Source organism: Thalassospira povalilytica (genome assembly GCF_002844235.1).
GTDB lineage: Bacteria > Pseudomonadota > Alphaproteobacteria > Rhodospirillales > Thalassospiraceae > Thalassospira > Thalassospira povalilytica.
Map to the genome: position 1 here is coordinate 634,387 of NZ_PGTS01000002.1, position 57,671 is coordinate 692,057.

Here is a 57,671-nt window from a genome sequence, read left to right on the forward strand (position 1 = left end):
TCGATACCATTGTCGTGCCGATTGGCGGTGGTGGCCTGGCGTCCGGGGTGGCAACGGCTGTCAAATCGCGCCGCCCGGATATCGAGATTATCGGTGTCGAGACCAAGCTTTATCCCAGCATGTATGAGGGCATTCGCGGCGAAGAATATACCGGCGGCGGTGTCACCATTGCCGAAGGCATTGCGGTCAAACAGCCTGGTGGTATGACGCTTGAAATCTGCAAGGAAAAGCTCGACGACGTCGTACTGGTTGATGAAAGCAGTATCGAACGGTCGATCCAGATGCTGATCGAGATTGAAAAAAGCGTGGTCGAAGGTGCCGGTGCGGCGCCGCTTGCGGCCCTGCTTGACCATCCCGAGAAATTCAAGGGCAAGAAAGTTTGCCTGATTGTCAGCGGCGGCAATATCGATACCCGCCTTCTTGCCCAGGTGCTGATGCGCGGTATGGCCCGTCAGGGACGTCTTGTTCGCGTTCGTATTGAAATTCCCGATGTGCCGGGTGCGCTGGCAACCATCAGTTCGCTGATCGGCGAAGAAGAAGCCAATATCATCGAAGTCTATCACCAGCGTCATTTCTATGACGTGCCGGCAAAACAGACCGACGTCGATATGGTTTTGGAAGTCCGCGATACCGTCCATGCCCAGCAGGTTATCGAACGCCTGATCAAGGCGGGATTTGGCGGGCGCCTACTTGGCAACACATCACTCGATTGATCAGGCCTGACCTGATCGACTGCCAAACGACAAAGGGCCGCCGGTATGTCACCGCGGCCCTTTTTCTGTGTAAACCCGATCACATGATCGCCAGCAGATCAGTCACCCAGGCTGCGATACCGACCGCCATAATAAAGTAACGGCGCACCGGTTTCTCCCATCACCAGTTCGCGGACATGGCCGACGATGATGCTGTGATCGCCGCCTTCATGCAGGGCATGACGTTCGCAGGTCAGTGCCGCAACACTTCCTGTCAGGCGCGGCATGCCAAGACTGTCATCTTCATAGGCCACGCGATCCCAGCCATCCTGCCCCGGTGCGGAAAACAGCTCGGAGACCTGCTGTTGGCTTTGGCTCAGGATATTGATGCAAAAGCTCTTTGCGTCCCCGGTAAACAGCGCATGCGTTGCCGCACGGTGATCAACCGAAAACAGAACCAGTGCCGGATCCAGTGAGACCGAAGCAAAGCTGTTGATGGTAATGCCGGCTTTTGCACCGTCTGCAGCGCGGGTGGTTACCACAGCAACACCGGTTGTGAATTGACCAAGGCAATCGCGAAAATCGCGCGCAGAGAAAGACATATTGAAGGCAGCTCTCGTATACAAATATGGATGGTTGACGCACGCTGAATGGAGCTTGGGGAAAATGGCGTCTAATCATCCCGCTGTCAAACCTAACTCGCAGCTAATTTAAACGCGATGTTAATAAGATTAAAACTTAATAAGAGCATACAGATATCAGAAACATGTTTTGCAGTGCCGCAGATGACAGATGTTTCAATGAACTCGGGGTTGATCGTTCAGGTATCTGGCTTGGGCTAGCGGAGAAGAAAAAAGAATGTTCTTGATCATTGGCTATATCGTCGTAATCGGCTCTGTCCTGGGTGGCTATCTGCCGCATGGCGACTTTGGCATTCTCGTACAACCGCTTGAAGTCTTGATCATCTTCGGCGCAGCATTCGGTGCATATTTGACAGCCAACCCGCTTGGCATCGTCAAAAAATCATTCACCTATACCCTGCGCGCCATGAAGGGCCCCAAGAAAAAGGCCGCATATCTGGAACTCCTGATATGCCTTTATGCCATTTTCCGTCTGGCCAAATCCAAGGGTGATCTGGCGCTTGAAAGCCATGTCGAGAACCCGGAAAGTTCCAGCCTGTTTTCCAACTTCCCGAATCTGATGAAAGATCATCACGCGATGGAATTCATGTGTGATTATCTGCGCCTGCTGACTTTGGGAACCACCAACGCCTATGAGCTCGAGGCGGTGATGGATCAGGAACTCGACACCCACCACGAAGAAGAACATGCCGTTGCATCAGCCGTTCAGACCGCGGGCGATGGCCTTCCGGCACTTGGTATTGTTGCCGCGGTTCTTGGCGTGATTGTCACCATGAGCTCGGTGACCGAACCGCCTGAAATTCTCGGCGGCCTGATCGCAGCTGCCCTTGTCGGTACGTTCCTTGGTATTCTTGGTGCATACGGTTTTGTTGGCCCGACCGCATCGATCATCAAGAACACGGTTGATTCCGATGGCAAATATTATGGCTGTATCAAAGCCGCACTGATCGGTCACATGCAGGGTTACGCCCCACAGGTCTCGGTGGAATTCGCGCGCAAGACCCTTCCCCATAACCTTCGGCCCAGCTTCAAGGAACTTGACGAAGCGCTGCAAGATGCGCCCACAGCTTGATCTTGAGCCGGGAGCTTTGGTTTAGAGGAAAACGCAGCACATGCCCGATATCGTTATAAAAAAGATCAAAAAAGGTGGGCACGGGCACCATGGTGGTGCCTGGAAAGTTGCCTATGCCGACTTTGTGACGGCAATGATGGCATTCTTCCTGTTGCTGTGGCTGCTTTCGAGTGCTACCGAAGAACAGCTTCAGGGTGTGTCAATGTATTTCACACCTGAAACCATATCACAGAATGATTCGGGTTCGGGCGGTTTGCTCGGCGGGACCAGCCTTGCAGAAGAAGGCGCATTGCGCTCCGAATTCGGCATGCCAACTGTCAGCATGGACATCCCGCCACAGCAGTCCCCCGACGAACGCGAAGCCATCCGTGTTGCCCAGATGGAAGAACAGGAATTCAACGAGGCCAAGGAAGAACTCCTGAAGGCCATTGATGAAAGCCCGGAACTTCAGGGTCTTGAGAAGAACATCCGTATCGAGGAAACCGACGAAGGTCTTCGGATCCAGATCCTTGATGAAGACGGGACTGCCATGTTCCCGAGCGGCAGTGCCGATATGGCTGAACATACGCGGCTTCTTCTCGAAAAGGTTACCGAGGTCATTGAAAAAATGCCCCAGGATATCTCGATCGAAGGCCATACCGACGCGGTACCGTTCAACCGCCTTGACGGTTATTCAAACTGGGAACTGTCGACAGACCGTGCACTGGCCACGCGCCGCGCCCTTCAGGACTTGGGTCTGGAAACCGCCCGCTTTGCCAAGGTCGCCGGTCTTTCGGATACCGATCCACTGGTACCTGATGATCCCAAGAATGAACGAAACCGTCGCATCAGCATCACGCTTTTACGTGGTACCGGTGAACGCGCAGAACTGGGATCAGATGGACAGAATGGCAATGGCACAGGCACCCCTGCCAACGGAGCATCCCCGGCCCAGCAATCCGAGACACCGGCCAATGGTGCTGCCCCGCGTCGTCCGACATTCGGCGTGCCGTCACAACCATAAACATATGGCGATGTCACAGATTTGAATGCCCTTTTGGCTGCATGACCTTTAAACTGTCACAAACAGCACTTAATCTCATAATATAGATGATCGCGTGTGATCGGGATTGAGAATACCAGATGACAGTCAACCAGCGCCGCCTTACGCAGCATTACTTCATGACGGCCCCGATGCCGTGTCCCTATTTGCCCGGACGATTTGAACGTAAGCTGGTGACCGAATTGCGTGGCCCCGAGGCCAACAATATTCACGATCTGCTGTCGCGCGCCGGTTTCCGTCGCAGCCATTCCATCGCCTATCTTCCGGCGTGCAGCGATTGCAATGCCTGTGTTCCCGTGCGGGTAAGATGCCCGGACTTTGAATACAGCCGGTCGTTCCGCCGCATTCAGAACAAGAATAGTGACCTTACGCGTTCCATCCTGCCGCCAACAGCCACACAGGAACAATATCAGCTGTTCAGCACCTATCAGGATGCCCGCCATGGCAATGGCGATATGGCCCGGATGGATGCGCGCGACTATCGCGCCATGATCGAAGACAGCACGATTGATACATCGATCTATGAATATCGTCGCGCCGACAACAGTTTGATTGCCGTTGCACTGGTGGACAATCTTGCCGACGGATTATCTGCGGTTTACAGCTTTTTTGACCCGGCAGAACACAAGCGCGGACTTGGGACCTACATCATCCTTGACCTGATCGAAGAAGCACAACTTCTTGATTTGCCACATATCTATCTGGGTTACTGGATCGGCGACTGTCGCAAGATGTCCTACAAGATGCGCTTTCAGCCGCTTGAAGGGTTCAGGGACGGGCAATGGGTGTCGATGAGCGACACCGGACCCGATACCTGTGCATAGGATGGGCTCCCCTTCTTTCGTATCATTCTACATTAGACTAAAGTCCTAGAAATCAGCTCGATCCCCGGTTGCCTGCATCCAAAGACGCATATAAGCTCCTTACAAAGCCGGTTAACCGGCTTTGATATATATAAATCATGAGCTTGCATCTTTGGGAGGCTGTAACTAATGAAACGTCGCCAATTTCTTTCTGGCGCTGCCGTAGCAGGTGCGACTGCTGCCGCATCCACTTTTGCCAAACCGGCACTTGCACAGGACGTCCGTGAATGGCGTATGGTCACCACCTGGCCGAAAAACTTCCCGGGTCTTGGTACCGGTGCGAACCTTCTTGCTGAATACATCACCAAGGCATCTGATGGTCGCCTGAAAGTTACCGTTTTCGGTGCGGGCGAAATCGTCCCGGCATTCGAAGCCATTGACGCTGTTGGCAACGGCACCGTCGAAATGGGCCACGGTGCGCCTTACTATTGGAAAGGCAAAGTTGACGCGACCCAGTATATCGCAGCAATGCCGTTCGGTCTGAACGCTCAGGAACAGAATGCGTGGTTCCAGTGGGGTGGCGGTCAGGAACTTGCTGACAAGGTCTATGCCGAACTGAACTGTAAGTTCTTCCCGTCGGGGAACACCGGCACGCAGATGGGTGGCTGGTTCAACAAGGAAATGAACACCATTGCAGACTATCAGGGTCTGAAAATGCGTATTCCGGGCCTTGGTGGCGAAGTCGTCAAAGCGGCTGGCGCAAACGTTGTGAACCTTCCGGGCGGCGAAATCCCGCCGGCACTTCAGTCCGGTGCGATTGACGCGACCGAGTGGGTTGGTCCGTATAACGACCTGGCATTCGGTCTTTATAAATCGGCGAAATATTACTACTACCCGGGCTGGCACGAGCCGGCGACCGTTCTTGACAACTTCATCAACCTGGATGCATGGAATGCGCTTCCGGATGATCTGAAAGCAATTGTCGAGCAGGCAAACCGCGCTGTTAACCAGATGGTTCTGTCGGAATTCACCGCCCGTAACGTTCAGGCACTCGACACCCTGCGCAACAAGCATAATGTCGATGTTCGTCCGTTCTCTGACGACATTCTGACCGGCCTTGGCAAACTTTCGGGTGAGGTTCTGCGTGACCTGGTTTCTTCGAACCCGCTGTCACAGGAAGTCTTCGAAAGCCTGATTGCTTTCCGTACCCAGTCGATCGCATGGTCGAAATTCTCGGAATCGGCATTTGCCCAGGCACGTGTCCTGCCGTTCAAATACTAATCTTCCATTTCTGGAAACGATCAAGGGCCGGCAATTTGCCGGCCCTTTTTCTTTGCCCCTCGCACATGAGAAGACATCAGAAGACGGCTGGGATACCCCGACATGTCCCCCTCATCGATCCACGGATCGCGCAATAAAAAAGGCACCCGTTCGGGTGCCTTTCTTTGAAATGGTCATCTGTTGTCTGATCAGAACAGAACACTTGGCAGCCAGGTTGCCAGCCACGGGAACGCCGCGACAAGGCAAAGGCCCAGCATCTGGATCATCACGAACGGAATGATACCACGATAGATATCAAGTGTCTTGATCGCTGCCGGTGCCACACCGCGCAGATAGAACAGTGCAAAACCGAATGGCGGTGTCAGGAAGCTGGTCTGAAGGTTGATGGCGATCATCACGCCGAGCCAGACCGGGTCGATATCCATCTTAAGCAGGATCGGGCCGACAATCGGGATCACGACAAACACGATCTCGATAAAGTCGAGGAAGAAGCCCATGAAGAACATCAGCAGCATGACGACCAGCATGGCACTGAAAACGCCACCCGGAAGGTTATGCAGCAATTCTTCAACCAGATGATCCCCGCCAAGACCGCGGAACACCAGCGAGAACACCGACGCGCCAAGCAGAATGACAAACACCATCGCGCTGACCTGAACGGTCTGGCGCACAACATGGCGCAGAACCGCCATATCGAGGCGCTTGTAGAATGCCGCAAGGACAATCGCACCGATCGAGCCGAATGCAGCGGATTCAGTCGGCGTTGCAATACCCGTCAGGATCGAGCCAAGAACAGCCACAATCAGAAGTCCCGGAGGCAGCAATGCACGAAGAACTTCCCCCCACAGGCCTTCCGGACGTTTGCCTTCGACCAGTGCCGGGGCTGCCTTGGGATCAATCAGCGACTTGATAATGATCCAGGTGATATAAAGTGCGACCAGCAACAATCCCGGAATGAAGGCACCTGCAAACAGGTCCATCACCGAAATCGGTTCGGGTGCCCAGTTGCCAATCGCACGCTGTGCTTCGGCATAAGCGCCCTGAAGGATATCACCCAGAAGAACCAGAACGATTGACGGCGGAATGATCTGACCAAGCGTACCGGACGCACAGATCACACCGGTCGACAGTTTCGGATCGTAACCGGCCTTCTGCATCGCAGGCAGGCTGAGCAGGCCCATCGTCACAACAGTCGCACCGACAATACCGGTCGATGCTGCCAGCAACATGCCGACAATCACCACCGAAATGCCAAGACCGCCGCGCATGGTGCCAAACAGCATGCCCATGGTGGTCAGAAGCTTTTCGGCGATCCGCGCGCGTTCAAGCATAACCCCCATGAACACGAACAGCGGAATTGCCACATAGAGTTCGTTGGTCATCACACCGAAATAGCGTGACGGCAACGACCCCAGAAGCGGCATGTCGAATGTACCCATCGCATTGCCGATAAGGGCAAAAGCAAGACCGGTGCCCGCAAGCGAGAAAGCAACCGGAAAACCAAGAAGAAGCACGCCGCAGGCCACGGCGAACATCACCAGGCTAAGAATTTCACCCGTCATCAAACGCCCTCGTGTTCTTCTTCTTTGATTTCAAATTCTTTGTGACCGGCAAGTACCAGAATACTGCGCGCAGCAAGCGAAAGCCCCTGAAGCAGCATCAGCACACAAAACACCAAAATCACCGATTTATACAGGAACAGACCCGGAAGACCGCCCGTCTCGTGAGATCCTTCAAGACGGTGCCAGCTCGTCGCAACATACGGATAGCTGTACATCAGGATCATGACCAGTACCGGGGTCATCAGGAACAGGGATCCGAAAAGATCAACCCATGCCTTGTATCGTGCCGAAGCCGGACGATAGAAAACGTCCACCCGAACATGGCCACCGTGCAAAAGCGTGTATCCCGCCCCTACCATGAACATGATGCCATAAAGCCACATATAGCTTTCCTGCATCGATACCCAGCCAACCGCAAAGCCGTAACGCAATGTCGCAACCAGAAACGTGATCACGACCATCGGGATTACCAGCCAGGCTATCCCGCGACCGATCCAGTCATTCAGACCGTCTATCGCGTGGACGAAATTTCCCAGAAATCTCACTTTTCACTCCCAAGCCCTTATTGAATCACACAGGAATATTGCGGGCTTCCTGTTAATCAGGTTGCGAAGTTACATTTTAACCACCCAAAACGCCATATCTTTTGGCACGCAATTCCGCCATTTCTCGCCAAATTCTCAGCATATGATGTTGTTTGCATCTTCGCGGGCCGGTTTCAGGCATAAAAAAAGCCGGATGGTGATATTCCATCCGGCTTTTGATGCATTAATTCAGGTCTGTTTTCGTCATTCGAACTTGTTCGAACGCGGGAAACCATTTGGCGGCAGTCGCCCGGCACCGGCGCGTTTGCCGGTCCATTCGGCAAGTTCGGTAACGGTTCGGGTCCGCCCTTCGCTGCCACCCATTGCCCAGCTCAGACCGTCTTCCAGATTAAACAGGATAAGGTCTGAAAGACCGCCCTGACGGTATTTCTGCAAGATGACGCCGCGGCCACGGGTCATTTCCGGCACTTCATCAACCGGATAGATCAGCAATTTGCGGTTATCACCAAGAACCGCAACATGGTCCTTTTCAACCGGGATGAAGATTTTGGCCACTTCCCCGGTTCCAAGGTTCAGGACCTGCTTGCCGTTTTTGGTCTGGGCAACAACGTCTTTTTCCGCGACCTGGAAGCCGCGTCCGGCAGAACTTGCCACCAGAAGATTGCGGCCTTCCTTGTGAACCACCATCGAAACAATGTCATGTTCCTGGGGCAGATCGATGGAAAGACGGATCGGTTCGCCATGACCACGACCGCCCGGAAGCTTGTCGCAAGACATGGTATAGCAACGCCCCGCCGTCGACAGGATCAGAAGCTTGTCTGTCGTAAAGGCCTTGATGGCAAAGCGATGTTCGTCGCCATCCTTGAATTTCAGATCACTGATATCGGCAGTGTGCCCTTTGAGGGCACGGATCCAGCCCATTTTCGAACAGATCACCGTAATCGGTTCACGTTCGATCAGTGCTTCAAGCGGCACTTCGATTTCTTCCGGGGCATCGCCAATTTCGGTGCGACGTTTGCCAAGCGCGGTTTTCTTGCCGAAATTCTCGCGCATGACTTCGATTTCATCGCGGATTTTCTCCCAGCGCAGCGTTTCGCTGGCAAGAAGTGCTTCAAGCCCCTGCTTTTCTTCGGTCAGCTTGGCATGCTCGTTCTTGATTTCCATCTCTTCGAGCTTGCGCAACGACCGCAGACGCATGTTCAGGATCGCATCAGCCTGAACTTCCGTCAGGTTGAAGGCCGCCATCAGCGCGTTTTTCGGTTCATCCTCGAACCGGATGATGCGGATCACTTCGTCAAGGTTCAGATAGGCAACAAGATAGCCTTCCAAAACTTCAAGACGATGATTGATCTTTGCCAGACGATGGTTTGAACGACGGATCAGCACATCCTGACGATGGGCAAGGAACGCACGCAACACTTCGCGCAGGTTCATCACACGCGGCGTATTGTCGGCATCCAGAACGTTCATGTTCAAGCCGAACCGGATTTCCAGTTCGGTATTCTTGAACAGCATTTCCATCAGATGTTCCGGTTCGACCGCACGGGTACGCGGTTCAAGAACCAGACGGATGACATCAGTTGATTCATCGCGCACGTCATTAAGCAGCGGCAGCTTTTTGGCCACCATCAAATCGGCGATACGTTCAACCAGTTTGGCCTTCTGCACCTGATAGGGAACCTCGGTCACGACGATCTGATACAGACCGTGGCTCAGTTTTTCGACTTCCCATTTCGCGCGCAGTCGGAACGATCCGCGCCCGGTGGCATAGGCTTCAAGAATATTTTCATGCGGCTCGACCAGAACCCCGCCTGTCGGGAAGTCCGGCCCCGGCACGCAACGCACCAGTTCGGCAATCGATGTTTCGGGCTTGTCGATCAGCTTGATCAGGCCCGCACAGATTTCACCGACATTGTGCGGCGGAATATTGGTCGCCATACCAACCGCAATGCCCGCGGCCCCGTTTGCCAGAAGGTTCGGGAACGCTGCCGGCATGACAACGGGTTCCTGCTCCTCCCCGTCATAGGTCGGGCGGAAATCGACTGCATCCTCGTCCAGACCGTCCATCAGGGCGGCGGCAACGGCAGTCATGCGCGCTTCGGTGTAACGCATTGCCGCGGCGTTATCGCCGTCAATGTTGCCGAAGTTGCCCTGACCATCGACCAGCGGATAGCGTACCGCAAAATCCTGGGCCAGACGGACAAGTGCGTCATAGACCGACTGGTCACCATGCGGGTGATATTTACCAATCACGTCACCAACCACACGTGCACATTTCTTGAACCCCTGTTCCGGGTTCAGCTTGAGCTGACGCATGGCATAAAGAAGACGACGATGCACGGGCTTAAGGCCGTCACGTACATCAGGCAGGGAACGCGACATGATTGTCGACATCGCATATGCGAGATACCGTTCGCTTAGCGCATCAGCAAGTCGGGTTTCCCTGATTTGACCGGCGCCGGCCGGTTCGGAAGTCTTGGTGCTCATGAACGATTTTTCTTGTTGCTTGGCAGAATGGACAGGTGCAAGGGCATTCTAACCCCGAATGTCTTGCGATATTGGCAACATACTACGCTGGGCATAGGCTTGGTCAACAGATGCGAACCAAATTGACCAATTTATTTTTCATCATCCCCTGACAGCCGCCAGACATGGCTGACCAGCCGGTCGCGCGCGGCCACCGGTTTTATGCCCTTGGCTTCGAAAATATCGCGGTGAATGAAAAAACCGGTCAACTTCAACCCGTCACGCAACTGTTCAAGCATATCGGCATCCGCGCGTGGTCCCGACGCCCGCCCAAGGGCAAGAAACGCCGGCAACGGCAAAAGACGATCGCGATAGGCCTGCCCGGCGGCCTCGCTAACTGCTCGGCCGCTTTTCGGGGAAACATAGGCAAGGTCACTGGCAAGATCGGTCGCGGCACATCTTTGAAGATCAAGGCCATAGCCAAGTTCTTCCAAAAGCCCCACTTCCCAGCGGATATAGGCCGGCAACCACTGGTCAAGCTTAAGGGCAGCCATCAGGGCCACCGTGCCATGATAAAGATCGGGATGGGCTTCGCGTTCGGGCAATGTTGCATCCAGCATCGCACAGGCAGAACTCATTGCCATCAGCGGGCCCGGCTGCAACAACAGATCCGCGGCATGTGCGCCGGTCAGTTCACAACGAAACTGCCCCAGATGTTCGGCAAGGCGGGCCGACCACCCTACCCTGATTTCATTGCCCGGCTCCAGGGTGCCGCGCATTGATTTGCTCATGGCGCCACGGACCATACCGGCATGGCGACCATAATCCCGTGTCAGGACGGATAACCGGACCGAACTTTCGCCCAGTTTGCGTGTCGAAAGAACGATGCCATCATCACGCCAATCCATCGCGGTCTCTTAGAAATAACCGCTGGGCACGATCAGACGGGTCACCAGAAAGAACATGCCCAACAGACAGGAAAAAAGTGCAAAGATCGCAATACCGAACACCACTTTACGCAGCCATGAACGGTTTTCGACCTCGTCTATGGCCTGATCGATCGGATCGATTGAATTTGGCGTCATCAGTTTGGTCCTCCGCCCGTCATTTTCCAGAACAGGCCAAGCACAAAGATGCCAAGCGCAACCAGAAGCGCAATCAGATTAAGCGGGCGATGCAAAAAGGATTTTTCGCGTTGCACAGCGTTATAATCGCGGCGGTTACGGAACGGTCGTCTGGCCACACGGGCAACAATCATCGCGGCAGCAGCGCCAACAACAATCATCACGACACCCCAGAATGATCCGATTTCCATTATCTACCCGGCAATTGATAATCTGTCTGCGCAACGCGCACGGTTATGCGTTGGGATCAAGGCCCCACATGGCAAAGCGGTTGGGATCATCACCCCAGTTCTCACGAACCTTGACGAACAGGAACAGATGCACCCGGCGTTCGAAAATGGCTTCGAGCTCCTTGCGGGCTTCGCTGCCAAGCGCCTTGATCCGTTTTCCGCCCTTGCCAAGAATGATGGCCTTCTGGCCTTCGCGCTCGACAAAAATTGTCTGTTCAAGCTTGACCGATCCGTCCTTGCGTTCTTCCCACAACTCGGTTTCGACCGTTGCGGAATACGGCAGTTCCTGCTGAAGCTGATAATAAAGCTTTTCGCGGGTGATTTCGGCTGCCAGAAGACGCAACGGCATGTCCGAAACGTCATCTTCGGGGAACATCCAGGGACCGTCGGGCATTTTTGCGGCCAGGAAGTTCACAAGATCCTGGGTGCCGGCACCTTTTTTGGCCGAAATCATAAAGACATCGGTAAAGACATCATGGGCAAACAGATCCTGCGACAGACGCAGAAGCTTTTCCTTGTCTGCGACCTTGTCGACCTTGTTCAGGGCCAGAATAGCCTTGCGGTTCTGATCCTTGAGCTGATTGATGATGGCAAGGTCCTCGTCGGTAATGCCGGTACCGGCATCAATGACAAGAACCACCAGATCCGCATCATCCGCACCATTCCAGGCGGCCTTGACCATCGCGCGGTCCAGACGGCGTTTGGGTGCGAAAATACCCGGGGTATCAATGAAAACAATCTGCGCGTCTTCGGTCATGACAATGCCGCGCACACGCGTACGCGTCGTCTGGACCTTGGGCGAGACGATCGACACTTTGGTGCCGACAAGCTGGTTCAGAAGCGTCGACTTGCCAGCATTTGGCGCGCCAACAAGCGCAACAAAGCCGCAACGCTGCTGATAAGGTAATCTGTCTTCGGCCACCGGTGTGGGAACCTCATTCATCGCTTAGTTTGTCCAACATCATGCGGGCGGCGAGTTGTTCCGCCTCACGTTTCGATTTTCCTTCTGCACTGACACGATCGCCATCACTGGTGGTCAGTTCGATCGTAAAGATCGGTGCATGTGCCGGACCTTCACGTCCGACCATTTCATATTTCGGAAGCGGCTTGCCCCGCCCCTGAAGCCATTCCTGCAATTGCGTTTTCGCATCTTGCGGCGGCTTGTTGTCTTCATCAAGCAGCGGCGTCCAGAGCTTTTCAATAAAACGGCGCGCCGGTTCAAGTCCACCATCAAGATAGAGTGCGGCAATCACGGCTTCCATGCAATCAGATAAAATTGCCGGATTGGCGTCCGCCCCGGCGGCGCGTTCACCCTTTGCCATCTGGATATGGTCACCCAGATTGATCTGGTTGGCCACACGCGCAAGAGTTTCACGACGCACCAGCGCAACGAAACGCTTGGCCATCGCACCTTCGCGCTCACGCCCGAACCGGGTGTAAAGCATTTCGGCCACAACAAGACCCAAAACCCGGTCGCCCAGGAATTCAAGGCGCTCGTTCCCACCGCTTAGCGCATCCTTGCCCTTTGCCGCACTACGATGGGTCAGCGCCACACGCAGCAGGTCAGGATTGGAAAAACCGTGATCAATCTCGGCGATCACCGGTATGCCGTCGCTCATCAGTTGACCCCCTGGAACAGGCGATCAAACCGGATGCTGCCCAGATCATAGACCGGCTGCGAGCTGTCCTTGGAATAGAACAGGAATTCGGCACGGCCGACCAGATTTTCGATCGGCACAAAACGGAAGCGCGACGGGAAGGCACGGCTGTCTGCCGAATTATCGCGGTTGTCACCCATCATGAAGTAATGGCCTTCGGGCACGGTAAAGGCTTCGGTATTGTCACTTGGACCCTGATCACCAAACAGTTCCAGAATACGATGCACCTTGCCATTCGGAAGCGTTTCAAGATATTGCGGAACCGCCGCGGAACGGCCCGTACCATCGGTCAGGATGTAATCTTCGATCCGTTCGCGTTCAACAAGCTTGTTGTTGATATAAAGGCGCCCGTCAGTGACCTGGACGGTATCACCGGGCAAGCCGATCACGCGTTTGATATAGTCCTGGGTGGTGTCGGACGGCAGTTTGAAAACCACCACATCACCACGTTCCGGTTCGGTTTCAAATACACGGCCCGGAATGACCGGCAGGCTGAAGGGCATGCTGTGTTTCGAATACCCGTAGGAGAATTTCGACACAAACAGATAGTCCCCCACCAGCAGGGTCGGGATCATAGAACCAGACGGAATATTGAACGGTTCGAAGGCAAATGTCCGAACCAAAAGTGCAATGACAATGGCCCAGAAAACGGTCTTCAAGGTGTCAAAAAGGCCACCCGTTTTCTTTTTCTGCACAAGCTTTTCCATTCCGTTTTTAACCAATCAATTTATCTGTCAGTCGGCCGAAATTACCACAACGGCATTCGCCAGGGGATATTCGTCCGTCAAGGTCACATACACCGAAGCAGTTTTCCCGTCCGGAGTTAATTCGTTCAATCGCGCCAGCGCCCCATCAACAAGGACCATGTCCGGCTTGCCGCTTGGTTGATGTACCACACCCATCGTGTTGTGATAAACACCCCGGCGAAACCCGGTACCAAGTGCCTTTGAACAGGCTTCCTTTGCAGCAAACGCCATAGCAAACGATGATGCGGTCCGATGCGGCTTTCGAATTGCGCGGGCAATTTCAACGTCGGTGAAAACACGCTTCATGAAACGCTCCCCATGGCGTTCCAGCGCGGTTTCAATTCGACGGATATCACACAAATCCGTGCCGATCCCAATGATCATTTCACATTACTCGTCTGACCGCGTGCGGCATCCATCAAACGACGCATTTCGGCAATCGCCGCTTCAAGCCCGACAAACACCGCTTCGCCAATCAGGAAATGCCCGATATTCAGTTCGGCAATTTCGGGCATTGCAGCAATCGGTTCTACCGTTTCGAAGTTAAGCCCATGCCCGGCATGAATTTCAAGCCCGATCCCTGCCCCGTATGTCACGGCATTGCGGATACGTTCAAGTTCATGGGCACGGTCTGCGTCAGTTTCAGCATCGCAATAGGCGCCGGTATGGATTTCGACAACCGGCGCGCCAAGACTTTTGGCAGCATCAAGCTGATCTTTGGAGGCTTCGATGAACAGCGACACACGGATACCCGCATCGCCCAGTTCCGACACAAACCGTTTAAGGTGATTGTGGCCGCCAACAACATCCAGGCCGCCTTCTGTCGTCCGTTCTTCACGCTTTTCCGGCACAAGACACACAGCATGCGGCTTGGTCGCCAGCGCAATCGCCAACATTTCGTCAGTTGCTGCCATCTCGAAATTAAGGGGCAAGTCAATTTCATTGCGAAGTCGCTTCATATCCTCGTCACGGATATGGCGGCGGTCTTCGCGCAAATGTGCGGTAATGCCATCGGCACCAGCAGCCTTTGCAAGGGCGGCGGCACGCACGGGATCCGGACTATTGCCACCACGCGCATTTCGAATGGTCGCAACATGATCAATATTAACGCCGAGCCGAAGTTTCGAACTCATGGGGTTTCATCCTGCTTTTTGGTGGCATTCTTTGCAGCACTGCCAATTTTTTCCTTGGCACTTTCAAGCATGGGACCAATCCCGTGCCGCTCCGATTTTTTCATCCGGCGCAAGATCCGGTTGTGCCGGTAAATGATAACCGCCCGACGCACCGGGAAATAGAACAGCGCCCAGACCACGATTGAAGTCGGCACACATCCCACCAGCATCGGCCAGATGATATCAACGATGCTGCTCCAAAGCTGGCCAAGCGTCTGGTGATCCGCAGGATCCCAATGCCCGAAGATCAGCCCGCCCCCGACATAGCTAAGTCCCAGAACCACAAAGTCCCACAGAACGGCCATGTCAAAATGAACAGCGACACTCGATTCATCAACACCCAGCATCCAGTTGCCGCAGGTATAAAGCCACAACCAGATAAACGGAAATGTCCAGGGGTTCCCGACAACCGTCCCCAAAAGGGATGCAACCACATTGCTGCGCGTCAGCAGGCTGATCAGGGCCGAAACAACAAAATGGAACCCGATAAACGGCGTAAAGGACACAGCCGCACCGATCGCAAAGCCCGACGCAATGCTGTAAGGCGTTCCGGGCAAACGTGCGACACGATGTGCAAAATACTGTGAAGAACGACGCCACCCGCCACGCGGCCAGACTACGTTACGTACTCGTTGCAAAGATGATGGTTTAATGCGGCGCCGAAACATGCGGGTCAGTTCTGGAACAAATCAGGTAACGCAATAAAAAGTCGAGGCATATGGGTAAGTGCTGACTGCGCGCTTGGCAAGGTTTTTACGCGTTTCTCACCTAAAAGATGATTGGGTTCACAGCCCGCCATTATCCGCGCGCGCGCTCAACAGCATTTACCACCGGTGTCGCCCGCAGGGCTGCGATGATATTGGTCAGGTGTTTGACATCGACAACGTCGATATCAATCAGCATTTCGAAGAAGTCCGTCGTGCGATTGGTAAAGCGAAGATTGGTAATGTTGCCATGGTTCTTGGCAATCACACTGGTAATCGAGCTGAGCGCCCCCTGCTCGTGCCCGACCGTCAAGCCCAGACGTCCGATGAAATGTTCGGGTTCACCGTCATTGTCCCAACCAACATCAAGCCAGCGTTCCGGCTGCTCGGTAAATGTTTCAAGCGTATCGCAATCAATCGTATGGATTGTCACGCCCTTGCCGGTTGTAACAATCCCGACAATGCGGTCACCGGGCAACGGATGACAGCAGCCGGCATAATGCACAGCCATCCCGGGAATAAGGCCCTTGATCGGAATAGCGTGGTCATGTTTGCGCGCCCGGACCTTTTCAAGCGGGACAACCTTGCGTGCGGTTTCCTTGTCCTTGGAGCCCGGGAAGACCGCATGAACAACTTCGCGTCCGGTATGGTGGCCCGCACCAACCAGCGTCAGAAGCGCATCGACAGATGGCTGCTTGAAGATCTTGAGAACGCCTTCAATCGCCTTGTCGGAATAATCATAGCCTTCCTGACGGAATGCCTTTTGCAGGATTGCCTTGCCAAGATCCTTGTACTGGTCTTCCTGCTGCTGACGGATGAAGCGGCGAATACGCGCCCGTGCCTTCCCGGTAACAACAAACCGTTCCCAGGTCGGATTCGGCGTTTGCGCCTTTGATGTGACGATTTCGACCTGATCACCGTTATTGAGCACAGTGCGCAACGGCACCATCGCGCCATTGACCTTGGCCCCCACACAGGTGTCCCCGATATGGGTATGGATCATATAAGCGAAATCAACCGGGGTCGCGCGTGCCGGCAGGGCGATCACGTCGCCCTTCGGACTGAAACAGAAGACCTGATCCTGGAACATCGCAAGCTTGGTATGTTCAAGGAATTCTTCGGGTTCCGACGCATGTTCAAGAATATCCAGAAGATCACGCAGCCAGCGATACTGAACACCTTCTTTTTGCTGTCCTGTCGGGGCTTCCTGTTTATAGGCCCAGTGCGCGGCCACACCGTTTTCGTTGACCTCGTGCATCTGGCGGGTACGAATTTGCACCTCGATCCGATGGTTTTCCGGTCCGAGAACCGTGGTGTGGATCGAACGATATCCGTTGGGCTTTGGGGTCGAGATGTAATCCTTGAACCGGCCCGGCACCACCTTGTAATTGGCATGCATATAGCCAAGAACTTCGTAACATTCGGGCATGTCATCAACCAGGACACGGAATGCCATGATGTCTGACAGCTCGCCAAACGTGATGTTCTTGCGCTGCATTTTCTGCCAGATCGAATATGGACGTTTTTCACGCCCGTAAATATCGACCTTCAATCCCTGCCGCGAAATGACTTCCTTGAGCTCCGAGACAATGCGGCTGACAACGTTGTCATCCTTTTCGCGCAGGAATTCCAAACGCGCCAGAATAGAATCACGAGCCTCGGGATTGATATGCTGGAAGGCAAGATCTTCGAGCTCTTCCTTGATGTCATGCATACCGATACGTTCGGCAAGCGGTGCATAAATCTCAAGCGTTTCCGCCGCAATACGCACGCGTTTTTCCGGCTTCGAGATATAATGCAGGGTCCGCATGTTATGCAGACGGTCCGCCAGCTTCACAAGAAGAACACGGATATCTTCCGACATCGCAAGCAGCAACTTGCGGAAGTTCTCTGCCTGTTTGGAATCTGCCGATTTCAGCTCGATCTGGGTCAGCTTGGTCACACCATCGACCAGCTTCATGATGTTGGTCCCGAAAAGCTTGGTGATCTCTTCGGGGGTGGCATCGGTATCTTCGATGGTGTCGTGCAGCAATGCTGTGATGATCGTGTCACAGTCGAGCTTGTAATTGGTCAGAATGCCCGCGACTTCGATCGGATGGGAAAAATACGGGTCGCCGGACGCACGCTTCTGCGAACCGTGTTTTTGGGTTGCATAAACATATGCCCGGTTCAGCGTTGTTTCACACGCGTCCGGATCATAGGCTTTCACCCGTTCAACAAGTTCGTATTGGCGCATCATTCAGGGGCATCTCCGTATAGTCCAAGCAGGGCTCATGACCGAGCCCTTACATAAGATAGTACGATTTAGACAAAAAAAAGCCACGGAAGATGAATACCGTGGCTTTTCTTTTCAAACGGGCTCAGATCAATATCAATCTGGCCTTATTCATCTTCTGACGGAAGCACAACACCAGCCGATGCGTCTTCGACAGCTTCTGCGACCAGTTTCGGACCGAAATCGTCTTCGGCTTCTTCCGGCTCGTCAGTTTCAACATGCCGCTGCAGACCCTGCACCATGCCGTTGCGCAGATCGTCGAAATCGACTTTTTCTTCGGCGATTTCACGCAGCGCAACAACCGGGTTCTTGTCGTTATCACGATCAATGGTCAGTTCTGCACCGGCCGAGATGTTGCGTGCACGCTGAGCTGCAAGCATAACAAGCTCAAAGCGGTTCGGAATCTTGTCAACGCAATCTTCGACGGTAACGCGCGCCATAAATGTCTCCAGAAATACTTTTGGGGTGTCCAGACCGACCTATATAACGCCGGATCTTCTGTGTTGCAACAGCGAAACCGCTTATTGGCGCAGGTTTTCGCACGCTTTTTCGTCAGTCCGCCTGCTTTCTGATCTGCTGATCTTCGGGCAGTTCCGAAATCAGATCTTCTACCGTGCGCCCGATCACCGGATGCACCCAGTCACCCGCGACATCGCGCAAAGGCAACAGAACAAAGGCGCGTTCCGCCATCCGGGGATGGGGAACCTGAATGCCGCCCTCCTCACGAACCTGCTCGCGGCCATAGGCAATCAGATCAAGATCAATCACACGCGCCGCATTGCGTTCGCGGCGCACCCGACCGAATTCGGCCTCCACTTCATGAAGACGCGCCAGCAGATCATGGGCAGAGAGCTTTGTCGAAATTCTTGCCACCCCGTTCACATACCAGGGCTGGTCAGAGATCGGAACGGGTGCCGTCTCGTAAAAGGACGACACCGCATCGATCAAAATATCACCATCCTGCATTAAACGCTGCAACGCGGCTTTCAATGTTTGTGCAGGCGCACCATATTCTTCCGTAGGCAGATTGGCACCAAATGCAATCAGAATGGCGTCATCCGACGGTGTGCTGGTGGTCGATGGTGACAGCGTGCTCACAAGGCAGACTTTCAGTTCGGTGGATATTTGTTGGTTCAACGAGCAACGGCTTGTTCGCCAGCTGCGCGAAAGACGGCATATCTAAGGGAGCCATCATACTCTGTCTACGATATTTTCGCCTTTCTTTGTCCCTCTGCCCACGGTAGATATTGAGAGTTCCGTATTTTTGGAACTGCATAATTAAATTTGATGTTTGAGGAATTTCAGGATGATTTTTTACCCGCAGGAACGCATCGGGCTGTTCATTGACGGCTCGAACCTTTATGCCGCGGCGCGGTCTCTTGGTTTTGATATTGATTACAAACGCTTACTCGATCTTTTTGCCCAAAAAGGTCAACTGATCCGGGCCTTCTACTATACCGCCCTTATCGAAGATCAGGAATATTCCCCGATCCGTCCGCTTGTCGACTGGCTTGATTATAACGGCTACACCATGGTCACCAAACCGACCAAGGAGTTCACCGATGCTGCCGGTCGCCGCAAGATCAAGGGCAACATGGATATCGAGCTGGCAATTGACGTCATGGAAATGGCGCAACATCTTGATCATGTTGTCATTTTCTCGGGCGACGGCGATTTCCGCCGCCTGGTTGATGCCGTACAGCGCAAAGGCGTTCGCGTCACGGTCGTATCGACGGTCAAATCCAATCCGCCGATGGTCGCAGACGAGCTGCGCCGCCAGGCCGACAACTTTATCGAGCTGACCGAACTCGAAGGAACGATCGCGCGCAAGGTTCAGCAACGCCGCGATGACGATCATCCCGATATCGACGATCACCCCGATCACCCGGAACTTGACGATTTCGATTTCGAGTAAGAAAACCCGAATTCGCCCGGAAACACACCCGGAAATACGCCCAACGTGATCACGACCGGTTACGGTCCGAACCGTAACCGGCAAGCATGTCAGACTTGCCATGACCGCCTATCTGCAACCCGACATTGATTGTCAGCTTTGTCCGCGACTGGTCGAATTCCGGCGCGCCAATCAGGAAAAGTTTCCGCATTTCTATAACGGCCCGGTCCGCCCGTTCGGCCCCCTGAATGCGCGATTGCTGATTGTCGGACTGGCGCCGGGTCTTAAGGGGGCCAACGCCACCGGGCGTCCGTTTACCGGCGACTATGCCGGGGACCTTTTGTATGACACGCTTAAAAAGTTCGGCTTTGCCAGGGGTACCTATGACAAGCGGCCTGACGACGGGCTTGAACTGCTTGATTGTCGCATCACCAATGCGGTGAAATGCGTCCCGCCGGAAAACAAACCGACCGGACCGGAAGCCAATGCCTGTCGGCCTTTTCTGATCAGCGAATTTGATGCGATGGAAAACCTTTCGGCCATTTTGTGCCTTGGGCAGGTTGCCCATCAGGCGATGCTCAGGACATTTGGCCTTAAGCTTTCATCGCTTAAATTTGGCCATGGCGCATCGCATAAAATGGAAAATGGCATCACATTGTTTGATAGCTATCACTGTTCGCGCTACAACACCCAGACTTATCGCCTGACGCCAGAGATGTTTGAAAACGTCTTTGCTGACATTCGCGCACATCTGGACGGTTAATTTGCCTGATACATCGCCCATGAACGACCTGCTCGACCGACCCGTACAACGTCTGCCGATAGACGTCCTGCGCGAGGTGTTTGGTTATGACAGTTTTCGCGGCCAACAAGCTGAAATCATTGACCATGTGATTGCCGGCAATGATGCGCTGGTACTGATGCCCACCGGTGGCGGCAAATCATTATGCTATCAGGTCCCTGCCCTGTGCCGTTCGGGTACTGCTGTTGTGGTGTCACCGCTGATCGCGCTTATGAAAGATCAGGTCGACGCTCTTAATCAGCTTGGTGTCAAGGCGGCCTTTATCAATTCGACCCTGGCCCCCGAAGCCGCCCGCGAGATCGAGGCCCGGGCCGTTGATGGCGATATTGATCTTCTTTATGTGGCGCCGGAACGCTTTGCGACCGACCGGTTCCTTAATCTGCTTGATCGCATCAGCATTTCATTGTTTGCGATTGACGAAGCACACTGCGTTTCGCAATGGGGGCATGATTTCCGCCCGGAATATCGTCGGCTTGACCTTTTGCCGACGCGCTTTGCCCATGTGCCGCGCATCGCCCTTACCGCGACTGCTGATACACCGACCCGCAAGGACATTGCCGAAAACCTGCATCTGACCGATGCCAAATGCTTCATTACCGGTTTTGACCGTCCCAATATCACCTATCGCATTGAAACCAAGGGTAACGCCAAGCAGCGCCTGCTGTCGTTCCTTAATCGTGAACATGCCGAAGATGCCGGGATTGTCTATTGCCTGTCACGCCGCAAGACCGAAGATGTCGCACAATGGCTGACCGATAACGGTCGCCCTGCCTTGCCCTATCATGCGGGCCTGACACAGGAAACGCGCCAGCTCCATCAGGATCGCTTCCTGCGTGAAGATGGCATGATCATTTGTGCGACTGTGGCCTTTGGCATGGGCATCGACAAACCCAATGTCCGCTTTGTTGCGCATTTGAACCTGCCCAAAAGCATGGAAGCCTATTATCAGGAAACCGGGCGTGCAGGCCGTGACGGACTTCCGGCCAATGCCTGGATGAATTACGACCTTTCAGACATCGTTTCGATCCGCAGCATGGTGGCAAGTTCCGACGCGCCCGAAGCCCAGAAACGCATTGAATCGCGCAAGCTTGATGCGCTGGTCGGACTTGCAGAAACCACCAAATGCCGCCGCCAGGTCATCCTGTCCTATTTTGGCGAAGATCAACATCAGCCCTGTGGCAATTGCGACACCTGTCTTGAGCCGGTCGATACCTGGGATGCCACCGATGCGTCTCGCAAGGCGCTTTCGGCGGTCTATCGGACAGGTCAACGGTTTGGCCCGGCCCATGTGATCGAAGTTCTGATGGGCCGTAAAACCGAAAAAATCCGCCAGAACGGCCATGATCAGCTTTCGGTTTATGCAATTGGCAAGGATATCCCACAACCGCAATGGCGATCGGTTTTCCGTCAGCTTCTTGCCATGGGATATTTGCAGGTCGATGTCGAAGGGCATGGCGGTGTTTACCTGACCGAGGAATCACGGCCGGTCCTGCGCGGTGAAAAAGTTGTCGAAATGCGCAAGGACCCGGGCGAAAGCAAACGCGCCATGACGCGGCGTCTGCGCGATTTCGATACCGAATTTGAAAACGAGGATGACCGCGATCTATGGGAACGGTTGCGTACCATGCGCCGCGAATTGGCCACCAGCCAGAATGTCCCGCCCTATGTCATTTTCAGCGACCGCACACTTTGGGAAATGGTACGTTTCAAGCCCCGCACACTCGAAGACATGGCGTCCATTAACGGGGTTGGGGTCAAGAAACTCGACCAGTATGGGCTGGCGTTTCTTGATGTGATGGACGGGCGGCGCTAACAGCCGCCCTAAAATTTGGCATCAGGCCCTAGTGCCCTGACAGCTGTGCTTTGATGGCGTCAACAATCACATCATCGCCCGGTTTCACGCGTGTATCAAAACTGTCCACCAACTGCCCGTTTCGCCCGATCAGATATTTGTGAAAGTTCCAGTTTGGCGCCTTATCCGCGCCAAGCACATCGATCGCCCATTTGTAAAACGGATGTGCATCGGCCCCTGACACCGTGGTTTTTGATGCCATCGGGAAATCGACATCAAAATTGACTTCGCAGAATTCCTGAATGGCGGCGTCTTCGGCATATTCCTGACCGCCGAAATCGGCTGATGGCACACCGATCACGACCAGCCCGTCATCGCGGTAATCATCCCACAATTTTTGCAGGCCGGTATATTGCGGGGTGAACCCGCACATTGATGCCGTATTCACCAACAGAATGACCTTGCCCTGATAATCGGCAAGATGAAGTTCCCCGCCAATGATGGACGGGAATGAAAAGTCATACACCGTTTTTGCATCTTCCGATGCCATGGTTCCTCTCCAGGAAAAAATGACCGTAATCACTGCAAGCACGCATAATACAGTGAAATGCCGACCCTTTTCAATTTGAGGAAAACACCTAGCCATATCGTTCCTCGGTCCAGGGATCGGCATTATTGTGATATCCGCGTTCTTCCCAGAATCCCGGTGCATCTTCTTTGACAAACCGGATTTCGCGCACCCATTTGGTGCTTTTCCAGAAATACAGCTTGGGGATGACAACACGAACCGGACCGCCATGTTCTTCGCTTAACGGTTCGTCGTTCCAGTGATGGGCAATCAGGACGTCTTCATCAAGAAACTGATCAATCCTCACATTTGTGGTGTATCCGTCATGTGCCGTAAACAGGACATGTTTGGCATCGGGATGCGGCCTGACCATTTCCGCCAATGTTAGCGCTAACACGCCCTGCCAGTCATTGTCATATCGCGACCAGCTGGTCACACAATGAATATCATTTCGCGCCCGGACATTTGGTAGATCAAGCAGATCCACAAACCCAAGCGACAGCGGATTTTCAACCAACCCGGTAATATCAAGCTTGAAGTCATCTGCACTGACATGGGGCGTGATGCCCAGATCAAGTACCGGCCAATCCTTTACCAGCCGCTGCCCCGGCGGCAGACGGTTTTCGCGTGCGGCATCGGATGTCCCGGTCAGTAAACGACCATCTTTGGCCCATTTACGCTTGGCCTCAATCAGCTTGTCTTTGATTTTTCCAGAAAAACTTTGCGTCACCGCTTTCTCCCTTGTCACAAGCTGATACGAAAAATGGCGCTGACATGTTCACCATGACAACGCCATTTAATCATAAAACCGGCCAGAAAAGGCAATTCACTTCCGCGCGATAACCCGGGCCTTGTTCGGCAACTAGCCAAAGTCGCGCATAATACGCGCCTTGTCACGTTGCCAGTCACGTTCCTTGACCGCTTCGCGTTTGTCGGCCTTTTTCTTGCCTTCGGCAATGGCGAGTTCCAACTTCGCGATCCCGCGTTCATTGAAATACAATTTGACCGGAACAAGGGTAAAACCCTTTTTGTTCAAGGCATCATGCATTTTGGCGATTTCGCGTTTGTGCAGCAGCAATTTGCGCGGACGGCGTTCTTCGTGGCCGAACGGCATCTTGCTTTGATATTCGGGAATATATGCGTTGATCAGCCAGACTTCGTCATTCTTGGCTTCGGCATAGGATTCCTGAATATTGCCCTTGCCATCGCGGAGCGATTTGACCTCGGTCCCGCGCAAAACGATCCCGGCTTCGAATGTTTCCGTCAGGAAATAGTCAAAGCGCGCGCGTCGGTTTTGCGCAACGACCTTATTGTTATCTGTTTCTTTCTTCGGTGCCATAAGACGCTAATTATCGCTTAGTGGCCGAGCAATCCGGCACCCTTAAGCGCGGCTTCGACCTTGCGTTTGGATTCATCGGCGATCTCGACCATCGGCAGGCGCATGTGGCTGCCACAAAGGCCAAGCAATTCAGCCGCGTATTTGACCGGTCCCGGGCTTGCTTCGCAGAACATTGCCTTGTGAACCGGCATCAGACGGTAGTTCAACTCCTGAACCTTGGCAATGTTCCCGGCAGCCCAGGCAGCATGCAGTTCTGCACACAGTTTCGGTGCAATGTTCGACGTTACCGAAATGCAGCCATGCCCACCCTGGGCCAGGAACGGAACGATGGTGCCGTCTTCGCCCGACAACTGGCAGAAATCAGCACCGGCCGCCAAACGGGTCAGTGCCGGACGTTCCAGATCGCTGGTCGCATCCTTGACACCAACGATACGCGGCAGTTTTGCCAGTTCGGCCATGGTCGCGACGCTCATATCCACAATCGAGCGACCCGGAATGTTATAGATGACAATCGGGATATCGGTTGCATCATGAACGGCCTTGTAATGTGCATACAGGCCCTTTTGGGTCGGCTTGTTATAATAAGGCGTAACAACAAGTGCGGCATCCGCACCGGCATTCTGCGCATGGCGCGTCAGCGAAACGGCTTCTGCGGTCGAGTTGGAACCGGTTCCGGCAATTACCGGGCCGCGGCCCTTGGCCACTTCGAGTGCCAGTTCAACAACACGATGATGTTCAGCATGGCTCAGCGTCGGGGATTCACCAGTGGTTCCGACAGGCACCACACCTGTCGTGCCCTGTTTAAGCTGCCAATCCACAAAAGACTGGAACGCCTTTTCATCAATCGCACCATCTTGCGTGAACGGTGTGATCAAAGCTGTGATTGAACCCTTAAACATGGAGATCTCCAAACATTGGATATATTGAAAGCGGTCGCGAAAATAGCGGCTGTTCGCCAATCCCGCAAGCACTGTATACATTAATCGAAAGGAACTGTAATCGGGGTTGCAATTTCCCTTCAGGACTGTTTGGCTTTTCCGGATTTCACTGTCATAATGCGCCGGTCTAGAGTGCATTCGCTGCCGTCAGGCAAAGGGGACAATTACATGGCGCAAGCGTCTTTCCGCAGAGTTTCAGTCTGCGCATTGGCACTGGGCTTTTCGATATTGATGCCAACAGGTCATCTGGCACAGGCCGCAGCAAACGAAGATAGCATTCTTCTGATGCAGCCGCCCTCGCCGACCTATTCGGCTGTCAGTCGCGCACGTTTGAACGCATTCCTTGATGCCGTCGAAGATGGTCGTACCGAAAGCTTTGAAAAGCTTCTGCCCAATTTCGACGATCCGTTGCTGCAAAAGGCAGCAGAATGGATGTTGCTGACGTCGCCGAATTCCGGCCGCAGCTTTGAAGAAATTACCAATTTCATCGACACCCACCCGACCTGGCCAAGTCAGGCCCTGTTGCGTCAGCGTGCCGAAGAGGCAATGAATGACGCCGTGCCCGATGATGAAATTCTGGCATGGTTCAAACGGTCTGCCCCGGTTACGGCCGATGGTGCAACCCGCCAGATCAAGGCGCTTTTGGGCGCGGGTCAGGAATCGGCGGCCATTGCCCTTGTCCGGACCAGCTGGATCAACGAGAATTTCGGTCGCGGGCAGGAAAAAAGATTTCTGGACCGATATGGCAAATATATCGATCAGGAAACCCATCAGCAGCGTCTTGACCGTCTGTTGTGGGAAGGTCGCCTGACTACCGCGTCACGCACAATGAAATATGTCAGCAATGACTATCGCCTGCTGGCAGAAGCCCGCGCAGCGCTGCGCGCAATGACTGGCGGTGTCGATGCGGCCATCAATCGGGTTCCGAAGAAATATCAGAATGATCCGGGTCTGATTTATGAACGCGTGCGCTGGCGCCGGGTCAAGGACCGCGATCAGGAAGCCCGTGATCTTCTTTTATCGCAGGCAAACGACCTTGCCTATATCTCGATCCGCCCGCAATACTGGTGGCTTGAAAAGGCCATTCTGGCGCGGCGTGCCTTGCAAAAGGGCCATATCACCGACGCCTATCGTCTGGTTGCCAATCACGGGCAAACCGATCCGGGCGATATTGCGGAAGCCGAATGGTATGCAGGCTGGATCGCGCTGGAATTTCTGGGCGATGCCGATATTGCACTGACCCATTTCCAAAATCTGTATGACGTTGTCCAGTACCCGATCAGCCTGTCGCGCGGGGCCTATTGGGCCGGTCGTGCCAATGCGGCGCTTGGCGATGAAAAACGGGCCAAGGAATGGTATGAACTCGCCGCCCAGCATGCCCACACATTCTATGGGCAGCTTGCCATTGATGCGCTTGGCCTGAAACCGTCCTATTCGGTTGAACAGCCGGTGCCGACGGCGGAACAGCGTGCCGCATTTGAAAATCAGGAACTTGTTCAGGTCGTGCGCAAGCTTGGCGCCATCGGGCTTGGCAATATTATCCGGCCGTTCATCATGGCGCTGGTCTATGAACATGATGAGCCGGAATACCTTGCGATGGCGACCGACCTTGCCCGCGAATATGGTCGTGCCGACCTTGGCATCATTGCCGCCAAGCGCAGCATTCGCACCGGCAGCGGTTATCTTGATGCCGCCTACCCGATCCATGAACAGGTGCCGCTTGGCCATGCGCCCGATCCGGCACTGGTTCATGCCATCATGCGTCAGGAAAGCCTGTTCAACCCGCAGGCCGTATCATCCGCCGGTGCGCGCGGTTTGATGCAACTGATGCCGGCCACGGCCAAACGCATGGCAAAGTCACTTGACCTTGATTATGAAACCGACCGGCTGACCGATGACCCGTCCTTCAACATCACATTGGGACGCGCCTATCTCAGCAGGCTTCTTGATCGTTGGGATGGCGCAGAGGCTCTTACAATTGCCAGCTACAATGCCGGTCCGACGCGTGTCCGCCAGTGGATCAACGAATATGGTGATCCCCGTGATCCGGAAGTTGATCTGGTCGACTGGATCGAAATGATTCCCTATAGCGAAACCCGCAATTACGTACAGCGCGTAATGGAGGGAACCTATGTCTATCGTCGGCGTTTTGCCCGCGATGAGATTGCAATGGGTCAGAATGAGACACCCGGGCGGGATTGACCTGCCCGGGGCTTCATTTGCGCTTTTGGCCTGATTGCCCATATTTGATCAATACTGCTTGTCAGAAAAGGTCAGCAATATGTCCGAGAATGTACTGTCTTCCTGCCGCGCATTTGTTTTCGATGCATATGGAACGTTGTTTGATGTCGGTTCGGCGGTTGCGAAACTGCGTGATGCCGTCGGTGACGAGGCAGACCGCCTTTCCGCTTTATGGCGTCAGAAGCAACTTGAATATACCTGGCTTCGATCCCTGATGGGGGATTTTGCCGATTTCTGGACCGTGACAGGCGATGCTCTTGATTACGCGATGGACCAGACCGGCAAGAAAGATCCGGTTCTGCGCGCCAAACTGATGGAAACATACCTGTCGCTTGATACCTTTCCCGAGGTGGTCGAAACGCTCAACACCCTCAAGGCGCAGGGACACAAGCTTGCCATTCTGTCAAATGGCGCAAAACATATGCTGATTTCAGCCGCAAAATCGTCAGGAATTCTGTCGCTGTTTGACCAGATCATCTGTGTCGACGACCTGAAGACCTATAAACCCCATCCCGATGTTTACCAGCTGGCCGCAGACAAACTTGAACTGGAGCCGGCCGAAATTTCATTCCAGTCGTCAAATGGCTGGGATATTGCCGGGGCCGGGCATTTCGGTTTCCGCACGGCGTGGATCAACAGAAGCAAGCAACCCAAAGAACGGCTGTCGCACGAGGCGGACGTGGTTTTGGGTGGTCTTGACGAATTGTTGCCCCTGTTGTCCAGCTCGGAAAAGGCATAGATCATGTGATGCGGCCCGGTAACCGGGCAAGTTTTGCAAATACAATTGAAAAAGGCAGGTCCAATCAGACCTGCCTTTTTGCGTATCTGTGTGGTTTTGCGATAACCGGACCCGTCATCGCGGCACCATCAGCACCATCTTTTTGATGATTATTTGTGTTCTTTTTTCACGTTGGCCGCAACGACCTGGCCGGCCTGAATGACGGTAAGACCGCCTTCTTCAGACACACCTTCAATACGACGGCAATGCCCTTCGATATGGGCGCCCGGTTCGATTGAAAGGCTTTCGTGAAGAATATCACCAATCATACGTGCGGTTTCAGACAGCGAAACATCGCGTGCACGGACCTGGCCGATAACCGCCCCGCAAATCCGGATCTTGTCAGCGACAATTTCGCCGCGCACTTCGCCATGCTGACCGATGGTAAGGGTACGGGTGCGAATGTCACCATTCACAGAACCGTCGACCTGAACATCCGATTCCGAGATCAGATCACCGGTAACCCGGAGATCCGCATTGATAATGGAAAGGCCACCCTTTTTTTCTGCAACCGGGTTGCCGCTTTTAGTTGTTTGTGTCGTCTTGCTCGTTTTTGAAAACATAACGTCCCGCCTCAATAAACTTTAGGGGATTGACCGGCTTGTCATGGACCAAAACCTCGTAGTGTACATGGCTGCCCGTGCTTCGTCCGGTACTTCCCATTAACGCTATTTGATCCTGGTAACGCACTTCGTCGCCCTTCTTGACGAGGACCTTAAATAAGTGTCCATAACGGGTTCTAATGCCGTTCCCGTGATCGAGTTCGACCATCTTCCCGTATTTTCCACTCCATCCTGCATGCACCACCTTACCCGGTGCAGTTGCCAGAATTGGTGTTCTGATCGGCCCGGCAAGATCAACACCGGAATGAAAAGCCCAGCGACCATTGATCGGGTCTTTTCGTTTACCGAACGAGCTCGAAAGATAATAAGACGCGGCAGGTTCCCCGATTGGCGTCTTTTTCAGTCTGTCATGCAGGTTGGCGAGTTGATCCATACGATCACTGAGCGCCATCGCCACATTTACAAATTCCTCGTCCTTGGGATGTTCAGGTTCGAACGCCACGAACGGACCACCGACCCCCGGCTCCTGGGGCTTCATCGGTGGAAGAATAAAGGTTTCCGGCTGCAAACCGGTCATTTCCAGAACGTTTTCCAGCTCAAGGATCGTGTTGTCGGCCGTTTCGGCGACACGCTGCATGGCCTGTTGCTGGACCGTGTGCAAATCGGCAATGCGTTGGCGCGCATCACTGAGTTCACTTTGAAGTTTTTTGGACCGTTGCAGGGCCTGATCACGTTCACGCATCACACGCGACATGACGGTTTCAACGGTTTCGAGTTCATCGCGCAGCGCAAGGTTACGGTTGGTGATCCCGTCAATCTGCCCCTGAAGCGCATTCATCTGGTTATCCATCGACGTGCGAAGGGCCGAAATCCGGACTTTTTCCTTCTCGCTGCTGGCGAGTTTGGAAGTGTAATCCTGTACCCGCGCCTGAAGCTGCAGGTTCTTTTCAGCCATCGACAGCAAATTGCGATGGGTATCTTCCATCTGTGCGGTGATTTCGCCGAAACGTCTTTGACTTTCGGTCACACGCGCAATCAGACGATTATAGGAAAGCTCGCTGCGGAAAAGCTGTTCCTCACGCGTTGCAAGACGCTGATCGAGGTACCAACTATAACCAGTTACACCCACCGACCAGATAATGGCCGCGGCTCCGAACGAAGCCAGCGCAAGCTGTCCATATTTTCCAAGACGAAGCTGGTAAACAGAATCATTGGACCGAACAAGAATTTGCCGGTCAGGAAACCATTTATCCACCAAGCGACGCATGCCTTGAAACGCCGACATATTCAGTGTCTAACCCCTAGTTGCCCGTATTCACGCCCGGGTATCCCGGTTGCGTAGAGTTTCTTTGACCCCGCCTGCGACTTATTAATCTTTTTCTTTACGCTACCTGTAACTTTGCACGCAGGCAAGTGTGTTAACACACCCTTAAGGGTAAAAATTTCACCGTGCGGGCACTTTGGTGTGTTACCTATGGCCATCTTTCACAGCTCATACGTATCTGATCCATGGCTTTTTCCCGTTTTCTGATCACATGTTTGGCAACCTGGTTCTATAGCGGCAAAAGCCCCAAGGCACCGGGAACAGCCGGATCGTTTGCCGCCCTACCCTTTGGTTGGATGATCTGGATTTACGGCGGCAATGAGGCGCTGATTATCGCCAGCATCATTATTTTTGTGATCGGTATCTGGGTTGCCCATCAATACAGTCACTTGCTTGGCATTCATGATGCCGGTGAAATTGTAATTGACGAGGTCGTTGGTCAGTGGATGTGCCTGCTTGTCGTGCCATTGGCAGCCGACTGGATGGACATTGTGTGGCTTCTTGTGGCCTTTGTGGCGTTCCGTGCATTCGATGTGGCCAAGCCCTGGCCGATCCGCTGGGTCGACCGCAGGGTCGGTGGCGGTTTCGGCATCATGCTTGACGATGTTCTGGCCGGTATCTTTGCCATGATCGTTCTGGCGGGCGTGGTTTACCTGACGGGTGGATGAGTTATGCAAATCGATGACGACATTCTTGCTGCGGCAAGCGCGCTGATTGCGAAATGCACCGCAAATGGCGAAATGATTGCCACGGCCGAATCCTGCACCGGTGGTTTGATTACCGGGGCGCTGACCGGGGTGGATGGCAGCTCGTCCGTTGTCGATTGTGGGTTCGTGACCTATTCCAACGAAGCCAAACATGAACTGATTGGCGTAAAAACAGCGTTACTTGAACAACATGGCGCAGTTTCCGAACCGGTTGCACGCGCCATGTGTGAAGGCGCACTTGACCGTGCGCCCAATGCCAGCATTGCTGTTTCAGTGACCGGCATTGCCGGCCCGGGCGGCGGAACAGCAACCAAGCCCGTCGGGCTGGTTCATTTTGGTTGTGCTGGTAAAGGACGCCAGACTGTTACCTATCACGAAGTTTTTGCCGGTGACCGCCACGCCGTTCGCAAGGCCACGGTTCTTAGGGCATTAGCCCTGATCTCAGAGATGATTGATCAGAAAAAGGGCCTGGGCGGTTAAAGCACCCTGCCCGGCCCTGTTAAAGCACGCCTTATCGCATTATCAGCTTTGCGAAGAACCGGTGTTCGGATCCCCATAGACTTCGCGGGCGCGATTTTCGAATGCGCCAACCATCAGCTTGACTGCTTCGTTAAAGACGACACCGATCATCTTTTGCAGCAATGCCGAGCGGAATTCGAAATCGACAAAAAAATCAAGCCAGGTCCCGCCATCTTCGTCCTCTTCGAATACCCAATGGTTATTGAGGTATTTGAACGGCCCCTGAAGATATTCGACATCAACACGATGGGGGCGCTGAAGGGTGACTTTGGACGTGTATTTTTCGCGAAACATCTTGAAGCCGATAACAAGATCGGCCTGGAGCACATCGCCATCACGCTTGCGCACCCGTGATGCAACGCACCACGGCAAAAACTCGGAATAGGAATCGATATCCGCGACGAGTTCAAAGAGCTGTTCCGGCGTATAGGGCAGTTTCCTGCGCTCTGCATGCGTCGGCACTCGTATCTCCCTTTGTCGTCGCGCGTATCGTTTCAGGTTTACTGGGCAGCGACTTCTGCGCGTGCTGCCTTGGCTTTTGCTTCTTCTGCGGCGGCGAGTTTTTTCTCGCGGGCTTCACGCAGCTGTTCGAAGTCACGATCAGCGTGATAGCTCGAACGGGTCAGCGGCGTTGCCGACACCATCAGGAATCCCTTGCCGCGTGCCATCGACGCATATTCGTCAAACTCGTCCGGCGTGACAAAGCGATGCACAGGTTCGTGTTTCAGCGTCGGCTGAAGATACTGACCGATGGTAAGGAAATCGACATCCGCCACACGCAAGTCATCCATCACCTGTGCCAGTTCTTTGCGTTCCTCGCCAAGGCCAACCATTAGGCCGGATTTGGTGAAGATGGTCGGGTCAATCTGCTTGACGCGATCAAGGATACGCAGCGACTGGTAATAACGCGCGCCCGGACGGATGTTGGTGTAAAGACGCGGAACTGTTTCAAGATTGTGGTTGAACACGTCCGGACGGGCCTTGGCGACGATTTCAACGGCACCTGGCTTGTCACGGAAATCCGGCGTCAGAATTTCAATGGTGGTTTCCGGCGACTTGTAGCGGATGGCTTCGATCACGCGGGCAAAATGCGCCGCCCCGCCATCGGCAAGATCATCGCGGTCAACCGAGGTGATCACAACATGCTTGAGCTGCATGTCGGCAACGGCCATTGCAAGGTTTTCCGGCTCGAACGGGTCAAGCGCGTTTGGCATGCCGGTCTTCACGTTACAGAACGAACATGCACGCGTGCAGGTATCGCCCATGATCATGAAGGATGCGTGCTTCTTCTGCCAGCATTCCCCGATATTCGGGCAAGCGGCTTCTTCGCAAACCGTATGAAGGTTCAGGCCACGCGCGAGTTCGCGGGTTTCCTGATAGCCCTTGGAGGTTGGCGCCTTGACGCGTATCCAGGACGGCTTGCGTCCGGAAGGACGATCAGGCCGTTTTTGTTTTTCCGGGTGACGAAGTGCTTTTGCTTCGTTGCGCGCCGTCGACATAGAGTTACCTCCGAAGGATTGGACGGGCGGCAATTTGCCGCCACGTCACGCATTTGTCAAACCGACATTCGTCAAAAATGGTCATACCGGGCATGTGCGCCCGGTAAAACACAATATTTTAGAAGTGGATCGCACGCCCGTAAGCGTCAAGGACCGACTCATGCATCATTTCCGAAAGGGTCGGATGCGGGAAGACCGTATGCATCAGATCTTCTTCGGTCGTTTCAAGGCCCATCGCGACAACAAAGCCCTGGATCAGTTCGGTCACTTCGGCGCCAACCATGTGCGCACCAAGCAATTCACCGGTCTTGGCATCAAACACGGTTTTGACCAGACCTTCGGCCTCGCCCAACGCAACCGCCTTGCCATTGCCGATGAACGGGAATTTACCGACCTTGACGTCGTAACCCGCATCCTTGGCCTTGGCTTCGGTCAGGCCGACACTTGCGACCTGCGGGTGGCAATAGGTGCAACCCGGGATCTTGAGCGGATCAATCGGATGGACGTTTTTAACGCCCGCGATTTTTTCAACACAGATCACGCCTTCATGCTCGGCCTTGTGGGCAAGCATCGGCGGGCCGGCAACGTCACCGATGGCAAAGATGCCCGGTTCGGCCGTGCGGGAATATTCATCGGTGCCAATGACGTTGCGATCAACTTTGACCTTGGTGGTTTCAAGACCAAGATTTTCGGTATTGCCGATCACACCAACAGCCGAAATCACGCGATCAACGGTGAGTTCCTGTTTCTTGCCATCTTTGGTTTCGACCGTCACAACAACATTGTCTGCATTGCGTTTTAGATTGGCGACCTTTGCTTCGGTCAGGATTTTCATCCCGTCCTTGGTCATCATCTTCTGTGCAAGGGCTGCGACTTCCTTGTCCTCGACCGGCATGATCTGCGGCATGATTTCAACCACGGTCACATCCGCACCCATGGTGTGATAGAAGCTGGCAAATTCGATCCCAATCGCGCCAGAACCGACAACAACAAGGCTTTTGGGCATTTTGTCAGGCGTCATCGCCTTCTTGTAATCCCAAACAACTTTGCCATCGGCTTCAAGACCGGGCAGCGAACGGGCGCGTGCACCGGTCGCGATGATGTAATTTTTCGCGGTATAGGTGCCGGCATCCTTGCCCGTTACAACGATCTTTTTCGGACCGTCAAACTTGGCTTCGCCGTTGATCACGGTGACCTTGTTCTTTTTCAGAAGATGACCAACGCCACCGGCAAGCTGCTTGGACACACCGCGCGAACGCTGAATGACCGCATCAAGATCGAAGGACGGTTTTTCGCAGGACAGGCCATATTCCTTGGCGTGTTTCATGTTGCGATAAACTTCGGCCGAACGCAGCAGCGCCTTGGTCGGGATACAGCCCCAGTTCAGGCAAATGCCACCAAGATGTTCACGTTCAACAACGGCCGTTTTCAGGCCAAGCTGGGCAGAACGGATTGCGGTTACATAACCACCCGGACCTGCACCAATCACGATTACGTCGAAATTGCTATCCGCCATCGTAGGATCTCCTTCGCCTGCCCGTATCCGGTCACAGGTCTTAAAATTCAAATGCTTGCGGGGACTTTCGAAAGTCCCCGCGCAACTTTGGACCGTTAGAGCAGCATGCTCAGCGGGTCTTCAATCAGCTTTTTGAATTCGGCCATGAACTGGGCACCGACCGCACCATCGACCGCACGGTGGTCAACAGAAAGCGTGCAGCTCATGACGGTCGCGATGGCAAGTGCGCCATCCTTGACGACCGGGCGCTGTTCACCGGCACCAACGGCCAGAATGCAGCCCTGCGGCGGGTTGATGATGGCAGAGAATTCCTTGATGCCAAACATGCCGAGGTTGGAAACCGAGAAGGTCCCGCCCTGGTAATCTTCGGGCATCAACTTGCCATCACGGGCCTTGCCAGCCAGTGCTTTCATCTCGGACGAGATTTCAGCAAGACCTTTGGAACCGGCATCACGAACGACCGGCGTGATCAGGCCACCATCAATGGCAACCGCCACCGAGATATCCTGTTTCTTGCACTGAAGGGTCGCCTTGTCGGTCCAGATGGAGTTGGCAGCAGGGACTTTCTTAAGCGCCAGCGACACCGCACGAATGACAAAGTCATTGACCGAAATCTTGACGCCGTCACCGGCCTTTTCATTCAGCTGCTTGCGGGTTGCCAACAGATTGTCGAGTTCGCAATCGACCGTAAGGTAGAAATGCGGAACCTGCTGCTTGGATTCCGTCAGGCGACGCGCGATGGTTTTGCGCATGCCGCTGTTCGGGATTTCCTCGTATTCCGGCAAACCGGTAAGATCCGGATTCCAGCCCGAAGCGGCCGGTGCGGCTGCCGCAGCCGGTGCAGAGGGTGCTGCTTTTTCGGCGGATGCGGATTCTGCTGTCGGTTTTGCCGATTTGGCGGCTTCGACATCGCGTTTGACGATGCGGCCACGCGGGCCAGAACCGGTCACCGATGCAAGATCAACACCGTCATTGGCGGCAATGCGACGCGCAAGCGGGCTTGCCTTGATCCGATCACCACCCGAAACCGGTGCAGCCGGGGCCGGGCTGGCTTTTGCTGGTGCATCTGACTGTGCCGGTGCCGACGAAGATGCGGGTTCGGACGGCGCTTCGGCCGCCGGGGCAGCACCCGCAGCAGACGTATCGGCACCATCCAGCGCGCTTTCGTCTTCGTCTTCTTCAAGCAGAAGCGCGATGACTTCGTTTACAGCAACACCTTCGCTGCCTTCGGCAACAAGGATTTTACCGATCTTGCCTTCGTCGACGGCTTCGACTTCCATCGTGGCTTTGTCGGTTTCGATTTCTGCGATGACATCGCCCGATTCAACGGTGTCACCTTCCTTGACGTGCCATTTTGCCAAGGTGCCTTCGGTCATGGTCGGCGACAGGGCCGGCATCAATACTTTTACAGGCATGAACACATTCTCCCGGTAACGGGGCGGCGCACATTGGACGGCGCCTGCCCCTGTCCGTATCACTTAGCGATAGCAAACGGCCTTGGCCGCATCGACGATGTGCTGCTCTTGCGGAAGCGCAAGCGCTTCGAGATTTGCAGCATACGGCATCGGAACATCTTCGCCGGTCACGCGGGCAACCGGTGCATCGAGATAGTCAAAGGCATGTTCCATGACCACAGATGCGATTTCCGAACCGATACCGGCGAAGTGCCAGCCTTCTTCACAGGTAACAAGACGGTTGGTCTTCATTACCGAGCGAATGATAGTGTTCACATCGAGCGGACGAATGGTACGCAGGTTGATGACCTCGGCCGAGATGCCCTGCTCTGCCAGCTGTTCAGCCGCTTTGAGTGCCTTGCCAACCATGATCGAGAAAGCAACGATGGTGACATCGGTCCCTTCGCGTTCGATTTTGGCCTGGCCGATCGGCAGAACGAAATCGTCATCGTCAGGAACTTCGAAGCTCTGACCATACATGATTTCGTTTTCAAGGAAGACGATCGGGTTCGGATCACGGATCGCGGCCTTAAGAAGGCCTTTTGCGTCAGCAGCCGACCACGGTGCAATCACCTTGAGACCCGGGCAATGTGCATACCAGGATGCATAGCACTGGGAATGCTGTGCGCCAACACGGGCAGCAGCACCGTTCGGACCGCGGAAGACAATCGGGCAACCAAGCTGGCCACCGGACATGTAAAGCGTCTTGGCCGCAGAGTTGATGATGTGGTCAATGGCCTGCATGGCGAAGTTGAATGTCATGAATTCAACAATCGGCTTGAGGCCCATGAATGCCGCACCCGTTGCCATACCGGTAAAACCGATTTCGGTAATCGGGGTATCGACAACACGGCGGTCACCGAATTCGTCAAGCAGCCCCTGGGTGACTTTGTAGGCACCCTGATACTGTGCGACTTCTTCACCCATGACGAAGACGTTTTCGTCACCACGCATTTCTTCGGCCATTGCATCACGCAGGGCTTCACGCACGGTCTGGGTTTTAAAGCTGGTATAGGTCTTTTCGTCCTGGGTCGCGTTCATCACGCTCATGGCGCGCGGCTCGGCATCCGAACGTTCGATTGCGCCGCTGGCCGCAACTGGTGCGGCACTTGCCGTGCTTGCAGCGGGTGCTGCTTCTTCGGCCGGTGCAGCCGTTTTTTCTTCGGCAGCCGGTGCAGCGCCGCCAGACGATGCAGAAACGTTATCAAGCGCGGATGCGTCTTCGCCTTCTTCAAGGATATAGGCAATAACAGCATTCACTGCGACATTTTCAGTACCTTCGGCGATGACGATCTTGCCCACAGTACCTTCATCGACAGCTTCGACTTCCATCGTTGCTTTGTCGGTTTCGATTTCTGCGATGACGTCACCGGATGCGATCGTGTCGCCTTCCTTGACGTTCCATTTGGCAAGCGTGCCTTCGGTCATGGTCGGCGACAGGGCCGGCATCAAAACTTCAATCGGCATTGTTCCCTCTCTCCCGGGAAAAATCGGTCAAAAGCGGTTCGCGAAAGTCGCGATCACGCGTCGATCAGAATATCGGTGAACAGTTCAGAAACATCCGGTTCCGGGCTGTTCTGCGCGAACTCGGCCGCTTTTGCGACTTCGGCTTTCACTTCCTTGTCGATATCCTTAAGGCCAGCTTCGTCGATGATGTTGCCATCGATCAGCAGCTTTTTGACCATATCGATCGGGTCGTGTTCCTTGCGCATCTTGTCGAGTTCGTCCTTGGTGCGATATTTCGCCGGGTCCGACATCGAGTGACCGCGATAGCGGTATGTTTTCAGCTCAAGGATATAAGGGCCTTTGCCTTCGCGGCAGTGAGCAACGGCGCGTTCACCAGCTTCCTTGACCGCAAGAACGTCCATGCCATCGACCTGTTCGCCCGGAATGCCATAGGCCATACCGCGCTGATAAAGGTCCGGGCTTGACGAGTGACGCTGGGTCGAGGTGCCCATGGCGTACTGGTTGTTCTCGATGCAATAAACCACCGGAAGCTGCCAGAGAGCGGCCATATTGAAGGCTTCATAGACCTGACCCTGGTTGACGGCACCGTCACCAAGATAAGTCAGGCAAACGCGGTCTTCACCACGATATTTGTAATTGAAGGCAATACCGGTCCCCAGCGGCACCTGGCCACCGACGATCCCGTGGCCGCCATAGAAGTTCTTTTCCTTGGAGAACATGTGCATGGAGCCGCCTTTACCGCGGGAATAACCGCCTTCGCGGCCCGTCAGTTCGGCCATAACCCCACCGGCATCCATGCCGCAAGCCAGCATGTGGCCGTGATCACGGTAACTGGTGATCACACCATCATCACCCGTGATGGCAGACTGCATGCCGACAACAACGGCTTCCTGCCCGATATACAGGTGACAGAAGCCACCAATAAGACCCATGCCATACAGCTGACCGGCTTTTTCTTCAAAGCGGCGGATCAGCAGCATTTCACGGTAATATTTGAGGAGATCGTCACTGCTCGCCTGGTTGTCGGCGCGCGTAGTGGCGCGTTTGCGTTTCGTGGTCGCCATGTTTCCTCCCGGTGGATGGCTATCGCTTAAGCATCATGTATGAGCGCTTAATTCGGTACTGGACCACCGAAATGACTACCTAAAACGACCTCCAAGGGCAAGCAATCAAACGCCGAATAAACTGTTGTTTTGCAACGCACAATCACAAATAAACTTGATTTCAGTTAATTTGTGCATTTTGGCAAATATACAGAGATTGAGTATTTTCAGCGACTTGGGCGAATGCGTTAAATTTCGTTCATTCCCCTGCGTCACAAATGCTATGCTTTTATGACGATAATACCGCATAGCCGTTCTAGATCGAAAACAACCCAAAGAATGCATTCATTATCAATGCAATCAACCGATCCGGCCAGTTTTCCGACTATAAACCAGAAGTCAGTTTAAACAATACCTTACCGGTAAGCGATCATTGCTGACCAGATTTCACAACCAGGAATTTCTTTGTTTTTTGATGTGACAGCGTGCCGCAACGGCCAATTGCCCCGCCCAAACACAGGATACCATGCCCCCGGATTCTCTGGGCGGATGCGACCAGCTGTTTGGGAACAGATCAGTTGGTGTGGGCAGCGATGGTGGTCATGTCCTGATAACCGTCATGATGAAAGATGATGACGTCATCGGGATGTGCGGCATTCAGCATCGCACGTGCACGTTCATCGAGAAGATCGGGATCAAGATGATTGGCGCGCAAGGAAATGACATGCTGTTCAAGCTTTTTGCGGCGCTCGGTCGTTTCATCAAGCACCTTGGCAATTTCGGTCACGCGGTCCTGCATCGACCAGTAGGTCAGCAGACCACGTTCACCTTCCACACTGTGAAAGATGAAATATGCCATGACTGTAAATGCGATGACCGGCGCGACTGCCTGTTGCAGACGACGAAAAACCGGTGAGTGTGACGACATTTACCCTTGCCCCTTGCGCGGAAACGCGACTTTGACCGCATCACTGACCATTTTGAAACCAAAACAAGAAAACAACATACGTCATTTCCCTTTGTCTTCAGCAACTTGCCTTAGAACAAAGTCATAGATCGGCCAATATTACGCACCAAGTAACACAGACATTGGTAAAAATAGCGTTAAACGGCACCCTCAAGCACCGCAATTTACGGTCAATCAGATAGTTCTGATTTACTGTTTTCCACTGTCAGTCAGCTCGCAAAACGCCATCGAAACAAAAAACGGGATGCACCAGCATATGGTGCATCCCGCAGAAATCCGGTGATGTGAAATCACCCGTTCCGGTTATTTCAGGATCGAACGACCCGGATAGTAGGCACCGGCATCAAGCATCTCTTCGATGCGGATCAGCTGGTTGTATTTTGCCATACGGTCAGAACGCGACAGCGAGCCGGTTTTGATCTGACCACAGTTGGTCGCAACAGCAAGATCAGCAATGGTCGAATCTTCGGTTTCGCCCGAACGGTGCGACATGACCGCAGTGTAACCGGCACGATGAGCCATTTCGACAGCTTCCAGCGTTTCAGAAAGCGTACCGATCTGATTCACCTTGACCAGGATCGAGTTGGCAACGCCTTTTTTGATACCATCAGCAAGACGTTTCGGGTTGGTGACAAACAGGTCATCACCGACAAGCTGGGTCTTGGCGCCAATGGCGGCCGTCAGTTCAGCCCAGCCATCCCAGTCGTCTTCGGCCATGCCATCTTCGATCGAGAAGATCGGGTATTTGCCGACCAGATCAGCCCAATATTTTACCATACCGCTGGAATCAAGGGTTTTTCCCTCGCCCGCCAGGACATATTTGCCGTCCTTGTAGAATTCGGTCGATGCCGCATCAAGGGCCAGAACAACGTCTTCTTCCGGACGATAACCGGCAGCTTCGATCGATTTCATGACATAGCTGATGGCAGCTTCGGTCGATGCGATGTTCGGCGCAAAGCCGCCCTCGTCACCGACATTGGTGTTCAGACCATCTGCCGACAGCGCCTTTTTCAGGTTGTGGAAGATTTCCGCGCCCATGCGGATCGCGTCAGAACCGGTTTCTGCCGATACCGGCATGATCATGAATTCCTGAACATCGATCGGGTTGTCCGCATGCTCGCCACCGTTGATGATGTTCATCATCGGGACCGGAAGCGTACGGGCAAAGGCACCACCGACATAACGGTAAAGCGGAAGACCTGCGTCCTCAGCAGCCGCCTTTGCGGTCGCAAGTGAAACGCCAAGAATGGCATTCGCACCCAGACGGGACTTGTTATCCGTGCCGTCGAGTTCGATCATGACATTGTCGACAGCAACCTGGTCTTCGGCATCCATGCCGACCAGAGCTTCGAAAATCTCACCATTGACCGAGGCAACAGCCTTGGTCACGCCTTTGCCAAGATAACGGTCTTCCTTGTCGCGAAGTTCAACAGCCTCGTGGGCACCGGTGGATGCACCCGACGGAACGGCTGCACGACCAAAGGCGCCATTTTCCAGAGTTACATCAACTTCGACCGTCGGGTTACCACGGCTGTCAAGGATTTCGCGGCCGCGAATATCGATAATAGCGGTCATGACAGAAACGTTCTCCTCACTGGTAGGAACCATGCCTTTTTGTCAGGCATGCAGGTTACAGCAAAAAAGAATGCCGCCAATGACGATTGGCGGCATTTGAAAATCATGCGTCAAACATATCCAGACGAACCGGATTGGCTTTTGCCACTTTGTCCAGTTCCATCAGGACCGAAAGAACTTCGGGTAATTTGTTCAACGGGATTTGGTTCGGGCCATCCGAAATGGCCGTTGCCGGATTATCGTGGGTTTCGATAAACAGTGCTGCGATACCAACCGAAACGGCTGCGCGGGCCAGAACCGGCGCGAATTCACGCTGGCCGCCGGACGACGTGCCCTGCCCGCCTGGCTGCTGAACCGAATGGGTTGCATCGAAAACAACTGGATAGCCCTGACGGGCCATGGTGGGAAGTCCGCGGAAGTCCGTGACAAGCGTGTTATAGCCAAAGCTGGTCCCACGGTCACAGAGCATAATATTGTCATTGCCGGTCGCGGCAAGATTGTTGGCCACATTGGCCATGTCCCAGGGTGCCAGGAACTGGCCCTTTTTGACATTGACCGCACGACCGGTTTTGCCCGCTGCCTGCAACAGATCCGCCTGACGGCACAGGAATGCCGGAATCTGAAGAATATCGGCAACTTCGGCAACCGCCGCACACTGGTCGGGCAAATGCACATCCGTCACGATCGGGAGACCGGTGACCGATTTGACTTCTGCCAGGATATCGAGACCTTCGGACAGACCAACACCGCGCTTGGATGTGGTGCTGGTGCGGTTCGCCTTGTCAAACGAGCTTTTGTAAACCAGACCGATGCCGAGCCCTTCGGACAGTTCCTTAAGGGCTGCGGACATTTCGAGTGCATGTTGACGGCTTTCGATCGCGCACGGCCCGGCCAGAACGGCAAAGGGCTTGTCATTGGCGATTTCGATATTGCCGACTTTGACAGTTTTAATTTCGGTCATTGCGATGACTTTCATTCAAGCATTCGGCCATTCACGCATACAGCACGCGGCCATTCGCGCAATCAAACTGCGTGCCAATTATACCAGACGGCTGCGCTCTTTGGCGGCCTTGATATAAGACACGAACAGCGGATGCGGATCGAGCGGACGCGAACGCAGTTCCGGGTGGAACTGGACACCGATGAACCACGGATGATCCGGGTATTCAACGATTTCCGGCAAACGACCATCCGGCGACAGACCCGAGAATTTAAGACCTTTTTCCTCAAGCTGCGACATGAAGTTTACGTTAACTTCATAGCGATGGCGGTGACGTTCCAGAACGGTTTCACTGCCATAGATGTCGCGTGCACGGGTGCCGTCAACCAGCTTGCACTCATAATTGCCCAGACGCATGGTGCCGCCAAGATCATCTTCGCCGGTACGACGTTCAACCGAACCGCCATCCTTTGCCCATTCGGTCATCAGACCAACAAGCGGGGTTTTGGTCGGGCCGAATTCAGACGAAGATGCATCCTTGAGACCGGCAAGGTTACGGGCTGCTTCGAGAACAGCCATCTGCATGCCAAAGCAGATACCGAAATACGGCACCTTGTTTTCACGGGCATAGCGTGCTGCGGCAATCTTGCCTTCTGCGCCACGTTCGCCAAAGCCGCCCGGAACCATGATCGCATCAAGCTTGGACAGGATTTCGTTGACGTTACCTTCTTTTTCCAGCTCGTCAGACGCAATCCATTCCAGATTGACGCGGACCTTGTTGGCGATACCGCCATGGGTCAGGGCTTCGGTCAGGGATTTGTAGGCATCGGGAAGCTGGATGTATTTGCCAACGATACCGATGGTGACCTCACCTTCCGGGTTGCGGATGGTGTTGCAGATGTTTTCCCACGGTGCCAGATCCGGGTCCTGGGCCTGAAGACCGAAGTGATGCAGAACTTCGCTATCAAGGCCGTACTGGTGATAGCTGATCGGCACCTGATAGATGTTATCGACATCATAGGCCGGAATGACTGCTGCTTCGCGAACGTTACAGAAACGCGCGATCTTGCGGCGTTCATTGATCGGAATTTCACGATCACAACGGCACAGCAGAATATCAGGCTGAATACCGACACTTTGCAGTTCCTTGACGGAATGCTGGGTCGGTTTGGTTTTCAGCTCGCCTGCGGTCGAGATATAGGGCACCAGGGTAAGGTGCATGAACAGCGTGCGACCATCACCAAGATCGTTGCCCATCTGACGGATCGCTTCAAGGAATGGCAGACTTTCAATATCGCCAACCGTGCCGCCGATTTCGACAAGAACAAAGTCCTCGGTCGCGTCAGACTGAACGAATTCCTTGATCGCATCGGTGATGTGCGGAATGACCTGGACGGTCCCGCCAAGATAGTCACCGCGGCGTTCGCGGGCGATCACGTTCGAATAGATGCGCCCGGTGGTCACGTTGTCGGAACGGCGCGAAGAAACGCCAGTGAAACGTTCATAGTGACCAAGATCAAGGTCGGTCTCGGCACCGTCTTCGGTCACATAGCATTCGCCATGCTGGTACGGGCTCATGGTGCCCGGATCAACGTTGATATACGGATCAAGCTTGCGCAGACGAACTGTAAAGCCGCGTGCCTGTAACGAAGCACCCAAAGCAGCGGAAGCCAGGCCCTTGCCCAGCGAAGAAACAACGCCACCGGTAATAAAGATATAACGAGTCATTTCTTTGCCTCATCTCAAAGCACAAAGCCTCGGTTCAATGCCGTTTAGTGCATCACGAACCGGGGAATACAACAATCAAAAATTGAGGCGGCAAGTTTGCCGCCTCGTGTCGTCGGTTAATTTGTTTAGCGGGTCGGAGCCGCGGGCCCGGTATCCTCGGCGGGTTCAGTAACCGCCGGGGCCGAAGCCGGTGCCTGTTCCAGAATGGAAGCTGGCTTGGTGTGGCTGTTGGACTGCAGTGCAAGAATGATGCTGGTGATCATGAATGCACCTGCCAGAATCGCAGTGGTACGGGTCAGCAGGTTCGCAGCGCCGCGTGAACTCATCACGCCGAAGCCACCGCCTCCGCCGCCGCTGTTACCGCCGATACCAAGCCCACCGCCCTCGCTGCGCTGCACGAGAATGACGGCAATCAAGCCAAGCGCAAGAAGAAGGTGGATTACCAGAATGACTGTTTGCATGGTCTCGAAACTCTTGTCCTAACTTCCGATCCGAACGCAATTTGGCCCGGATCGGGCATAAATTTGATGCGTATTTAACGCGTTTTATGGCTGTTGGCTAGGCGCAAGTTTCAATAATTTTCCAAAAATCTTCAAGCTTGAGGCTCGCCCCGCCGACAAGCGCGCCATCGACATCTTCAAGGGCAAGCAATTCCGCCGCATTGGACGGCTTGACCGAACCACCATAAAGAATCCGGAATTCGTTACCATCGGCAAAGCGTTTGACAAGCTCGGCCCGGATCGCGGTGTGAACTTCGGCGACTTCGGCAACACTTGCGGTACGTCCGGTTCCGATTGCCCAGACCGGCTCATAGGCGATCACGGTATTCTTTGCGGTTGCCCCGTCTGGAACCGAAACAGCCACCTGCCCGTTTACAACAGACAGGGTCGCACCAAGATCGCGTTCCTGTTCGGTCTCGCCAACACAAACAACAGCAACCAGATCGGCATCATGTGCCGCGATGGCCTTGCGGCGGATATCGGTCGAACTTTCACCATGATCAGCACGACGTTCCGAATGACCGACCAGAACATACCCAGCACCGATATCGGCCAGCATGGGTGCGGCAATGTCACCGGTATGCGCACCTGATACGGCTGCGTGGCAATCCTGACCACCAACGCCAACTGCACTATCCTTGGTGACGCCAACCACATCAGACAGCAGTGTCGCAGGCGGACAAACAAGAATATCGCAGCCCAGAGTTCCCTTTTCGGATGCCTTTGCAGCAAGTCCGGATGCCAGCGCGAGACCATCCGCACGCAAGCAGTTCATTTTCCAGTTTCCGGCGATCAGGGGACGGCGTTGGGTCATGGGAAGCTACCTCGTGCTGGTCGATTTCAGATAAATTCCTTTGATAACAATTCGATATTGCATCAATGGCAATCGTTACGAATTGTTACAGGATCAATTTCGAAGCGGCTTTTAGCATGTCCACCGCACCGGGCCAAGTCCCGGAAAACACGCGTTCATGCATTTCGTTTGGAATTGCAATGATCTTCTATGCAATCGGCTGTTGCCGCTGTTACCTCTCGCCATTAAGATGCCCGGCAATTTCGTCGGGATTTGCGTCCCTGGGCGATCATAATTAAAAGCTGTCGATACATTATATCGACACCAAACCACGAATTGTTAGGCTTATCATATGCTTGCTGGCATTCGCACATTTTCGAAATCAATCTTTGCCAAAGTGATCTTTGGCGTGATTGCACTGAGCTTCGTTATCTGGGGCCTGAACGCATCGATGCTGAATCTTGGCACATCGCGTGAAGTTGCCGAAATCGGCAGCCAGAAGATCACCCCGGTCGAACTGGAACGCGCCTTCCAGCGCAGCGTGCAGAATATGCGAAATGTATTCGGCCCGAATTTCAACCAGCAACAGGCTGTCCAGATGGGTCTTCTGAACAATACGGTTCAGTCGCTTGTCTCGCAGAAGGTGCTGCGTGAAGACGCCAAGGATATGGGGATCGGTATCAGCGACGATAAAGTCCGCGATACCATCTTTGCGTCGGACAACTTCAAGGACCCGACCACCGGCCAGTTCAGCCGCGACCGTTTCCTTCAGGCTCTTTACACTGCGGGCTACACCGAACAGGAATTCATCGAAGGTGTTCGTGGTGATCTGATGAGCCAGCAGGTTGTCGGCAGCCTGACCGGCACTGCGGCTGTTCCTGAAATGCTGGCAAAGCAGATTGTTGCCTATCGTAATGAACAGCGTCGCGGTTCGTTCTTTGCCCTGAATGGTGCAGAGTTCGATGATATCGCCGTTGCAGATGACGCCACCCTTCGCAAATTCCACGAAGACAATGCAGCGCAGTTCACGGCACCGGAAAGCCGTGACGTAACGCTTGCAACGCTGAGTGCTGCGGACCTGATTGCGACGGTCACTGTTACCGAAGACGAAATCGCGGAGTCCTACAAGCAGCGCGAAGCAGAATTCCAGACCCCGGAAAAGCGCGTTGTCGAGCAAATCCTGTTTGCGCCGGGTGATGAACAGTCCGCACGCGAAGCTTACAAAAGCCTTCAGGGCGGTGCCGATTTCATGGAAACGGCCAAGGAAGCCGGCATGGATGAGTCGATGGTCAAGCTTGGCGAATTCACCGCCAAAGACATCTTGCCTGACCTGAGTGCCGCGACCTTTGCCCTGCCCGAAGGCGGTTTCTCCGAACCAGTTGAAACGGCGCTTGGCTGGCATATCCTGCGTGTGACGTCGGTAACGCCGGGCAGCGTTCAGTCGCTTGACGAAGTCCGCGACGAGATTGTCGACGGTATCAAACAGTTCAAGGCCGAAGACGCGATCTATGATCTGGCTGCCAATTTCGACGAGGAACTGGGTGCTGGCACCCCGATCGAAGACGCTGCACGCGATGTCGGTGCAAAGACCTACAAGCTTAACGGCATTGTCCGCGGCGAAGGTCTTGCTGGCGAAAACATCGACGGGGCTGACGAGATCAATGAAAAGATCTTCGAGCTTGAAAACGGCGAGGAAAGCTTCCTTGAAGAAACCGCATCGGGCACCCGTTATGTTGTCCGCGTCGAAAATGTAACGCCGTCGGCACTGCGCCCGTTTGAAGATGTCCGCGAAGATGTCATTGCCGCCTGGAAGTCCGAAGAACGCCAGAAACTGATGGTTGCCAAGGCCGAAGAACTTGCCAACAGAGTCAACACATCTGGTACCGACCTTTCAGCAGTTGCATCGGAAAATGGCGCATCGGTCAAGGAAAGCGGCCTGACCAAGCGGACCGGACAGGGCCTTGGCGCTGATGTCAATCCGGCGGTTGCAGCTGCCCTCTTCACGCTTGAAGACGGCAAGGCCAAGGCAATCCAGACCGGTGAAGACGTTCTGGTTGTGCGTCTTGACGAAATCAAGCAAGCCAATGTCGAAACCGCAGATGCCCAGCCGGTCAATGATGAACTCAAACAGGCGATCAATGAAGATATCCTGTCACAGTATCTTGACTATCTGCGTGATGAAATCTCGGTCACGGTCAATAACAGCGTGATCAACGGGCTTTACGCCCCGTCCGCTGCAAACTGACAGCCACACAAAAGGGCGACCGGTTGATCCGGTCGCCCTTTTTCTTTTATGACATTTACGACCAAGACCAACATTTGGATAGACCATGGAAATCAAACCGGATTTCAACAGCTTCAAGCAAAATTACGATAACGGCGTCTCGCAGGTTCTCTGGACTGCGTTGACAGCAGATCTGGATACGCCGGTTTCGGCTTTCCTCAAGATCGCCGAAGGTATGCCCAACACCTATTTGCTTGAATCTGTTGAAGGCGGCGCTGTTCGCGGTCGGTATTCGTTTCTGGGCCTTAAACCCGACCTGATCTGGCGGTGTTTTGGCCACAAGGCCGAACTCAACCGCCGTGCAATGGCCAATGCCGACGCCTTCGTTGACGAAGCCGAAGCCCCGCTTGAAAGCCTGAAAAAGCTGATTGCCGAAAGCCATATCGAGCTGCCCGACAATCTGCCGCCAATGAGTGCCGGTCTGGTTGGCTATATGGGCTATGACACAGTGCGTCTGATGGAAAAGCTGCCAGACAGCAACAAGGATGAACTTGGCGTACCTGATGGCATTTTCATTCGCCCGACCGTCACGGCAAGCTTTGACACCATCGAAGATACCGTAACCGTCGTCACCCCGGTCCGCCCGGAGGACGGCATTGATGCCAATGCGGCTTATGATCTCGCCTGTGCGCGGCTCAATGACGTAGTCATGCAGTTCCAGCGCAATCTGTTCATCGATCGCCGTTCCAAATCCGTGCCCGATACCCTGCCCGATCCGAAGGTCAGCGTGGATGAAGCCGGATTTTACGACATGGTCGACAAGGCCAAGGAATATATCCGGGCTGGCGATATTTTTCAGGTGGTGCTGTCGCAACGCTATACGCTGCCCTATCAGTTGCCGCCTTTTGCGTTTTATCGTGCGCTGCGCCGGATCAACCCGTCACCTTTCATGTTCTATCTTGATATTGGTGGTTTCCAGGTGGTCGGCGCCAGCCCGGAAATTCTGGTGCGGCTGCGCGACGGCGAAGTCACCATTCGCCCGATTGCCGGAACACGCCGGCGCGGCAAAACGCCAGAAGATGACAAGGTCATGGCCCAGGACCTTCTGGATGATCCGAAAGAACGATCCGAGCATCTGATGTTGCTTGATCTTGGTCGCAATGATGTCGGGCGGGTATCAAAACCGGGCACCGTGCGCGTCACGGATCGCGAACAGATCGAATATTATTCCCACGTCATGCATATCGTTTCCAATGTCGTCGGTCAGATTGACGAAACGAAATATGACGCCATGGATGCGCTCAAGGCCGGGTTCCCGGCCGGAACCGTATCGGGTGCCCCCAAAGTTCGGGCCATGGAAATCATTGATGAACTGGAATCGGTACGGCGCGGTATTTATGCCGGGTGTATCGGCTATATTTCGGCTGACGGGTCAATGGATACCTGTATCGCTCTGCGTACCGCCGTCATCAAGGACGAGAAAATCCATATTCAGGCCGGTGCGGGGATTGTCGTCGACAGCAAACCGGAACTTGAACACAAGGAATGCCGCAACAAGGCCGGTGCATTGATGGCCGCGGCCCGCGAAGCATACCGGTTTGCGTAATATCCAAACTGATAACACACCAAAGGGCCGCAATCATTTGCGGCCCTTTTAATGCCTGCATTTTTCAGAATATTGAACTAACCGGTTACGCTTTGTGATGACCGGCGCAAGATATCCGTGACCGGTACAAGCACAAAGCCGCGTGCTTCGATTTCGGGTATCCATTTTTGAAGGGCACTGATCGTCAGGTCACGGGGATGACCAATGGCAATCGCATATCCCTGTTTGGCTGCTACACGTTCGGTACGCGCCAGCATTTCTGCGATTTTTTCCGCATCATCCGCATCATCGATGAAAACGTCGCGTGTGATGGCGGGAACGCCGAATTTGTTGGCGGTCGAATAGCCTACCGATGTGGCGCTTGTACGCGAATCAAGGAACATCAATCCGCGCGACTTCATGACTTCCATCACGATCTGCATCCGTTCCGGATCGGATGTGAATTTGCTGCCCATATGGTTGTTCACACCGACATAACCGTCAAACCGGTCAAGCATCCAGTTCATTTCACTGAGGATTTTTTGACGATCATAGGTCGCAAGCAGCGCGTGCGGCCCCGGATCCACCGCAGCAGATGACGGCTCCATCGGCATGTGAAGCATGACCTCGTGCCCGGCAGTGCGTGCGGCATTGACTTGCGGCTGCAAATCGCGAGCATAGGGCAAATAGGAAATCGTGATCGGTCCGGGCAGTTTGACCGTGCGCGCGGTGCGCGGCTGGTCCAGACCGGCATCATCAATCACGATTGCAATGACCGGTTTCTGCCCGGCATCGGGGGCAAGGGCCGCAAATTTGCGCCAGGGCACAGAATTGTCTGTCGGCGTAGCAGTTGTCAGCGCCGGGCTATCCGTACCGCTTTCACCAGGCAAGACCGATGTTTTGGAGTCTGGTTTCGGGTTTTCGACGAAATCGGACAGGTTTTGCCCACCCTGCCCCTGATTTTTGGTCTGATTTGCCGTCTGGCGCCCGTTTTCATCAATCAGATAGCCTGTGCGTCCCTGAATGCCCGTGGGCGGTGTGTCGGGAAGCTGATAATCCTTGCGCAGCATCGGCTTTGTTTCGGGTGCCGCAAGTGTATAGTCGGGTGCACGCTGATCGGATGCACGGCCGAACTCGTCGGACGCGCGGTCAAGTTCAAGCATGCTGCCAACGGCAATAATGGCCGACAGCGTTCCCGCAACAAAGGCACCCCCCAGCATCAGGCGGCCAATGCCACCCGATTTCTTTTTCGGTGCAGCTTTTTTGCGGTTGGATTTTTTGGGTGCCGCCTTTTTTCGTTTGGCGGTCGTTGCCCGGCGTGCCACGCGGTGGTCTCCAGTATCGTTTTCTGGGTCGCTCGTAGGCTCTGCGAAGATGACCTCGCAGCTCCTTCCCATATGGTGATTATAGACCGATCATGTCGGATATTGTCGGGATGTTTTAAATCGGTGCTGGTTAGCACCGGGTTAAGAGATCCTTTATGGGCGGGCGACAACAACCGGCTGTAGGAAAAAACCCTTACCCTGCTTCCGCTTGACGTAGCGGCAAGGGCGTTTATTCTCTGCCGACCTTCATGTGCACAGGCGCCTTTTCCGATGTATCTCCTCATCGATAATTACGACAGCTTCACATTCAATTTGTGGCATTATCTGCGCGAACTCGGCCCCGAGGTCGAAGTGCGCCGCAATGATGAGATTTCCGTTAAAGATGCGCTTGCTCTCAAGCCCGAAGGCATTGTGATTTCACCTGGCCCCTGTGATCCGGAACGCGCAGGTATCTGTCTTGATCTGATCAGGGAAGCAGCCGGCCAGGTCAAACTTCTGGGCGTGTGCCTTGGCCATCAATCCATCGGGCAGGCTTTTGGCGGCAAGGTTGTTCGCGCCCCCGAATGCATGCATGGCAAAACCGATGCCATGAACCATTCAGGGGCCAGCGTCTTTGCCGGTCTTCCAAGCCCGTTTGAAGCAACGCGTTATCATTCTTTGGTGATTGAACGCGAAACTTTGCCTGACAGTCTTGAAATCACGGCCGAAAGCGCGGATGGTCTGATCATGGGCGTTCGACACAAAACCCATCAGATACATGGCGTTCAGTTCCATCCCGAAAGCATCGCATCGGAACATGGCCACGCATTGTTAAAGAATTTTATCGACTTTACCGGCGCCTGAAACCGCACCGGACCGCAAACCGAGGAAACCCGAATGTCGACTGATAATGATCTGAAGCCAATTCTGGCCAAAGTCGCAGATGGTGAAAAGCTGACCGAAAGCATGGCCGAACAGGCCTTTAACGTGCTGATGTCGGGTCAGGCAACCCCGTCGCAAATGGGGGCTTTCCTGATGGGGTTGCGCATTCGGGGCGAAACCGTTGACGAAATTACCGGGGCAGCACGTGTCATGCGTGAAAAGGCCACCGGCATCATTGCCCCGGAAAATGCGGTTGATACCTGTGGCACAGGTGGTGATGGCAGCGGCACCTTCAATATTTCAACCGGTGCGGCGATTGTTGCCGCCGCCGCAGGTGCGACTGTTGCCAAACACGGCAACCGCGCGGCATCGTCGAAATCGGGTTCAGCTGATGTTTTGATGGCGCTTGGTGTCAATCTTGATGCCGATATGAAATTGCTGGAAAAGGCCCTTGGCGAGATTGGTCTGTGCTTCATGATGGCGACCCGTCACCATTCGGCGATGCGTCACGTGATGCCGACCCGCGTTGAAATGGGCACACGCACGATCTTTAATCTGCTGGGTCCGCTTGCAAACCCTGCAAAGACCAAACGCCAGGTTCTTGGCGTCTTTGCCAAGGAATGGGTCGAACCGGTTGCCCATGTGCTCAATCGTCTTGGGTCGGTTCATGCATGGGTGGTTCATGGCCACAGCGGTCTTGATGAAATCTCGACCACGGGCCCGACCTTTGTCGCCGAAGTCAAAGACGGCAATGTTACGACCTTTGAAATTTCCCCGGGCGATTTCGGGTTTGAGACAGCAACGCTTGATGACCTTAAGGGCGGCGATGCGGATGTGAATGCCAAGGCCATTCTTGACCTTCTGGCAGCGAAAAAAGATGCCTATCGCGATATCGTTCTGATGAATGCCGGGGCGGCACTTGTGGTGACCGGCGTTGCCAGCGATCTTGCCGATGGCATCAAAAAGGCATTCGAAGCAATTGATAGTGGCAAAGCCGCAGAAACGCTTCAGGGTCTTGTCACCATTACCAACGAAGGAAACGCAGCGTGAGCGACGTTCTTAAGAAAATCTGCGACGACAAACGCGAACACGTTGCCGCCTGCAAGACCCGCAAAAGCCTTGGCACACTTGAAGCCGAAGCCAAAGCCCAATCGGCACCGCGCGGCTTTATCAAGGCCCTTGAAACCAGTGTTGCCGATGGCCGTTATGGCTTGATTGCCGAAATCAAGAAAGCATCCCCGTCCAAGGGACTGATCCGCGCCGATTTCAATCCGCCGCAACTGGCAAAGGCCTATCAGGCTGGCGGGGCAAGCTGCCTTTCGGTTCTGACCGATGTCCCCTATTTCCAGGGTGATGACAGCTATCTTGTGGCGGCGCGCGCTGCTGTTGACCTTCCTGCATTGCGCAAGGATTTCATGGTTGATCCCTACCAGATCACCGAAGCACGCGCCTTGGGGGCTGATTGCATTCTTTTGATTATGGCAGCCCTTGAAGACGAACTGGCCGCCGAACTTGAAGACGCGGCACACAGTCTTGGCATGGATGTTCTGATCGAAGTTCACAACGCGCCGGAACTTGAACGTGCCCTGAAACTGAAATCGCGTCTGGTCGGGGTCAATAACCGTAACCTCAAGACCATGGAAATTTCGCTGACCACGACCGAAGAACTGGCTGGCATGGTCGATAGCGACCGTCTTCTGGTCGCCGAAAGCGGATTGTTCACGCCCGAAGACCTTGCACGCATGGCCAAGGTTGGTGCGCAGTGCTTCCTGATTGGGGAAAGCCTGATGCGTCAGGACGACGTGACTGCGGCAACCCGCAACCTTCTTGGCCTAGCGGCCTGACCTGAGACTGGCAAAGCACATGACAGACAAGCTTTCCCATATTGATGCCGGTGGCAACGCCGTGATGGTGGACATTTCGGACAAGGCCGATACCACCCGCATTGCTATTGCCAAGGCGCGGGTATTGATGTCTGCGCAAACGGCAAAGCTGATTGCCGATCGTGGCCACAAAAAGGGTGATGTTCTTGGCATCGCGCAGCTTGCCGGGATCATGGGGGCAAAAAAGACACCGGACCTCATTCCGCTTTGCCATCCCCTGCCCCTGACATCGGTTACGGTTGATCTTGAACTGGCCGATGATGTTGACGGGGTCGATATCACCGCGACCTGCAAGACCACCGGCAAGACCGGTGTCGAGATGGAGGCGTTGACCGCGGCCTCTGTCGCCGCCTTGACCGTGTTTGACATGTGCAAGGCTGTCGACAAGGCCATGCAGATTACCGATATCCGCGTCACCCGCAAGGAAGGCGGGAAATCGGGGACTTTCATCGCTGATTAGGGTGTTTGCGGGCGGGCGACCACCATTCAAAACCCGCAATTATTGCCTGAATTACGGCCAATCCGTTGTTTTTGGTCCGATGCGCTTGACCCGACAAAAGAACTAAAGTAGAACATTTATGTATCCTTTTTGTTCTTTCTACAGGTTCGGGAAATATCATGCTGACGCGCAAGCAATATGAGTTGCTGGTCTATATTGACAATTACCTTCGCGATCACGGTATCTCGCCCTCTTTCGATGAAATGAAAGAGGCCCTGAACCTTAAATCCAAATCGGGGATTCATCGTCTGATTACCGGACTTGAGGAACGCGGTTTTATCCGCCGTCTTGCGCATCGCGCCCGTGCCCTGGAAGTCATCCGGCTTCCGGAAAACAGCGACGATGACACCCCCGAAACCCCGAACAACGTCACATCCATTGCCAGTGCGCGCAAAGCTCCCCATCGTCCGGCAACCGTGCCCACGGCCTTTGCCGAAACCGGCGAAGCCATTTCGCTTCCGCTTTATGGGCGAATTGCTGCGGGTACCCCGATCGAGGCATTGCGTGATCAAAGCACCATGGTTCAGGTGCCCGCTGCCCTTTTGGGATCAGGCGATCATTATGCACTTGAAGTATCGGGTGATTCCATGGTCGAGGCCGGCATCCTCGATGGTGATACCGTTCTGATCCAGCGGTGCGAGCAGGCCCATGACGGCACGATTGTCGTTGCCCTTGTCGATGACAGCGAAGCGACCCTTAAGCGACTTAAACGCGGGCGCGGTGAGGTTCTTCTGGAACCGGCCAATGCCCGGTATGAGACGCGCGCCCTGTCACCGGATCGCGTGCGCATTCAGGGCCGTCTGGTCGGGTTGCTGCGCCAGTATTAAGCCACCGACAACTACACACACAAAATCGCCCGCTGTGATTTTCACACGGGCGATTTTCTGTATTCGGGATCAGTGCATCCAGCCCGATCGAACCCCTACATCAGGCAACCCGGTCCACGTACGGCAACTGATTACCGTTGCGATGGAGCAGCTTTGCCGCCAATCACGATCCATGGCCAGTGACCGGATATTGCCCGCACGGTTTCAAATGACGACCTTCCCTGATCAAGCTTGGCCGTATCAAGGGCCACACCGCCCTGCCACCACAAGACGTCATCATCAATCATCACCCGCGCCCCGGCCTGGCGACAGGCCCGGATTGGCAAATCATTTTTTAGCGTAATCACAAGATCGGCATTGCGACAGGCATAGAACGGATTGGCCAGACTGGTTGCGACAATGGTCCTAGTTTCCTTATCACCAGCGCCAGTGAGCACAAGACACGGATCGCTTTTACAATGGCTTATTCTTGTGGCTTCATCTTCCGGACGGATGCCAAAACGGCTCATCCACAGGGATTTTTGGAAATCACCAAGCCCGTCGGCCACATGCAGGATTTCCTGTTCCCTGTCATAAACAGCCCAGCTTTCCTGATCGCCCGATACAAGAACATCCGGTGTTTCGTGGGCCAACTGCGCAATGATGGCAATGATCAAAAGCGGCCCGGACACCACAAGGGCAACCAGATTGCGCCAGATCACGGCCCACGCTATTGCCAGCAACAAACAGGCGGTTGCCACATCACCGAGCCCGGCCACATACCACAACCCCCATTCCTGGGCGGCGACAAGGGATGCTGTTTTGATCAGAACAGTCAATCCGGGCGCCATCAGCGCAAGCACACCGCCCGCCAACCCGAATGGCATCAATGCCAGCGTCAGGACAATTAACGGCATCCCCCAGAATGCCATTATCGGAATGGCAACCAGATTGGCTACAATGCCAAGCACCGATATCCGCCCGAAATGAAACCCGATAATCGGTGCCGTCACAACCGTCACAATGACACTGGTGATCAAAAGTCCCGCCATATAGACCACAAGACGTTCATGCCACGGACGTCCGCCATGGTGGTCAAGCCAACGACGCCCGGGCCCGTCATAAAAGGCAACAAGTGCCCCGACAGCAGCAAAGGAAAGTTGAAAACTGGCACCAAGTACCGCATCGGGCCTTAACACCAGAACAACCAGTGCGGCCACCCCCACCAGCCGTAAAGATATGGCACGGCGATCAAGCAACAGGGCAATCCATACCACCAGCAACATCACAAAGGCCCGCTGCGTCGGCACTGTTGCCCCCGACAATCCGAGATAAATGAACCCCGCCCCGGCGGCCGCGAGTGCCGCCCATTTTTTGACCGGATAGCGCAATGCGATCCCCGGTATCGCAGCCAACCCCAGACGCACCAGAAAGAAAACGGTTCCGCACAGTAACCCCATATGCAATCCGGAAATCGCCAAAAGATGGGCCAGCCCGGACTTTCTCAGATCCTCGGCAATTTCAGCAGTGACATCGCCGCGTTCACCGATGATCAATGCTTTGGCAATCCCGGCCTCGGGCGCGGTTACATATCGATTGATCACGTTGGATATTTTCTGACGCAGGTGTTCAACGACGGCCCTTATCCCTTTGTTTTCATATGCATCCTTCTCGCTCAACACTTCGAACTGGCGACCGAATGCAAACCCGGTTGCGCCGATCTGGCTGAAATAAAGGTTGCGCGCGAAATCGGGATCACCGGGAACCGACGGCGGGCGCAGTGGAAACAGCCGTGCCTTTACGCGCACCTCATCGCCGATCGAAAGCGCACTGTCACCGAGAAAACTAAGCCGGACATTCCAGCCGATCTGATCATCGGAAAGACCCTGAATATTTGTCGGATCAAGGGTAACGCGCATTCGACTGCCGCGGGGTTCAATACCGATGACAGTTCCGGTGATTTCGGTCGAATAAAGGGTTCTGGTCGGGATATTTTCCGGTCCCAGTTCCGTATGCAGGGCACTGATCAGACAACCTGCCGTGATACTGGCCATCAGTTGCATCAAAAAGGCCAGCCAGGCTTTGCTGCGAACCATCCAGAACGCGCAGACCGAAAGAATCACGGCAACTGAAATCTCTGCAACGGAAATGCGCGCAGGAAGCAAGAAATAAAGGGCACATCCCAACCCAAAGAAGATAACAGAGGACAGAAACCATTTATTTCTTTGGCTTGTAACAACAAATATGACTTGCGAGAAAAACCCCACAAGCCTTTGTTTTTTAATACTTCTTGTAAAAGTATTACGACGAATGTCCAATAGCCCGCCTTAAGCTTAGTTTCTATCTAACATCGGCTGTGGTGCAACAGCGTGTCATTTGTGCTATAGCCTGCACGCCAAAAGTCCATACGACAAGCGACAACATCCAGATAGCGGATAGATTGAATGACGGTTGTTACCCGTTTTGCCCCGTCTCCGACCGGGTTTTTACACATCGGCGGCGCACGCACCGCCCTTTACAACTGGCTTTATGCCAAACACACCGGCGGCAAATTCTTGCTGCGTATTGAAGATACCGATCGCGAACGTTCAACGCCCGAGGCCGTCGAAGCCATTTTTGACGGGCTCAACTGGCTTGGCCTGACCGCAGACGATGAACCGACCTTCCAGTTCGCCCGTCGCGACCGCCATGCCGAAGTTGCACAACAATTGCTGGATGCCGGCAAAGCATATTATTGCTATTGCACGCCCGAAGAACTGACCGCGATGCGTGAAAAGGCCCGCGCCGAAGGTCGCCCGATGAAATATGACGGCACCTGGCGTGATCGCGATCCGTCAGAAGCCCCGGGAGGTGTAAAACCTGTCGTGCGTCTCAAGGCGCCGCAGGATGGCGACGCCGTGATCAATGATCAGGTCCAAGGCGAAGTCCGTGTCGCAAATGAACAGCTTGACGATTATGTCATTCTGCGTGGCGACGGCACCCCGACCTATATGCTTTCGGTTGTTGTTGATGACCATGATATGGGCGTTACCAACGTCATTCGCGGTGACGATCACCTGACCAACGCGTTCCGCCAGAAGGCGCTTTATGACGCCATGGGCTGGGATGTTCCGACCTTTGCCCATATTCCGCTTATTCACGGGCCGGATGGTGCGAAACTGTCGAAACGTCATGGTGCGCTGGGTGTTGATTCCTATCGCGACGAGATGGGTTTCCTGCCGGAAGCCGTGAACAACTATCTCCTGCGTCTGGGCTGGGGTCATGGCGATGATGAAGTCATTTCCCAGGAACAGGCCATCGAATGGTTCGACATCAAGGATGTTGGCAAGGGTGCGGCACGTTTCGACTTTGCGAAGCTGACAAACCTTAACGGCATTTACATGCGTCAGGCCGACGATAAACGGCTTGTAGACGAGATTTCCCAACGGGTTGCGGCCATTATTGGAACCGATGCAATTGATGCAGCGCAAAAAGAAATCTTGATCAATGGCATGTCAGGCCTTAAAGAAAGGGCCAAGACACTTATCG

General features: G+C 54.2%; 56 protein-coding genes (2 of these 56 only partly in view). 20 read left to right on the forward strand and 36 right to left on the reverse strand.

Features of this window, described 5'->3' with window-relative positions:
• Positions 1-713: the 3' portion of a threonine ammonia-lyase gene (locus CU041_RS07245; protein ID WP_101246461.1), read on the forward strand. The gene continues 508 nt to the left of window position 1, outside the view; 713 of the gene's 1,221 nt are visible here — the last part of the coding sequence; its start codon lies off the left edge, out of view; the stop codon is at positions 711-713.
• Between the two features lie 98 nt (positions 714-811).
• On the opposite strand, the gene CU041_RS07250 is transcribed toward CU041_RS07245, so the two are convergent.
• Positions 812-1,294 carry a flavin reductase family protein gene (locus CU041_RS07250; protein ID WP_101246290.1) on the reverse strand — a complete coding sequence of 161 codons (483 nt, stop codon included), beginning with the start codon at positions 1,292-1,294 and terminating at the stop codon, positions 812-814.
• Positions 1,295-1,550: 256 nt separating this feature from the next.
• On the opposite strand from CU041_RS07250, the gene motA reads away from it, so the two are divergent.
• The 4 genes from motA to CU041_RS07270 all read left to right on the forward strand — a co-directional run bounded on the left by motA (position 1,551) and on the right by CU041_RS07270 (position 5,531).
• The gene (gene motA / locus CU041_RS07255; protein ID WP_068518997.1) at positions 1,551-2,405 is read left to right on the forward strand and encodes a flagellar motor stator protein MotA; all 855 of its coding nucleotides are present in this window, start codon (positions 1,551-1,553) and stop codon (positions 2,403-2,405) included.
• A gap of 40 nt (positions 2,406-2,445) precedes the next feature.
• Positions 2,446-3,408, forward strand: a complete 963-nt coding sequence (locus tag CU041_RS07260) for a flagellar motor protein MotB (RefSeq protein WP_101246291.1) — start codon at positions 2,446-2,448, stop codon at positions 3,406-3,408.
• A 119-nt stretch (positions 3,409-3,527) separates the two neighbouring features.
• Positions 3,528-4,271 (forward strand): arginyltransferase, encoded by a 744-nt coding sequence (locus tag CU041_RS07265; RefSeq protein WP_101246292.1) that lies wholly within the window; start codon positions 3,528-3,530, stop codon positions 4,269-4,271.
• Positions 4,272-4,439: 168 nt separating this feature from the next.
• Positions 4,440-5,531: a TRAP transporter substrate-binding protein gene (locus CU041_RS07270; protein ID WP_068518994.1), complete on the forward strand. Its 1,092-nt coding sequence runs from the start codon at positions 4,440-4,442 to the stop codon at positions 5,529-5,531.
• A 188-nt stretch (positions 5,532-5,719) separates the two neighbouring features.
• On the opposite strand, the gene CU041_RS07275 is transcribed toward CU041_RS07270, so the two are convergent.
• The 15 genes from CU041_RS07275 to folK form a co-directional block, all read right to left on the reverse strand.
• Positions 5,720-7,093 carry a TRAP transporter large permease gene (locus CU041_RS07275; RefSeq protein WP_068518993.1) on the reverse strand — a complete coding sequence of 458 codons (1,374 nt, stop codon included), beginning with the start codon at positions 7,091-7,093 and terminating at the stop codon, positions 5,720-5,722.
• The gene (locus tag CU041_RS07280; protein WP_068518992.1) at positions 7,093-7,638 is read right to left on the reverse strand and encodes a TRAP transporter small permease subunit; all 546 of its coding nucleotides are present in this window, start codon (positions 7,636-7,638) and stop codon (positions 7,093-7,095) included. The genes CU041_RS07275 and CU041_RS07280 overlap by 1 nt, the downstream gene beginning before the upstream one ends.
• A gap of 243 nt (positions 7,639-7,881) precedes the next feature.
• A complete protein-coding gene (gene parC, locus CU041_RS07285) occupies positions 7,882-10,125 on the reverse strand; it encodes a DNA topoisomerase IV subunit A (protein ID WP_068518991.1) in 2,244 nt (747 codons plus the stop codon).
• Positions 10,126-10,256: 131 nt separating this feature from the next.
• Entirely contained in the window at positions 10,257-11,012 is a 756-nt protein-coding gene (gene recO / locus CU041_RS07290; protein ID WP_068518990.1) for a DNA repair protein RecO, read from the reverse strand.
• Between the two features lie 9 nt (positions 11,013-11,021).
• Positions 11,022-11,189 (reverse strand): hypothetical protein, encoded by a 168-nt coding sequence (locus CU041_RS20590; RefSeq protein WP_156480870.1) that lies wholly within the window; start codon positions 11,187-11,189, stop codon positions 11,022-11,024.
• Entirely contained in the window at positions 11,189-11,419 is a 231-nt protein-coding gene (locus CU041_RS07295; protein ID WP_068518989.1) for a hypothetical protein, read from the reverse strand. The genes CU041_RS20590 and CU041_RS07295 overlap by 1 nt, the downstream gene beginning before the upstream one ends.
• Before the next feature lie 43 nt (positions 11,420-11,462).
• Positions 11,463-12,401 carry a GTPase Era gene (gene era, locus CU041_RS07300; RefSeq protein WP_101246293.1) on the reverse strand — a complete coding sequence of 313 codons (939 nt, stop codon included), beginning with the start codon at positions 12,399-12,401 and terminating at the stop codon, positions 11,463-11,465.
• Complete coding sequence (gene rnc, locus CU041_RS07305) at positions 12,394-13,077, reverse strand: ribonuclease III (protein WP_101246294.1); 684 nt, start codon at positions 13,075-13,077, stop codon at positions 12,394-12,396. Before rnc ends, era begins: the two co-directional genes overlap by 8 nt.
• The gene (lepB, locus tag CU041_RS07310; RefSeq protein ID WP_068518986.1) at positions 13,077-13,823 is read right to left on the reverse strand and encodes a signal peptidase I; all 747 of its coding nucleotides are present in this window, start codon (positions 13,821-13,823) and stop codon (positions 13,077-13,079) included. Before lepB ends, rnc begins: the two co-directional genes overlap by 1 nt.
• Positions 13,824-13,850: 27 nt before the next feature.
• Positions 13,851-14,246, reverse strand: coding sequence for a holo-ACP synthase (gene acpS, locus CU041_RS07315; protein ID WP_068518985.1), 396 nt, complete (start codon positions 14,244-14,246; stop codon positions 13,851-13,853).
• Positions 14,243-14,995, reverse strand: a complete 753-nt coding sequence (locus CU041_RS07320) for a pyridoxine 5'-phosphate synthase (protein WP_101246295.1) — start codon at positions 14,993-14,995, stop codon at positions 14,243-14,245. The genes acpS and CU041_RS07320 overlap by 4 nt, the downstream gene beginning before the upstream one ends.
• Positions 14,992-15,672: a DUF2062 domain-containing protein gene (locus CU041_RS07325; RefSeq protein ID WP_233433034.1), complete on the reverse strand. Its 681-nt coding sequence runs from the start codon at positions 15,670-15,672 to the stop codon at positions 14,992-14,994. The genes CU041_RS07320 and CU041_RS07325 overlap by 4 nt, the downstream gene beginning before the upstream one ends.
• Before the next feature lie 160 nt (positions 15,673-15,832).
• A complete protein-coding gene (locus CU041_RS07330; RefSeq protein ID WP_068518982.1) occupies positions 15,833-17,977 on the reverse strand; it encodes a RelA/SpoT family protein in 2,145 nt (714 codons plus the stop codon).
• Between the two features lie 143 nt (positions 17,978-18,120).
• Complete coding sequence (rpoZ, locus tag CU041_RS07335; protein WP_068518981.1) at positions 18,121-18,453, reverse strand: DNA-directed RNA polymerase subunit omega; 333 nt, start codon at positions 18,451-18,453, stop codon at positions 18,121-18,123.
• Positions 18,454-18,565: 112 nt separating this feature from the next.
• Entirely contained in the window at positions 18,566-19,111 is a 546-nt protein-coding gene (folK, locus tag CU041_RS07340) for a 2-amino-4-hydroxy-6-hydroxymethyldihydropteridine diphosphokinase (protein ID WP_101246462.1), read from the reverse strand.
• A 208-nt stretch (positions 19,112-19,319) separates the two neighbouring features.
• On the opposite strand from folK, the gene CU041_RS07345 reads away from it, so the two are divergent.
• The 3 genes from CU041_RS07345 to recQ all read left to right on the forward strand — a co-directional run bounded on the left by CU041_RS07345 (position 19,320) and on the right by recQ (position 22,522).
• On the forward strand, positions 19,320-19,928 hold the full coding sequence (locus CU041_RS07345) for a LabA-like NYN domain-containing protein (RefSeq protein WP_068518980.1): 609 nt from the start codon (positions 19,320-19,322) through the stop codon (positions 19,926-19,928).
• Positions 19,929-20,028: 100 nt separating this feature from the next.
• A complete protein-coding gene (locus tag CU041_RS07350; RefSeq protein ID WP_101246297.1) occupies positions 20,029-20,670 on the forward strand; it encodes a uracil-DNA glycosylase in 642 nt (213 codons plus the stop codon).
• Positions 20,671-20,689: 19 nt separating this feature from the next.
• Complete coding sequence (gene recQ, locus CU041_RS07355; protein WP_101246298.1) at positions 20,690-22,522, forward strand: DNA helicase RecQ; 1,833 nt, start codon at positions 20,690-20,692, stop codon at positions 22,520-22,522.
• 28 nt (positions 22,523-22,550) lie between these two features.
• Here the strand turns inward: recQ and CU041_RS07360 are convergent, their stop codons facing one another.
• The 4 genes from CU041_RS07360 to dapA all read right to left on the reverse strand — a co-directional run bounded on the left by CU041_RS07360 (position 22,551) and on the right by dapA (position 25,307).
• Positions 22,551-23,051 carry a glutathione peroxidase gene (locus CU041_RS07360; protein WP_101246299.1) on the reverse strand — a complete coding sequence of 167 codons (501 nt, stop codon included), beginning with the start codon at positions 23,049-23,051 and terminating at the stop codon, positions 22,551-22,553.
• An 88-nt stretch (positions 23,052-23,139) separates the two neighbouring features.
• The gene (locus CU041_RS07365) at positions 23,140-23,799 is read right to left on the reverse strand and encodes a sulfite oxidase-like oxidoreductase (protein ID WP_101246300.1); all 660 of its coding nucleotides are present in this window, start codon (positions 23,797-23,799) and stop codon (positions 23,140-23,142) included.
• Positions 23,800-23,931: 132 nt separating this feature from the next.
• Complete coding sequence (gene smpB / locus CU041_RS07370; protein WP_068518975.1) at positions 23,932-24,408, reverse strand: SsrA-binding protein SmpB; 477 nt, start codon at positions 24,406-24,408, stop codon at positions 23,932-23,934.
• 17 nt (positions 24,409-24,425) lie between these two features.
• A complete protein-coding gene (gene dapA, locus CU041_RS07375; RefSeq protein ID WP_068519201.1) occupies positions 24,426-25,307 on the reverse strand; it encodes a 4-hydroxy-tetrahydrodipicolinate synthase in 882 nt (293 codons plus the stop codon).
• 207 nt (positions 25,308-25,514) lie between these two features.
• Between dapA and CU041_RS07380 the strand changes: the two genes are divergently transcribed.
• Entirely contained in the window at positions 25,515-27,548 is a 2,034-nt protein-coding gene (locus CU041_RS07380) for a lytic transglycosylase domain-containing protein (protein ID WP_068518974.1), read from the forward strand.
• 79 nt (positions 27,549-27,627) lie between these two features.
• Entirely contained in the window at positions 27,628-28,326 is a 699-nt protein-coding gene (locus tag CU041_RS07385) for a haloacid dehalogenase type II (RefSeq protein WP_101246463.1), read from the forward strand.
• A 149-nt stretch (positions 28,327-28,475) separates the two neighbouring features.
• Here CU041_RS07385 and CU041_RS07390 read toward each other — a convergent pair whose 3' ends face one another.
• Complete coding sequence (locus tag CU041_RS07390) at positions 28,476-28,928, reverse strand: bactofilin family protein (protein ID WP_068518973.1); 453 nt, start codon at positions 28,926-28,928, stop codon at positions 28,476-28,478.
• On the reverse strand, positions 28,891-30,213 hold the full coding sequence (locus CU041_RS07395; RefSeq protein WP_068518972.1) for a M23 family metallopeptidase: 1,323 nt from the start codon (positions 30,211-30,213) through the stop codon (positions 28,891-28,893). Before CU041_RS07395 ends, CU041_RS07390 begins: the two co-directional genes overlap by 38 nt.
• A 224-nt stretch (positions 30,214-30,437) precedes the next feature.
• Here CU041_RS07395 and CU041_RS07400 point away from each other — a divergent pair, with 224 nt between their 5' ends.
• The gene (locus tag CU041_RS07400; protein ID WP_170310167.1) at positions 30,438-30,920 is read left to right on the forward strand and encodes a phosphatidylglycerophosphatase A family protein; all 483 of its coding nucleotides are present in this window, start codon (positions 30,438-30,440) and stop codon (positions 30,918-30,920) included.
• 3 nt (positions 30,921-30,923) lie between these two features.
• Entirely contained in the window at positions 30,924-31,439 is a 516-nt protein-coding gene (locus tag CU041_RS07405; protein ID WP_101246301.1) for a CinA family protein, read from the forward strand.
• A 42-nt stretch (positions 31,440-31,481) separates the two neighbouring features.
• On the opposite strand, the gene CU041_RS07410 is transcribed toward CU041_RS07405, so the two are convergent.
• The 12 genes from CU041_RS07410 to tpiA form a co-directional block, all read right to left on the reverse strand.
• Positions 31,482-31,940, reverse strand: coding sequence for a type II toxin-antitoxin system RatA family toxin (locus CU041_RS07410; RefSeq protein WP_068518968.1), 459 nt, complete (start codon positions 31,938-31,940; stop codon positions 31,482-31,484).
• Positions 31,941-31,978: 38 nt separating this feature from the next.
• Positions 31,979-32,977: a lipoyl synthase gene (gene lipA, locus CU041_RS07415; protein ID WP_068518967.1), complete on the reverse strand. Its 999-nt coding sequence runs from the start codon at positions 32,975-32,977 to the stop codon at positions 31,979-31,981.
• Between the two features lie 118 nt (positions 32,978-33,095).
• Positions 33,096-34,493, reverse strand: a complete 1,398-nt coding sequence (lpdA, locus tag CU041_RS07420) for a dihydrolipoyl dehydrogenase (protein WP_068518966.1) — start codon at positions 34,491-34,493, stop codon at positions 33,096-33,098.
• A gap of 95 nt (positions 34,494-34,588) precedes the next feature.
• Positions 34,589-35,908, reverse strand: a complete 1,320-nt coding sequence (locus CU041_RS07425; RefSeq protein ID WP_101246302.1) for a pyruvate dehydrogenase complex dihydrolipoamide acetyltransferase — start codon at positions 35,906-35,908, stop codon at positions 34,589-34,591.
• Positions 35,909-35,971: 63 nt separating this feature from the next.
• Entirely contained in the window at positions 35,972-37,414 is a 1,443-nt protein-coding gene (locus tag CU041_RS07430; protein WP_101246303.1) for a pyruvate dehydrogenase complex E1 component subunit beta, read from the reverse strand.
• 53 nt (positions 37,415-37,467) lie between these two features.
• Entirely contained in the window at positions 37,468-38,478 is a 1,011-nt protein-coding gene (pdhA, locus tag CU041_RS07435; protein WP_068518963.1) for a pyruvate dehydrogenase (acetyl-transferring) E1 component subunit alpha, read from the reverse strand.
• 553 nt (positions 38,479-39,031) lie between these two features.
• On the reverse strand, positions 39,032-39,385 hold the full coding sequence (locus CU041_RS07440; protein ID WP_068518962.1) for an FtsB family cell division protein: 354 nt from the start codon (positions 39,383-39,385) through the stop codon (positions 39,032-39,034).
• Positions 39,386-39,727: 342 nt separating this feature from the next.
• A complete protein-coding gene (gene eno, locus CU041_RS07445) occupies positions 39,728-40,999 on the reverse strand; it encodes a phosphopyruvate hydratase (protein WP_068518961.1) in 1,272 nt (423 codons plus the stop codon).
• 103 nt (positions 41,000-41,102) lie between these two features.
• Complete coding sequence (gene kdsA, locus CU041_RS07450; RefSeq protein WP_068518960.1) at positions 41,103-41,960, reverse strand: 3-deoxy-8-phosphooctulonate synthase; 858 nt, start codon at positions 41,958-41,960, stop codon at positions 41,103-41,105.
• 78 nt (positions 41,961-42,038) lie between these two features.
• On the reverse strand, positions 42,039-43,667 hold the full coding sequence (locus CU041_RS07455; RefSeq protein WP_068518959.1) for a CTP synthase: 1,629 nt from the start codon (positions 43,665-43,667) through the stop codon (positions 42,039-42,041).
• Between the two features lie 125 nt (positions 43,668-43,792).
• Positions 43,793-44,128, reverse strand: coding sequence for a preprotein translocase subunit SecG (secG, locus tag CU041_RS07460; protein WP_068518958.1), 336 nt, complete (start codon positions 44,126-44,128; stop codon positions 43,793-43,795).
• 97 nt (positions 44,129-44,225) lie between these two features.
• Complete coding sequence (gene tpiA, locus CU041_RS07465) at positions 44,226-44,981, reverse strand: triose-phosphate isomerase (protein ID WP_101246304.1); 756 nt, start codon at positions 44,979-44,981, stop codon at positions 44,226-44,228.
• Between the two features lie 331 nt (positions 44,982-45,312).
• Between tpiA and CU041_RS07470 the strand changes: the two genes are divergently transcribed.
• Both CU041_RS07470 and trpE read left to right on the forward strand, forming a co-directional pair.
• Positions 45,313-47,205 carry a peptidyl-prolyl cis-trans isomerase gene (locus CU041_RS07470; protein ID WP_101246305.1) on the forward strand — a complete coding sequence of 631 codons (1,893 nt, stop codon included), beginning with the start codon at positions 45,313-45,315 and terminating at the stop codon, positions 47,203-47,205.
• Between the two features lie 85 nt (positions 47,206-47,290).
• On the forward strand, positions 47,291-48,790 hold the full coding sequence (trpE, locus tag CU041_RS07475) for an anthranilate synthase component I (RefSeq protein ID WP_101246306.1): 1,500 nt from the start codon (positions 47,291-47,293) through the stop codon (positions 48,788-48,790).
• Positions 48,791-48,867: 77 nt separating this feature from the next.
• Here trpE and CU041_RS07480 read toward each other — a convergent pair whose 3' ends face one another.
• Positions 48,868-50,094, reverse strand: coding sequence for a divergent polysaccharide deacetylase family protein (locus CU041_RS07480; RefSeq protein ID WP_101246307.1), 1,227 nt, complete (start codon positions 50,092-50,094; stop codon positions 48,868-48,870).
• Between the two features lie 270 nt (positions 50,095-50,364).
• On the opposite strand from CU041_RS07480, the gene CU041_RS07485 reads away from it, so the two are divergent.
• The 5 genes from CU041_RS07485 (at position 50,365) to lexA (ending at position 54,164) form a co-directional block, all read left to right on the forward strand.
• On the forward strand, positions 50,365-50,937 hold the full coding sequence (locus CU041_RS07485) for an anthranilate synthase component II (protein WP_068518953.1): 573 nt from the start codon (positions 50,365-50,367) through the stop codon (positions 50,935-50,937).
• Positions 50,938-50,970: 33 nt separating this feature from the next.
• A complete protein-coding gene (gene trpD / locus CU041_RS07490) occupies positions 50,971-52,005 on the forward strand; it encodes an anthranilate phosphoribosyltransferase (RefSeq protein WP_101246308.1) in 1,035 nt (344 codons plus the stop codon).
• Positions 52,002-52,799 carry an indole-3-glycerol phosphate synthase TrpC gene (trpC, locus tag CU041_RS07495; RefSeq protein WP_101246309.1) on the forward strand — a complete coding sequence of 266 codons (798 nt, stop codon included), beginning with the start codon at positions 52,002-52,004 and terminating at the stop codon, positions 52,797-52,799. The genes trpD and trpC overlap by 4 nt, the downstream gene beginning before the upstream one ends.
• Before the next feature lie 19 nt (positions 52,800-52,818).
• On the forward strand, positions 52,819-53,298 hold the full coding sequence (gene moaC, locus CU041_RS07500; RefSeq protein WP_068518950.1) for a cyclic pyranopterin monophosphate synthase MoaC: 480 nt from the start codon (positions 52,819-52,821) through the stop codon (positions 53,296-53,298).
• 158 nt (positions 53,299-53,456) lie between these two features.
• Entirely contained in the window at positions 53,457-54,164 is a 708-nt protein-coding gene (lexA, locus tag CU041_RS07505) for a transcriptional repressor LexA (protein ID WP_101246310.1), read from the forward strand.
• A 131-nt stretch (positions 54,165-54,295) separates the two neighbouring features.
• Here lexA and CU041_RS07510 read toward each other — a convergent pair whose 3' ends face one another.
• Positions 54,296-56,266, reverse strand: coding sequence for a ComEC/Rec2 family competence protein (locus CU041_RS07510; protein WP_233433035.1), 1,971 nt, complete (start codon positions 56,264-56,266; stop codon positions 54,296-54,298).
• Between the two features lie 321 nt (positions 56,267-56,587).
• On the opposite strand from CU041_RS07510, the gene gltX reads away from it, so the two are divergent.
• Positions 56,588-57,671 carry the 5' portion of a glutamate--tRNA ligase gene (gene gltX, locus CU041_RS07515; protein WP_101246312.1) on the forward strand. Its footprint extends 323 nt past the window's final position, so only the first 1,084 of its 1,407 coding nucleotides appear in the window; it begins with the start codon at positions 56,588-56,590; its stop codon lies off the right edge, out of view.

What these genes read in the sequence shown, in the direction of transcription:
- CU041_RS07425 (WP_101246302.1), bottom strand. Translation starts at nt 35,908, where the DNA reads ATGCCTGTAAAAGTATTGATGCCGGCCCTGTCGCCGACCATGACCGAA.
- CU041_RS07270 (WP_068518994.1), top strand. Translation starts at nt 4,440, where the DNA reads ATGAAACGTCGCCAATTTCTTTCTGGCGCTGCCGTAGCAGGTGCGACT.
- recQ (WP_101246298.1), top strand. Translation starts at nt 20,690, where the DNA reads ATGAACGACCTGCTCGACCGACCCGTACAACGTCTGCCGATAGACGTC.
- trpE (WP_101246306.1), top strand. Translation starts at nt 47,291, where the DNA reads ATGGAAATCAAACCGGATTTCAACAGCTTCAAGCAAAATTACGATAAC.
- eno (WP_068518961.1), bottom strand. Translation starts at nt 40,999, where the DNA reads ATGACCGCTATTATCGATATTCGCGGCCGCGAAATCCTTGACAGCCGT.
- CU041_RS07260 (WP_101246291.1), top strand. Translation starts at nt 2,446, where the DNA reads ATGCCCGATATCGTTATAAAAAAGATCAAAAAAGGTGGGCACGGGCAC.
- CU041_RS07395 (WP_068518972.1), bottom strand. Translation starts at nt 30,213, where the DNA reads ATGTCGGCGTTTCAAGGCATGCGTCGCTTGGTGGATAAATGGTTTCCT.
- trpD (WP_101246308.1), top strand. Translation starts at nt 50,971, where the DNA reads ATGTCGACTGATAATGATCTGAAGCCAATTCTGGCCAAAGTCGCAGAT.
- CU041_RS07320 (WP_101246295.1), bottom strand. Translation starts at nt 14,995, where the DNA reads ATGAGTTCGAAACTTCGGCTCGGCGTTAATATTGATCATGTTGCGACC.
- CU041_RS07345 (WP_068518980.1), top strand. Translation starts at nt 19,320, where the DNA reads ATGATTTTTTACCCGCAGGAACGCATCGGGCTGTTCATTGACGGCTCG.
- lpdA (WP_068518966.1), bottom strand. Translation starts at nt 34,493, where the DNA reads ATGGCGGATAGCAATTTCGACGTAATCGTGATTGGTGCAGGTCCGGGT.
- CU041_RS07470 (WP_101246305.1), top strand. Translation starts at nt 45,313, where the DNA reads ATGCTTGCTGGCATTCGCACATTTTCGAAATCAATCTTTGCCAAAGTG.
- CU041_RS07430 (WP_101246303.1), bottom strand. Translation starts at nt 37,414, where the DNA reads ATGCCGATTGAAGTTTTGATGCCGGCCCTGTCGCCGACCATGACCGAA.
- motA (WP_068518997.1), top strand. Translation starts at nt 1,551, where the DNA reads ATGTTCTTGATCATTGGCTATATCGTCGTAATCGGCTCTGTCCTGGGT.
- recO (WP_068518990.1), bottom strand. Translation starts at nt 11,012, where the DNA reads ATGGATTGGCGTGATGATGGCATCGTTCTTTCGACACGCAAACTGGGC.
- moaC (WP_068518950.1), top strand. Translation starts at nt 52,819, where the DNA reads ATGACAGACAAGCTTTCCCATATTGATGCCGGTGGCAACGCCGTGATG.
- tpiA (WP_101246304.1), bottom strand. Translation starts at nt 44,981, where the DNA reads ATGACCCAACGCCGTCCCCTGATCGCCGGAAACTGGAAAATGAACTGC.
- CU041_RS07385 (WP_101246463.1), top strand. Translation starts at nt 27,628, where the DNA reads ATGTCCGAGAATGTACTGTCTTCCTGCCGCGCATTTGTTTTCGATGCA.
- era (WP_101246293.1), bottom strand. Translation starts at nt 12,401, where the DNA reads ATGAATGAGGTTCCCACACCGGTGGCCGAAGACAGATTACCTTATCAG.
- kdsA (WP_068518960.1), bottom strand. Translation starts at nt 41,960, where the DNA reads ATGACCGAAATTAAAACTGTCAAAGTCGGCAATATCGAAATCGCCAAT.
- CU041_RS07350 (WP_101246297.1), top strand. Translation starts at nt 20,029, where the DNA reads ATGACCGCCTATCTGCAACCCGACATTGATTGTCAGCTTTGTCCGCGA.
- CU041_RS07440 (WP_068518962.1), bottom strand. Translation starts at nt 39,385, where the DNA reads ATGTCGTCACACTCACCGGTTTTTCGTCGTCTGCAACAGGCAGTCGCG.
- lipA (WP_068518967.1), bottom strand. Translation starts at nt 32,977, where the DNA reads ATGTCGACGGCGCGCAACGAAGCAAAAGCACTTCGTCACCCGGAAAAA.
- parC (WP_068518991.1), bottom strand. Translation starts at nt 10,125, where the DNA reads ATGAGCACCAAGACTTCCGAACCGGCCGGCGCCGGTCAAATCAGGGAA.
- lepB (WP_068518986.1), bottom strand. Translation starts at nt 13,823, where the DNA reads ATGGAAAAGCTTGTGCAGAAAAAGAAAACGGGTGGCCTTTTTGACACC.
- smpB (WP_068518975.1), bottom strand. Translation starts at nt 24,408, where the DNA reads ATGGCACCGAAGAAAGAAACAGATAACAATAAGGTCGTTGCGCAAAAC.
- lexA (WP_101246310.1), top strand. Translation starts at nt 53,457, where the DNA reads ATGCTGACGCGCAAGCAATATGAGTTGCTGGTCTATATTGACAATTAC.
- acpS (WP_068518985.1), bottom strand. Translation starts at nt 14,246, where the DNA reads ATGATCATTGGGATCGGCACGGATTTGTGTGATATCCGTCGAATTGAA.
- rpoZ (WP_068518981.1), bottom strand. Translation starts at nt 18,453, where the DNA reads ATGGCGCGCGTTACCGTCGAAGATTGCGTTGACAAGATTCCGAACCGC.
- CU041_RS07390 (WP_068518973.1), bottom strand. Translation starts at nt 28,928, where the DNA reads ATGTTTTCAAAAACGAGCAAGACGACACAAACAACTAAAAGCGGCAAC.
- CU041_RS07330 (WP_068518982.1), bottom strand. Translation starts at nt 17,977, where the DNA reads ATGATGCGCCAATACGAACTTGTTGAACGGGTGAAAGCCTATGATCCG.
- dapA (WP_068519201.1), bottom strand. Translation starts at nt 25,307, where the DNA reads ATGTTTAAGGGTTCAATCACAGCTTTGATCACACCGTTCACGCAAGAT.
- rnc (WP_101246294.1), bottom strand. Translation starts at nt 13,077, where the DNA reads ATGAGCGACGGCATACCGGTGATCGCCGAGATTGATCACGGTTTTTCC.
- CU041_RS07485 (WP_068518953.1), top strand. Translation starts at nt 50,365, where the DNA reads ATGTATCTCCTCATCGATAATTACGACAGCTTCACATTCAATTTGTGG.
- CU041_RS07380 (WP_068518974.1), top strand. Translation starts at nt 25,515, where the DNA reads ATGGCGCAAGCGTCTTTCCGCAGAGTTTCAGTCTGCGCATTGGCACTG.
- CU041_RS07405 (WP_101246301.1), top strand. Translation starts at nt 30,924, where the DNA reads ATGCAAATCGATGACGACATTCTTGCTGCGGCAAGCGCGCTGATTGCG.
- CU041_RS20590 (WP_156480870.1), bottom strand. Translation starts at nt 11,189, where the DNA reads ATGACGCCAAATTCAATCGATCCGATCGATCAGGCCATAGACGAGGTC.
- secG (WP_068518958.1), bottom strand. Translation starts at nt 44,128, where the DNA reads ATGCAAACAGTCATTCTGGTAATCCACCTTCTTCTTGCGCTTGGCTTG.
- CU041_RS07250 (WP_101246290.1), bottom strand. Translation starts at nt 1,294, where the DNA reads ATGTCTTTCTCTGCGCGCGATTTTCGCGATTGCCTTGGTCAATTCACA.
- CU041_RS07265 (WP_101246292.1), top strand. Translation starts at nt 3,528, where the DNA reads ATGACAGTCAACCAGCGCCGCCTTACGCAGCATTACTTCATGACGGCC.
- CU041_RS07455 (WP_068518959.1), bottom strand. Translation starts at nt 43,667, where the DNA reads ATGACTCGTTATATCTTTATTACCGGTGGCGTTGTTTCTTCGCTGGGC.
- CU041_RS07360 (WP_101246299.1), bottom strand. Translation starts at nt 23,051, where the DNA reads ATGGCATCGGAAGATGCAAAAACGGTGTATGACTTTTCATTCCCGTCC.
- CU041_RS07400 (WP_170310167.1), top strand. Translation starts at nt 30,438, where the DNA reads ATGGCTTTTTCCCGTTTTCTGATCACATGTTTGGCAACCTGGTTCTAT.
- pdhA (WP_068518963.1), bottom strand. Translation starts at nt 38,478, where the DNA reads ATGGCGACCACGAAACGCAAACGCGCCACTACGCGCGCCGACAACCAG.
- CU041_RS07275 (WP_068518993.1), bottom strand. Translation starts at nt 7,093, where the DNA reads ATGACGGGTGAAATTCTTAGCCTGGTGATGTTCGCCGTGGCCTGCGGC.
- CU041_RS07295 (WP_068518989.1), bottom strand. Translation starts at nt 11,419, where the DNA reads ATGGAAATCGGATCATTCTGGGGTGTCGTGATGATTGTTGTTGGCGCT.